38 protein-coding genes (2 of these 38 only partly in view) are annotated in these 57,671 nt (G+C 46.0%); 16 read left to right on the top strand and 22 right to left on the bottom strand.

Going from position 1 to position 57,671, the window contains the following annotated elements:
- From BUC01_RS02425 to BUC01_RS02375, 11 genes are all read right to left on the bottom strand, one after another.
- Positions 1-1,059, bottom strand: partial view of a SusC/RagA family TonB-linked outer membrane protein gene (locus tag BUC01_RS02425; RefSeq protein ID WP_073312668.1) — the start only. 2,223 nt of this gene lie to the left of the window's left edge; only the first 1,059 of its 3,282 coding nucleotides appear in the window; the start codon lies at positions 1,057-1,059; its stop codon lies beyond the left edge, outside the window.
- 281 nt (positions 1,060-1,340) lie between these two features.
- Complete coding sequence (locus BUC01_RS02420) at positions 1,341-2,777, bottom strand: glycoside hydrolase family 140 protein (protein WP_025830872.1); 1,437 nt, start codon at positions 2,775-2,777, stop codon at positions 1,341-1,343.
- A 209-nt stretch (positions 2,778-2,986) separates the two neighbouring features.
- A complete protein-coding gene (locus BUC01_RS02415; RefSeq protein ID WP_243462319.1) occupies positions 2,987-4,633 on the bottom strand; it encodes a DUF5123 domain-containing protein in 1,647 nt (548 codons plus the stop codon).
- A gap of 19 nt (positions 4,634-4,652) precedes the next feature.
- Positions 4,653-6,557: a RagB/SusD family nutrient uptake outer membrane protein gene (locus BUC01_RS02410; RefSeq protein WP_073312611.1), complete on the bottom strand. Its 1,905-nt coding sequence runs from the start codon at positions 6,555-6,557 to the stop codon at positions 4,653-4,655.
- A gap of 21 nt (positions 6,558-6,578) precedes the next feature.
- On the bottom strand, positions 6,579-9,800 hold the full coding sequence (locus BUC01_RS02405; protein ID WP_025830874.1) for a SusC/RagA family TonB-linked outer membrane protein: 3,222 nt from the start codon (positions 9,798-9,800) through the stop codon (positions 6,579-6,581).
- Between the two features lie 281 nt (positions 9,801-10,081).
- Positions 10,082-12,565: a glycoside hydrolase family 95 protein gene (locus BUC01_RS02400; protein WP_139261787.1), complete on the bottom strand. Its 2,484-nt coding sequence runs from the start codon at positions 12,563-12,565 to the stop codon at positions 10,082-10,084.
- A 120-nt stretch (positions 12,566-12,685) separates the two neighbouring features.
- Complete coding sequence (locus BUC01_RS02395) at positions 12,686-13,339, bottom strand: HAD family hydrolase (RefSeq protein ID WP_025830875.1); 654 nt, start codon at positions 13,337-13,339, stop codon at positions 12,686-12,688.
- A 391-nt stretch (positions 13,340-13,730) separates the two neighbouring features.
- On the bottom strand, positions 13,731-15,410 hold the full coding sequence (locus BUC01_RS02390) for a glycoside hydrolase family 43 protein (RefSeq protein ID WP_073312609.1): 1,680 nt from the start codon (positions 15,408-15,410) through the stop codon (positions 13,731-13,733).
- Between the two features lie 94 nt (positions 15,411-15,504).
- Positions 15,505-16,725 carry a DUF4861 domain-containing protein gene (locus BUC01_RS02385; protein ID WP_073312607.1) on the bottom strand — a complete coding sequence of 407 codons (1,221 nt, stop codon included), beginning with the start codon at positions 16,723-16,725 and terminating at the stop codon, positions 15,505-15,507.
- A gap of 94 nt (positions 16,726-16,819) precedes the next feature.
- A complete protein-coding gene (locus BUC01_RS02380; RefSeq protein ID WP_073312605.1) occupies positions 16,820-20,641 on the bottom strand; it encodes a family 78 glycoside hydrolase catalytic domain in 3,822 nt (1,273 codons plus the stop codon).
- 26 nt (positions 20,642-20,667) lie between these two features.
- Positions 20,668-22,272, bottom strand: a complete 1,605-nt coding sequence (locus BUC01_RS02375) for a glycoside hydrolase family 28 protein (RefSeq protein ID WP_073312603.1) — start codon at positions 22,270-22,272, stop codon at positions 20,668-20,670.
- Between the two features lie 539 nt (positions 22,273-22,811).
- Here BUC01_RS02375 and BUC01_RS02365 point away from each other — a divergent pair.
- Both BUC01_RS02365 and BUC01_RS02360 read left to right on the top strand, forming a co-directional pair.
- Entirely contained in the window at positions 22,812-23,669 is an 858-nt protein-coding gene (locus BUC01_RS02365; RefSeq protein WP_073312601.1) for an enoyl-ACP reductase FabI, read from the top strand.
- Positions 23,670-23,783: 114 nt separating this feature from the next.
- On the top strand, positions 23,784-24,488 hold the full coding sequence (locus BUC01_RS02360; protein WP_073312599.1) for an SAM-dependent methyltransferase: 705 nt from the start codon (positions 23,784-23,786) through the stop codon (positions 24,486-24,488).
- On the opposite strand, the gene BUC01_RS02355 is transcribed toward BUC01_RS02360, so the two are convergent.
- From BUC01_RS02355 to BUC01_RS02330, 6 genes are all read right to left on the bottom strand, one after another.
- Positions 24,454-25,572: a hypothetical protein gene (locus BUC01_RS02355; protein ID WP_025830877.1), complete on the bottom strand. Its 1,119-nt coding sequence runs from the start codon at positions 25,570-25,572 to the stop codon at positions 24,454-24,456. The genes BUC01_RS02360 and BUC01_RS02355 overlap by 35 nt on opposite strands.
- 56 nt (positions 25,573-25,628) lie before the next feature.
- Positions 25,629-26,498 (bottom strand): lipoyl synthase, encoded by an 870-nt coding sequence (gene lipA / locus BUC01_RS02350; protein WP_073312598.1) that lies wholly within the window; start codon positions 26,496-26,498, stop codon positions 25,629-25,631.
- 107 nt (positions 26,499-26,605) lie between these two features.
- Positions 26,606-28,816, bottom strand: coding sequence for a S9 family peptidase (locus BUC01_RS02345; RefSeq protein WP_073312664.1), 2,211 nt, complete (start codon positions 28,814-28,816; stop codon positions 26,606-26,608).
- Between the two features lie 437 nt (positions 28,817-29,253).
- A complete protein-coding gene (locus BUC01_RS02340) occupies positions 29,254-30,015 on the bottom strand; it encodes a sugar isomerase domain-containing protein (RefSeq protein ID WP_025830878.1) in 762 nt (253 codons plus the stop codon).
- 35 nt (positions 30,016-30,050) lie between these two features.
- The gene (locus tag BUC01_RS02335; RefSeq protein WP_025830879.1) at positions 30,051-31,196 is read right to left on the bottom strand and encodes an MFS transporter; all 1,146 of its coding nucleotides are present in this window, start codon (positions 31,194-31,196) and stop codon (positions 30,051-30,053) included.
- Positions 31,189-32,148: an ROK family protein gene (locus BUC01_RS02330; RefSeq protein WP_073312597.1), complete on the bottom strand. Its 960-nt coding sequence runs from the start codon at positions 32,146-32,148 to the stop codon at positions 31,189-31,191. Before BUC01_RS02330 ends, BUC01_RS02335 begins: the two co-directional genes overlap by 8 nt.
- Positions 32,149-32,506: 358 nt before the next feature.
- Here BUC01_RS02330 and BUC01_RS02325 point away from each other — a divergent pair, with 358 nt between their 5' ends.
- The 5 genes from BUC01_RS02325 to BUC01_RS02305 all read left to right on the top strand — a co-directional run bounded on the left by BUC01_RS02325 (position 32,507) and on the right by BUC01_RS02305 (position 38,099).
- A complete protein-coding gene (locus tag BUC01_RS02325) occupies positions 32,507-33,436 on the top strand; it encodes a tRNA modification radical SAM protein MnmL/YtqA (protein ID WP_025830880.1) in 930 nt (309 codons plus the stop codon).
- Between the two features lie 60 nt (positions 33,437-33,496).
- Positions 33,497-34,705 carry an FprA family A-type flavoprotein gene (locus BUC01_RS02320; RefSeq protein ID WP_073312596.1) on the top strand — a complete coding sequence of 403 codons (1,209 nt, stop codon included), beginning with the start codon at positions 33,497-33,499 and terminating at the stop codon, positions 34,703-34,705.
- A gap of 121 nt (positions 34,706-34,826) precedes the next feature.
- Positions 34,827-35,639, top strand: coding sequence for a glucosamine-6-phosphate deaminase (gene nagB, locus BUC01_RS02315; RefSeq protein WP_025830881.1), 813 nt, complete (start codon positions 34,827-34,829; stop codon positions 35,637-35,639).
- Between the two features lie 134 nt (positions 35,640-35,773).
- The gene (locus BUC01_RS02310; RefSeq protein ID WP_073312595.1) at positions 35,774-36,412 is read left to right on the top strand and encodes a hypothetical protein; all 639 of its coding nucleotides are present in this window, start codon (positions 35,774-35,776) and stop codon (positions 36,410-36,412) included.
- 46 nt (positions 36,413-36,458) lie between these two features.
- On the top strand, positions 36,459-38,099 hold the full coding sequence (locus tag BUC01_RS02305; RefSeq protein ID WP_073312594.1) for a sialidase family protein: 1,641 nt from the start codon (positions 36,459-36,461) through the stop codon (positions 38,097-38,099).
- 1 nt (position 38,100) lies between these two features.
- Here the strand turns inward: BUC01_RS02305 and BUC01_RS02300 are convergent, their stop codons facing one another.
- The 5 genes from BUC01_RS02300 to BUC01_RS25030 form a co-directional block, all read right to left on the bottom strand.
- The gene (locus BUC01_RS02300; RefSeq protein WP_025830883.1) at positions 38,101-39,111 is read right to left on the bottom strand and encodes an AI-2E family transporter; all 1,011 of its coding nucleotides are present in this window, start codon (positions 39,109-39,111) and stop codon (positions 38,101-38,103) included.
- Positions 39,112-39,163: 52 nt separating this feature from the next.
- Positions 39,164-39,778, bottom strand: a complete 615-nt coding sequence (locus tag BUC01_RS02295; protein ID WP_025830884.1) for an L-threonylcarbamoyladenylate synthase — start codon at positions 39,776-39,778, stop codon at positions 39,164-39,166.
- 73 nt (positions 39,779-39,851) lie between these two features.
- Entirely contained in the window at positions 39,852-41,864 is a 2,013-nt protein-coding gene (locus BUC01_RS02290) for an AAA family ATPase (RefSeq protein ID WP_025830885.1), read from the bottom strand.
- A gap of 34 nt (positions 41,865-41,898) precedes the next feature.
- Positions 41,899-42,684 carry a Cof-type HAD-IIB family hydrolase gene (locus BUC01_RS02285; RefSeq protein WP_025830886.1) on the bottom strand — a complete coding sequence of 262 codons (786 nt, stop codon included), beginning with the start codon at positions 42,682-42,684 and terminating at the stop codon, positions 41,899-41,901.
- Positions 42,685-42,782: 98 nt separating this feature from the next.
- Positions 42,783-42,965 carry a hypothetical protein gene (locus tag BUC01_RS25030; RefSeq protein WP_139261786.1) on the bottom strand — a complete coding sequence of 61 codons (183 nt, stop codon included), beginning with the start codon at positions 42,963-42,965 and terminating at the stop codon, positions 42,783-42,785.
- A gap of 109 nt (positions 42,966-43,074) precedes the next feature.
- On the opposite strand from BUC01_RS25030, the gene BUC01_RS02275 reads away from it, so the two are divergent.
- The 9 genes from BUC01_RS02275 to BUC01_RS02235 form a co-directional block, all read left to right on the top strand.
- Positions 43,075-43,953, top strand: coding sequence for a prenyltransferase (locus BUC01_RS02275; protein WP_073312592.1), 879 nt, complete (start codon positions 43,075-43,077; stop codon positions 43,951-43,953).
- 1 nt (position 43,954) lies between these two features.
- Entirely contained in the window at positions 43,955-44,572 is a 618-nt protein-coding gene (locus BUC01_RS02270) for a CPBP family intramembrane glutamic endopeptidase (RefSeq protein WP_025830888.1), read from the top strand.
- Between the two features lie 102 nt (positions 44,573-44,674).
- The gene (locus tag BUC01_RS02265; protein ID WP_073312591.1) at positions 44,675-45,841 is read left to right on the top strand and encodes a MalY/PatB family protein; all 1,167 of its coding nucleotides are present in this window, start codon (positions 44,675-44,677) and stop codon (positions 45,839-45,841) included.
- A 30-nt stretch (positions 45,842-45,871) separates the two neighbouring features.
- Positions 45,872-47,527, top strand: coding sequence for a hypothetical protein (locus BUC01_RS02260; RefSeq protein ID WP_073312590.1), 1,656 nt, complete (start codon positions 45,872-45,874; stop codon positions 47,525-47,527).
- A gap of 371 nt (positions 47,528-47,898) precedes the next feature.
- Positions 47,899-50,304 carry a TonB-dependent receptor domain-containing protein gene (locus BUC01_RS02255; protein WP_073312589.1) on the top strand — a complete coding sequence of 802 codons (2,406 nt, stop codon included), beginning with the start codon at positions 47,899-47,901 and terminating at the stop codon, positions 50,302-50,304.
- Between the two features lie 213 nt (positions 50,305-50,517).
- Positions 50,518-52,068, top strand: a complete 1,551-nt coding sequence (locus BUC01_RS02250; RefSeq protein ID WP_175560853.1) for a pectate lyase — start codon at positions 50,518-50,520, stop codon at positions 52,066-52,068.
- A 70-nt stretch (positions 52,069-52,138) separates the two neighbouring features.
- Positions 52,139-53,440: a pectinesterase family protein gene (locus BUC01_RS02245; protein WP_025830890.1), complete on the top strand. Its 1,302-nt coding sequence runs from the start codon at positions 52,139-52,141 to the stop codon at positions 53,438-53,440.
- A 252-nt stretch (positions 53,441-53,692) separates the two neighbouring features.
- Positions 53,693-56,947 carry a SusC/RagA family TonB-linked outer membrane protein gene (locus BUC01_RS02240; RefSeq protein WP_025830891.1) on the top strand — a complete coding sequence of 1,085 codons (3,255 nt, stop codon included), beginning with the start codon at positions 53,693-53,695 and terminating at the stop codon, positions 56,945-56,947.
- 12 nt (positions 56,948-56,959) lie between these two features.
- Positions 56,960-57,671, top strand: the 5' end (the start) of a protein-coding gene (locus tag BUC01_RS02235; RefSeq protein WP_073312588.1) for a RagB/SusD family nutrient uptake outer membrane protein. The gene runs 1,370 nt beyond the window's last position; 712 of the gene's 2,082 nt are visible here — the first part of the coding sequence; its start codon is at positions 56,960-56,962; its stop codon lies off the right edge, out of view.

The raw sequence follows: 57,671 nt of genomic DNA, 5'->3' as shown, positions 1-57,671 counted from the left end.
GCGATGATAACCTGAGTTGATTTTGATACCTTCGTCATTCAGGTAGTTGACATTGAAGACAATCTTGGTCTTTTCGCCTCCACCCATTACAGAAAGGTTGTGGGTGTGCGAGAGGGCCGAACGCAACAAGTCATCCGTATAGTCATGAGCCTTTACATTGGCGTAGTCAGCGAATTTGTTGCCATAGTTGGCACCCAAGCCGAAGTACTTCTCAACCGCTTCTTTATAAGAGTCTCCCAAAGCGGATGCATAGCCCCAGGTGTACTTCACGTAGTCCTGCGCATTGAGGGCATCCAGGGTTTTGGCGGCAGTCTTTGTTTGTACATAAGCATTGTAGGTGACGGTTACCTTTTCGCTCTTTGCTCCTTTGGTGGTAACCAGGATTACGCCATTCGCACCACGCGCACCATAGATGGCTGTGGAAGAAGCATCTTTCAGTACGTCGATAGATTCGATCTGGTCGGCAGGAATGTCCGAAATGGAGCTTACAGGAAATCCGTCTACTACGAACAGCGGTTCGTTGCTCTGCGTGATGGAGCCGCCACCGCGCACACGGATAGACACATCAGCACCTGGGCGACCGTCTTGGCTGATTACTGTCACGCCCGGCAGTTTGCCTTGCAGTGCTTGTGATACATTAGAAACAGGGTTAGCCGTCAGGACTTCATTATTAACTGACGCTACGGAGCCTGTCAGGTCGCGTTTTTTCACTGTGCCGTAACCGATAACAATAACTTCGTCGAGTGCTTGAGAGTCCTCTTTCAATGTAACTTTGATGTGGTTTTGGCTACCTACCGCAACGGTCTGTGGCACATAACCGATAAATGAAATTTGAAGTTTGGCATTGGCAGGAACATCCTGCAGAGTGAAATTACCATCCATATCTGTAATGACACCGTTTGTGGTTCCTACCACTAAAACATTTGCTCCTATCACAGTTTCGCCCGTACCGTCGACAACCGTACCCGTAATCTGGCGTCCTTGTGCAAAAGCGACTAAACACAACATACTCAAAAATAGAGTAGCTAATGCCCTTCTGGCAAGTCTTTTTAAATCCATAATCATGTTTTTAATAGTTATTAAATAAATCGAGGTCAACATTATTATTTTGAGTTTCTCGGTTTGTTTGTTGTTGGCAAAATTATAAGATAAATATTGTGAAAATGGGTAATTTTTCTCTATTTTATGGTAAAAATTGGGATATTATTTGATGATTAGTGAGTAGGAAGTGCTTTCGAAAAGATAGTATAGTAGCTGTTATTCAATAATTTATAAACAAAATATGGTTGGAGATGAGAGAATGTCCATTGCGGACATCCTCTCATTATCATAAAGACTACCTATTGAAATGATTTTGTATATTCTTTGGTTCCGTCTGTTAGGATGAGTACCCAGTCATTGCCATTTATATGACCGCCTTCGGGTTGGAAGGTTGCTGTTGCTGAACTAAACTCACCGATATAAGATAACTCTCCGTTACGCGGTGAGTACCACCAGGCTTTTTTATTCTTTCCATTAATCTTGCTGAGGTTGATTTGCATGGGACGCCCGGTATAGTTGTATACTAACATGTAATCACTGCCACGTGTTGCAATGAGACGTTCATATTTCACGCCGTTATCACCGGCAATGCAACTTTGGTCAGCGACTCTTTCGAAGAAAGGAAAAGCAAGGAGCAGTTTTTTTAAGTACTTCATCTGATTGAAGCCGGGATCTTTTAAGGCCTCATACCAGAGTTTAGTAGCCCCATAGGCTGGATTTACGCCCGGTTTAAGGAATTGCATGATGGAGCTATGACCGTATGTGTGGCCGAATGAACCGGCAAAAACCGACCAGTAAGCGTATCTACGTACATCGTTGTCTTTCCAGAAACCTTCTTTGGGATCGTGAAGTCCTTGTGGAATGGCTTCATAGGAAGGTTCACCGTCGATAACGGGGCGTAATGGCTTTTGGGCAAAACTGCGTTCTACATATCGCCAGTTATCTTCTTCTGTTCCTTGTGGCAACAGGCTGTTTTTATCATCTTTGCTTTGTCCATAACGCCGATGTCCACTTTGAAACATATTGAAATCCAGCCAGGGAGCATCATTAAACCATTCGGTTGAAAGGGTTCTTCCAAAGGGGTGGAAAGTCATGAGATGGTTTTTGTCAATGGATTTGATGGTTTTGGCAAGCATATTCCATACTTCGGTTTTGATGTTTCCATAGATATCTCCGCCAATCATCCAGATGATGTTGGGACGATCTTTGTAACGGTTAGCGAGAAAAGTACCGTATGCTTGTGCCTCTTCCACATTCATTTTGCCACCTTTCACCAGTCCTCCCCAAATGCAGACCATACCAATATATATGCCTCGACGTGCAGCGGCATCAATAATAAAATCCATGTGGTCCCAATAACCGTATATACCCGGTCGGTTGATATTTGAAAAATCAAATCCATCCGGCATAGATGATTGACCGTAGAAGTTCATGGCGGGTACACCATTGATGGTTTGTACTTGTACGACATTAAAACCGGCTTGTTTACACTGTTCAAGATAGTATTCCGCTTCATCCCGGTTCAGCCTTTCGGGGAGTAACCAGCCGGTATCTCCGAGCCAAAAGAAAGGAGAGCCGTTAGTGTGTTGTAGGTAACGGGAATTGGCGGATACTTGTAGGGCTCCATTATCCCAGGGGAGATTGTGCGATTGTGAAAACACCTGATAAAAAACACAGGTAAAACACAGGTAGAATAGTATTCTTTTCATGCTATAAATTACTTTGAATTTAAATATTCTGTTAATGATTGTTTGTACTTAGGGATATGCAAAAATATAAGTTTACAGTCATAAAAAGGAGGAAAATATGGTTCTTTTTGGGGAAAGTTGATAGTATGATATAGATAATGGTTGCAGTAAAATACAAAAAGATAGGCTGTCTTAAATATTATTATGAGACAACCTATCTTTTTAGAGTTTATTTTCAGAAATCTAATTCTGATATTCTATTTCATATACCATTTCGGAGCTCCACAATTGTTTTTGCCAGCAAAACTACTATCAATGATGGTAAAGTCATATTGGGCAGGATCTTTGAAAAGGTCAGTTTCGCTACCGTCATAAGTAATCAGATCATTGATTTTGTTTCCTGTGATTTTCATATCATTAGTGATATAACTGTTGATAACTTCTACAGGTCTATCGTTAGCGCGGATTCCCTTACCTTCAGCCAAAGTACTACCAAAGATACAGTTGGTGATAGTTACTCCTTGTGACGGACCGTTACCGTTTTTGTCACAATCTAGTATGTAGTCACCACTACCTAAAAGTTTACTGAATGTACAATCTGCCAGTATTAGGGACGTGAAATCTGTGTTTCTACTATAAACCAAGCATTTCCCACTATAGACAACGGTGGTTTTGCTGAATTCGATGTTTTCAATCTTACCTTTACCACTACCTGCATCTACATGTATGAGACTGTAAGTTCTAGCATCTGCTCCATATACAGTACAGTTCTCAAATTTAACAAGATCAATAACTTTCTCATCAGAACCTTGCAATCTTACCGGTGTATTTTTGAAGCCATAAATAAAACTATTGCTAAATTCTATAGAGCCAACATTAGCAGCTTTTGACTGGTTGAAAAGATAGTCATTGGTTACAGAACTACCGTCAGCTTTTTTTCCTGCACCTGTAACTTCCACGTTTTCAAATCTGATAAAACTGTGAGTGCCTGCAATATCAATACCTTTAATGCCGATGACTGCTTGTTTTTCACCAGGAAGACCAAAGAATGTAACAGACATACCATCGGGAATATTAAGATTGTTTTCGTTGTAGTAAGAGCTACCGGAAGGCAGCGCAACATTTACTGTCTGATAACCAGCCTCGGCCATTGTAGTGAATAGGTCATTATTCAAAGAATCACCTACTTGCAAAAAGGCTGTATAATCTGCATCGGGCACTTTTGCTGTTGTTGTAAAATCTACTACCCCACGTTTAGACTCGTTATTGTAAAGAGTAGCGGTGTAGGAAGTAAGAGGAGTAAGACCATCTATAACAGCGGTACCTTCTTCCAGATTACTAGAAGTCAAAGTAATGTTTTTTACTGTAGTTCCACTGGCATCTGTAATTTTAATGTGGTCAGCTTTGGAATTAGCCGGCCAGTACAGTGTTATTTTATCATGACTGATGACCCATTTCTCAAAAATTTGTTCTGTACGTGTTTTGAATGAGAAGTCACTCATGTAACCCCATTGAGATTCCGGCATATTGGCAGATAATGCTTTCATTCGAATAAAGTACTTACTGTCACTGTATAAACCTTCCAAAGTATAAGGAGATTTAGTGATGGATTTGTCTTCGCCGTAAATGATTGATCCTTTGCCACTTCCCATAGTTATATCATCATATAAACTATCTAAGCTGACTTCTATGACATAGTATTCCGTTCCCGGAGTAGTAGTCCATGTAAGTTCTGCATCTGTTGCATTGGCTGATACACTCATTTTGGGGACACTGAATAACCGATTGTAGGATGAATCGGTGGTCCAATTGTTCGCGTCGTCACATGACGTAGCGATGAATGCTGTCAGGAGCATTAATACTCCTGATAAGGCTATATATTTTAGTTTACTTGTTCTCATCATAACCATTGTTTTTATACTATTAGAATCCATAAGAGTTCTGTAACGTTCCGTTAGAGTCAGATATTGTTGTGGCTCCAATTGGGAATACGTGTCTGTTGATAACCGGAGTGTTCAAACCTGCACTGATATAAGGTAGATTATCTACAACATTACTACCAGTTTCTTCGTTTTCAGATCCCCAGAAAGTTGCGCTCTTGTAATCGGTAGTGACTTGTGGTTCTTCATACCAACAGATACTTTCAGGATCAATTTCTCCTGGTTTGTCAGCTTTCATCTTGTAATATAACTTTTTGGGAGCTACTTTTATAAGTTCTTTGTAGGCTGCTTTAGATTCTTCTATCTTTTGAGAAAGTAAGCCCCAGCGTATCAAATCCCATTTACGGATAGCTTCACCGGCAAATTCCCATGCGCGTTCATCAACAAGCGCATCGAAAAAATCGTCACCGCTATTCAATTTGTTGACGTAGCTGGCTGCTTCAGCTTTGTGTGCTGCGGCAAATGCACGGCTTCGCACTTCCTCAAAAGCTTTTCTTGCGCTTAAACCACATGTAGGCCCTACGGCATCAGCCCCTTGAAGTTCATTCAATGCTTCTGCGTATAGTAACAATACGTCGGAATATCTCATGATAACATTGTTAATACCAGTAGCAACTTTGTCGGCGGAAGCTCTTGCTGCATTCAACCATTTGTCTGTCATCTTACGTGGATCCCATTTTGCTAAATATATACCAAATGGTGCATTACCCTGCATCGTTTCAACTGTATTACCATTTTCTCCTTCTCTAATATCGAAGTTTGCAAAAGTCAAATCACGGCGCAGGTCATTTTTATCGAAGCTCCAAAAGAAAGGAGCTGTCACTTTCACTTTACCGCTTGAGTTACCTTTAGCTCCGTAGTAGGTTGTTTTTCCGTTGATACGAACACCAATAGTGTATCCCATTTCTCCTGAAAAACTAACACCATGTGCTACTTCATATAGGTTTTCTTGATAAGTCTGATCTAAAGTCAGTTGGTTTAGCATATACCATTCGTTTTCATAAGAAGGATTCAGCTTATGATAACCGCTGGCTATAATCGCATCTAAATGTTTTACGGCGAGTGTATAAAGTTCTTTGCGTTTTTCACTACCTGGGCGTTGTGTTGGGTAGGTAGCATCACAATTGGGCATATTCTCATAACCGGATTTAGAGCTTTCACGGATGGAATATCCTGCATAAGTCATGGCGATACGAGCTAACAGGCCGTGAGCGAAACCTTTGGTCATCTTTTCTGTTGTGTAACCAGAAGTTCCTGCCCAAGGCAAATATTCGATAGCTTCTTCCAAGTCTGTAATCAGGCGATCCATGATCACATCTCGGTCTGTTTTTCCCAAGTAGATGTTAGAACCATCCGTATTGGTCGTTTCAAACTTCATTGGAACATCCCCGTAGGTACGAATTAAATCTAAATAAAGCATAGCGCGCAATGTTAGTGCTTCTCCCTTAAACATCAGCATCTTGTTTCTGGAAGTGTTGCCTTCGGCAATTAGTGTGCTGCTTTCGATACCTTCAACTACAATATTGGCATTTTCGATAGCTTCATACATTCCTTTCCAGTTATTATTGAGTTTTGACCAACTTAACTGTGGGTTATAGTTACATGTTCCGCGTTCATTGTTAGAGTTGGAATTGGTTGCACCTAAACCATCCACCAGCTCAATATCCGAATTCATACCAAAATGGATGGGTACTGATTGTACGTAAGTTTCATCTTTTGTGAGACCTGCATACACTTTATTCAAAGCTTGTTGGGTGTAGGTTGTTGAATTGAATACAGCTTCTCCGGTCATTTCAGAAGGAGAGGTCTGGTCCAGGAAGTCGGAACAAGAAGTGAGTACTACCGTACCTATTCCTACTATGGCTAATGATTTTAATATATTTTTCATAATTCTTCTTTGGCTTTAAAATTAGAATGTAACGTTAATACCTCCTACGAATGAACGACTCTTGGGGTATGCAGCATAGTCAATACCCGGGGTCATAGGGGTACTTGTACAGCAGTCTACTTCAGGATCAGTGCCTGAATATTTGGTGAAACAATGTAGATTGTATCCTGTTACATAAACGCGAATATTCTGTATATTTAGTTTGTTAACAAGCAATTTGGGTAATGTATAACCGATTGTAATATTATTGACACGTAGGAAAGAACCATCTTCTACAGCCCAGTCTACGAGTGGCATAACTGTAGCTGCTGCCGGATTCCAGATACTAGCACCTGTATTCACTTCATTCAGACGATTAACAGTCCATGTTTCACCGTTTGCCTTAATAGAAGCACTACTCAGCAGGTTGGTACCTGTTGAAGGATCAATCCAGGAATAACGATTAGCAGATGTAAAGTGGTCGTTAATATTCCAGTTTTTAGACGAACCGCTATAGAAGCTGGAACCTAACTTGGTTGCATTTACAATCTTGTTGCCAAGTGAATAGTTGAAGAATGCTGTAAAGTCGAAACCTTTCCAGCGGGCATTTAGGCCGAATCCACCGGATACGGTAGGCACAGTATTGCCTAAGCGTTCTTTTTTGTATTCTCCGTCTTCATTGGCTTTTAATTTTATCGAGCCGGGGTATACTTTTCCACCAATAAGTGAACTGCAGTCGTTGACTCCCGCCTTCAAAGCATAAGTTCCTTTTTCTGCATCAAAAGTGAAATCATCAGCGGTGTAGAAACCATCTGTTTTGTAACCGTAAACTTCACCTAACCGTCCGCCTTCTTCTATCAAGAAGTCTTCGATACCGGCTGCTGCTGTTCCTGCCCAGCTACTACTTTGCCAGAAGGAACTACCATTCAGTTTATCTATCTTGCCACGATTATAAGAGATATTAAAGTTGAAATTCAGACCAAAATCCTTGGCATCTACTAAAACGGCATCCAGTTGTAATTCTACACCTTTATTAGACGTCTGTCCCATATTCTTGTATTGGTAAGAATAACCAGAACTGGAAGCAATAGTGGTTTTCATCAACAAATCTTTTGTTGTGTTCCAGTATACGTCAATAGCACCCGATAAGCGATTGTTGAAGAAACCGAAATCTATACCGGCGTTGCGTGAAATTGTAGTTTCCCATTTTAGCCCAGGATTGGAGAGAACGTTACCGTGTTTCAATACTACTGCTGTTGTTTCATCAAAATAAATGCCTTTTTCTGAAGTTCCGGCTACGGAGTAAGTTGTGTACATAGAACCACTTGGAATACGATTGTTACCGGCTGTACCGTAACTTACACGCACTTTTAAGTTAGATAACCAATCTTTGGCCCCGTTCATAAAAGCTTCATCGTAAATACGCCATGCAATGGCTCCTGAGGGGAAGTACCCCCATTGGCTACCTTTGGCAAACTTACTGGAACCATCAGCACGCATTGTGAATGTGAACAAGTATTTATCCATTAGCGTATAGTTGGCACGGCCGAAGAATGAAAGCAAGTTATCTTTAATTCCGATATATGTACTGGTAGGAAGTGCCGTTCCATTACCGAGAGCAGCAAGAATTTCTTGTGTTGTTGCATCTTTACTGAAGTCTACAGCAGTTACATATTTCTTTGTATCCTGAGATGTAGATACTTCATGGCCAATCATGACATTGAGTCGGTCGCGTCCATTAAACAATTTCTTGTTTTCGTAAGTTAATGTATTGGCATTTCTCCAATTCTTATTATCGGAGTTTGTCAGATATGCTTGTGGAAGGCCACCATGACCAAATTTGGAGTTTGCAGTGGCTTTGTAACCCCATACTTGATCTGTATCGTCAAACTTCCAGCCATATCCGAATTCACTCCTGAATTTCAATCCTTTAAATGGTTCCCAGTTTACGCCTACATTGTAATCCTGGCGGAATCTTCTTTGTTGTTTATAAGTAGCATCTACACGTTCTAATGGAGTATAACGTGCATTCGTACTGTTTTCGTCATCTTCAGAATCTTCATTTAATGCCTTTATCGGTGCATGGGTGATGGCGCGGGCTACTAGTGAGTATGCTTTACTACTTTCATTATCGGCACCACCGCTCAAACCGTCTATTTTCTGTTGTATCAGGCGAGCATTGAAGTCAAGACTTAACCATTTGTTGATTTCTGTATTGATCTTGGCATTGATGTTATTCTTGGAATATCCTGAACCTCTCATGATACTCTTTTCATCGTTGCGTGCGTAACTGATATTGAATTTGGTAGACTTGGTACCACCACTGACACTTATATTATATTGTTGCTGATTACCTGTACGACCAAATAATTCATCCTGCCAGTTGGATCCTTCCATGGATTTGTAAATTTCCAAATCTTTATATGCACCATAGGATGTACCAGTTTGATCCAATTCATATTGGTAAAGACTGAATTCATATGGATTTAAGACTCCTACTTGCTTGATTACATTACGGAAGCCGTAAGATGCACCGAAATTCACTTGAGTCTTTCCTTCTGAACCGGATTTGGTGGTAATAATAATAACACCGTTGGCACCACGTGCACCGTAGATGGCTGTAGAAGAGGCATCTTTCAATACATCTACAGACTGGATATCCGTGGGAGCAATATCGCTAATGCTGGATACGGGAAACCCATCTACAATGTAAAGCGGAGAGTTATCTTGCGAAAGAGAACCACCACCACGAACACGGATTTTAACATCTGCATCGGGTGAACCTTCAGTAGTCGTAATTTGAACACCAGCCATTTTACCCTGTAAAGCTTCTGATGCACTTGAAACTGGAATAGATTCCAATTGTTTAGCACTGACAGAAGCTACTGAACCGGTCAGATCCTTTTTCTGCACCGTACCATAACCAATGACTACTACCTCATCTAAGGCTTGTGCATCGTCTTCCATTACTACATTAACTGTAGTATTACCTTTTAAAGCTACTTCTTGGGATTTCATTCCCACATAAGAGAATATCAATGTGGAATTAGCGGGAACACTGAGGGTAAAGTTACCGTCAATATCGGTAATCGTACCATTGCCGGTATTCCCTTTCTGTACTACGGAAGCACCGATGACGGTTTCTCCCGTTTTGTCTGTCACAGTACCTTTTACGGTTACATTTTGCGCTGATACGCTAAGCGATATCACGGCTACTAAACAGAATAGTAGCGCGGCGCGCATGTTTTTCATCTTGTTAGACATTCTTTGCATGATATTAATTAAATATGATTTTTTTCGTTAGTGTGTTCGGGCACACTGTTAATTCATTGTTGCAAATGTATCGGGATGTGAAAATATATATGTGTAATATCTGTTTTTAGGGTGGTATTTTTTGTTATTTACTGTCTATTATGCTTTTGCGACTTGCCTAAATGATGTTATATAACAGAAAAGAGGGGAATTTATTGTTCCCCTCTTGACACTTTAACATATCGGCAGCTGATTTCTTTCGCTACCTCTATGGTTTTGATTACTATTTATTCCTACTGATTTTTTGCTGTCAGAATGTATTCGTTTCCTGCATTTGTATCAATGTCATACACGTAAGTCTGTGCATATTCCGGTATGCAAACCGGAGCATTGGCTGCAATCAGTGGCTTACGAATACTCTGTGATTGCAGAAGCGGGTTATCAGATACCTCCTGCGAGGTAGGGCTCAATTTTTCCCCATTCAGATACAAAGGAGTCTGGGTTCGCACGCGGAGTGTACCACCAATATTGGAGGTGATAACGGCTGTTTGTAGCTCACCATTTGCCCACTTCATTTCTTTCACAGTAAATCCACCACGGCAACGGATACCTTTTAATGTTCCCTGCTTCCATACATCGGGCAATGCCGGAAGAAGATGGATAGCACCGTCATGGCTCTGAACAAACATCTCGGCAATACCGGCTGCACAACCAAAGTTACCGTCAATCTGGAAAGGCGGATGTGCATCGAACAAGTTCGGATAAGTACCGCCATTTTGCCCTTTTTCATCAGTAGTGGGGTATAGCTGTTCGGTTATCAGTTTATAGGCATGATTACCATCGAGCAGACGTGCCCACAGACACACTTTCCAACCCATTGACCAACCGGTAGAGTGATCTCCACGACCTATTAAAGACTTCTTGGCGGCTTCAAACAGGATGGGAGAGTTGTAGGCACTGATTTGACGTCCGGGATATAACCCCCAGAGGTGGGAAACATGGCGGTGGCGGTCTTTGGGATTATCCCAGTCGTGCATCCACTCCTGTAACTGTCCCCAGCGGCCTACCTGCATAGGGGCTAAATTGTTAACTACAGTCTGTAAACTGTCGGTGAAAGCGGTGTTTTCATTCATTAAACCGGCAGCGGCAATTGTATTGTAGAATAAATCGTAAACCATCTGATTGTCCATCGTGGTTCCTGCAACAACAACAAAGTCACGTTTACCGTTGACAACCGGTCTGTTTTCCGGAGAGTAGGAGGGAGCTACTACCAACCAATTATTCTCGGGTTCACGCACCAAGAAGTCAAGGTAGAACTCGCAGGCACCACGCATCAGGGGATATACTTCGGCAAGATAGTTTTTGTCTCCGGAGAAGAGGTAACGATCCCAAAGATGCTGGCAGAACCAAGCGTTGCAGGTGGCCCAGATTCCATAACCGGGTCCGTCTACGGCACCAGTGCTACGCCAGATGTCCGTATTGTGATGCAGCGTCCAACCACGACAGCCGTACATAGCGGCGCTTTCACGTCCCTGTATGGCTACTTCCTTCACTAATTGCAGGAAAGGTTCGTGCATTTCGGGCAGAGAGGTACTTTCAGCAGGCCAATAGTTCATTTCTACGTTGATATCAGTAGTGTATTTGCCATCCCAAGGGGCACGAAGCTGATAGTTCCAGATGCCTTGCAGGTTGGCCGCCTGACCACCGGGTTGTGAACTGCATATCAGCAGGTAGCGTCCGAACTGGAAGTACAGGGCAGCCATTTGCGGGTCGAAGCTGGAGCTGAATTCCTTGACGCGTACATCAGTCGGTTTGTTGGCCTGGGCATTGCGTCCTAAGTCCAGTGATACGCGGTTGAAGAACTTCTGATAGGTGTTGATGTGGGCTGCTTTACTTTTTGTATAGTTCTTGTTTACATTTGCCAGATACTTCTGTGCCGTAGCCTGGGCATTGCCGGAGACGTCTTTATAGTTCACAAAGTTGGTGCCTATGGAAACGTATAGGGTGACGCTATTGGCATTTTTCACTTGCAGGGTACTGTCCGATAATACTTCCAGGTTGCCGCCACTGTTTTCTATGCGTGTGAGGGCGGTGAATTCAACTTTGCCCTCAATGCCTTCATGGTTGTTGGCTTTTCCATTCAATTGCAGTTCTTTGCGGGGAGAGATGCAGCGCACCACATTCTCTTTATACGGGGTGGTATATTTGGCGGTGAATGAGATACTCTTCTTTTGTGAGGCTGTCAGTCGGATTACCAATATCTGGTCGGGGAAAGAAGTATAGGCTTCCCGGGTATACGTCACTCCATTGGCGGTGAAACGGGTGGTGGTGACTGCTTTCTCGATGTCCAGGTCGCGGTAATAATCGTTGTAGTTGCTGATTCCGTCGAAGTCCAGATGTAATGTTCCTACGGTTTGGTAAGGCATTCCATTGGCCGATTGTGAGCAGATGGTGGGACCGCAAAGAGCCTGTGCTTCCGCATTCTTACCTTCGAAGATAAGCTGGCGGATACGTGGCAGGGCATCTTTGGCTTTGGGATTGGTATTATTGTAAGGAGATCCACCCCATACGGTTTCTTCGTTCAGCTGGAATTGTTCGTGTGCGGGGTCACCGAACACCATGGCGCCTATGCGCCCGTTACCTAATGGCAGAGCTTCCACCCATTGGTCTGCGGGTTTGTCGTACCATAATTTAAGTGTTTCATCTGCCTGTTGTGCCTGCACGTTACTTTCTATACAGGCTGCTGCTAAGCATGCTAATAACCATTTCTTCATCATTGTTTTTCATTTTTGGTATTTCGATTGCAAGGTTAGGCAGTTTCTTGCATTTTCGGGAGTAATATCTCACTAAAAAGGAGTAAAAATGGTGTAGCACTGAGTATAGTGCACTTTTTCTTTTTACTCAAAAGCTATTGCAGCTATGTCCTTTGCCTTATCCACTATATATTTCGGATGAAATGTTTCTAACTCCGCGCGCGGGCGAAATCCCCAAGTTACACCACAAGATGTGACTTCTGCATTGATGGCAGTTTGCATGTCTACACCGGAGTCCCCTACATAGAGGACATCTTCTTTGGTAATCTGTGTTATTTCCAGAATATCGTATACAACGGTAGGGTCGGGTTTCACGTTCACCCCTTCCCGTTGACCGAAGACGGCAGTGAAGCGTATGTTCGGGAAATAATGGGCTATCAGCTTTTCGGTGGCAGCCTGGTATTTGTTGGAAGCGACGGCCAGTTGCAGGCCTTTGGCTTGCAGTTCGTCCAGGAGTTCTGTGATGCCGGGGTAGGGACGGCTTTTGTCGGCATTATGCTGGTCGTAATAAGGCACGAACTCCTTGCGCACGCGCAAAACGTTTTCTTCTGTTCTGCTTTCTTCGGGTAAGGCGCGTTCGAACAGCTTGTTGATGCCGTTGCCAACCATGAAATTATACTCTTTTTCTTCGTGTGTGGGATATCCTAACGCAGCTAATGCGTAGTTGGTACTTTGTGCCAGGTCGGCAATGGTATTCAGAAGGGTTCCATCTAAATCGAATATAACCAGTTTCTTCATATTTCTTTAGGTGCTTTTTATTAGAGAACACAAATATAGCGCATTTCGTTCAAACAATCTGTTGATGCAGGTCAAAAGAGGAAAACTCTGTGGGGAAATTTTTGTTACCTTACGGCGTAACTTCCGTTACCTTACAGGGGAACTCTTTTTACCTCCAATGGTAACTTCATTTACATGCCGAGGTAAAGGTCGTTACAATAGGAGGTAAAGGTCGTTACAATAAGGGGTAAATGCCGTTACATACGGCAGTAAATGCTTTTACATCCTACGGTAAATTGTTGGTAAATGCAATGCGTTGATATTTAGTGGTATATACAAATGAGAATTCCTCCTTACTGACAACAAAGTCCCAGTAAGGAGGAATGAATGATGATAGCTAAAGAGCTGATTTTTATTTCTTGGTGATACGGAACCAGTCAACATCCGCCCAACCGCCGTCATTGGTAGTGATGGCGGGACGTGTGCAGAATGTACCTACCTTCACACCGATCCATTTGCCCTCTTTGGCCTGGAAGGACTTGCCAAGCGGCTGATATTTCTTCCCGTCGAGGCTGTAACTGAAATTGCACATTACCAGTAAGTCATGTCCGCCTTCGCTCTTGGAGATTTTCTTTCCGTCGCTGGTGAACTTAACTTTCAGATAGATGGTATTGTCCGTCAGGTCAACCGTACCGTTCACTTCTTCCGGAGTACCTTTGTCGGCTTTCGGGCAGGATACCTGAGAAAGAACGAGCCCTTTGTCCGTGTTTTCCAGAATCAGTCCGGCGTAGTCCATACCCATCACTACCAGTCCGGTACGTTCGCCTTTATATTTCTCTGTCGGTTTGAACGTCAGCTTCATCGTAGCGGTGAAGTTGGGAGCCGGAGCTTTCTGCAACAACAGGTTGGCAACATCGAAAAGGTTCTTATACTCTTTCACAACCGGATAAGAGTACAGGCGTACAATGCTTTGGTCACCTGCGTAATAAGCCCATTTCTCGTTGATGTTGGCGTGCCATTGCCACTGCGGAGACAGGGTATAGCCGTCAAATTCATCACTTTCCTGCGGAGTGCAGATGGGATAAGTCTTGCCTACGTTCGGTTTCTTGTAAGTCATCACGGGTTCGCCGCAACCGTCACCGTCTTTGTCGATGCCGATAACGGGCCAGTCGTTCACCCATTTCATGGGTTGCAGATGTACCAGACGGCCGTAAGCGCCTACATCCTGGAAGTGGAAGAACCAGTCTTCACCGGTCGGAGTGTCTACCCATGCACCCTGGTGGGGGCCGTTAACGGGGCTGTTGCCTTGTGCAAGTACTGTTTTCCATTCATAGGGGCCGTATACGTTCTTGGAACGGAGCACTACCTGCCAACCTGTGGGAACGCCACCTGCCGGATGGAAGATGTAATAGTAACCGTTACGTTTGTAGAACTTCGGACCTTCGCAGGTCTGGTGCGCTTCATGACCGTCGAAGATGATGCGTGAGGGGGTGATGGCCTTGGTGGCTTCAGCATTCAGTTCGCAGATGGTGATGACGCTTTTCAGTTCGGCGCGGCTGCCTGCATAGGCATGAACCATATACACTTTACCGTCGTCGTCCCAAAGCGGACAAGTGTCGATGATGCCTTTGCCCGGCTTCACCAGTACGGGTTCGGTCCACGGACCTTTCGGATCTTTGGCTTTCACCATGAAAGCACCCTGGTCGGGGTCTCCCCAGAAGATGTAAAACTCGCCGTTGTGATGACGGATGGAGGGCGCCCATACACGGTTGCCGTGTTCGGGACGTTCGGGAGTTTCAATGGGAGGCAGTGCGTAAGGAACGGCAGCACCGATGATAGTCCAGTTCACAAGGTCTTTGGAATGGAGTATCTGGAGTCCGGGCAGACAATTGAAACTGGAGGATGTCATGTAGTAGTCGTCTCCTACACGGCAGGCGTCCGGGTCGGAATAGTCGGCATAGAGCACCGGGTTCTTGTACTTGCCGTTTCCTTGGTCGGCTACCCATACCTCGGAAACATAGTTCTTCTGCTGCGCCGCCAGTGGCAGGGCGAGCAACAGACATAGACTCATCAGGGTCTTTCTTGCTTTCATGTTTTTTTAGCTATTAGTGATTAGTTATTACTATTCTCATTCTCCTCCTCCCCCTGGAGGAGGGGAATGGAGTTACTTTTATTTGCTATGTTCATCACTTTATCACTTTCACCGTTGCCGGATGTTCCAGCTCCTCCTTCCACTCGCGGATATAGGCAAACCATGCTTCGGGCGTCTTGTAACCGAAAGTTTCTTTCATGGATGTGAATGTGATATGGTGGGTGAAGTATTTGCTGCCTTTGGCACCAATGGTGTACAGATAGTTGGCTTTGTCCTTCACTTCATCTTTTACATATTTCTGTGGTATATATGTACCCAGTCCTACGGTTTCTTTGGCGTACTTCACTGTGTCGTTCACCGGCCAGTCCGTTCCCCAGCAGCCTATCAGGCCTTTGTGGTCGGAGTAAGAGACGGAGCCTTTGATGTCTATGACGCCGGTACAGAAGATTTCATCTTTCAGCGGTTCTGCAAAGAAAGTCTCCACAAATACGTCGCGGTGTCCGCCGTAGAGGGTGTAACGGTTGGTCATGTTCAGTTCCGAGCCCTGATACTGCCAGTCGGCTACTTCTATTTCCGAGATGGTGCGCACCGGGCCGTAGGCGATGATGCGTTCGGTGAGTGTGGCAACGGGAGTGATATGGGTTGCTTTCTTGCCGTCCCAGCCTTTCAGCGCACCCACGCCGCAACTGCCGCCTACGAGGAGAACATCATCTCCAAAACCGCGTGCCAGTTGTTCGTCGGTCGGATAGAATTGTGATTCTTTGATTTCGAAGCCTTTATTGAATTTTCCGTAGATATCAACGGTCTGTTTATGGTCGAAGTACAGACGGTAAGCCACCAACTCGGACTCGAAAGCCGGACCGTGATGATGCATCTGGTTATATATGTTGCTGGTGCCCGGAATGGTTACGGACTGCACGGGCACATGCTTGCCCCTCTTGTCGCTGACGAGCATTTCCGCATATACGCGGGCGGGATACGTCTTGTCGCTTTGGGTGGAAGACAGGGTGACGGTCAGCGTCTTTTTGCTTTTGGCAGGCAGGTCGATGACGAATGCCAGTTCGTCGGGGCGGCGGTCACCGTCCAGGTCATCCAGTTGCGAGGGGATTTCCTCGTTACCGTTCATGACCACTGCCGAGCGTACACGGAATTGGGGATTAATTTCGCTGAGTTTGATTACTACCGGTTCGTCAGCTTTCGCCTTGTTCCAGGCGTTGCTTACTTCCACCGTAAAACTCTTTTCTGCATCTTGTGCCTCTGCCACAGCAGAAAGACCGCACAATAACAGTAATACTGTAAAGATTCTCTTTCTCATGGTTCTTAAATATCTAATTAATTTGCCACAAAAGTAGTGCAAACCTCGCGTAATTCCTTTTCTATTTTGATATAAATACTGTCATCTTTGTGAGTTATTCTTTCCAACCCGCCTCCTCAAAAGAACTGATTTCCAACTGTTGGGGATTGAGGCAGACGTATTTGATGCGTTGCCTCCTCCATGTATAAACAATATGTACGTTCCCGTCTTTACCTTGAATGACGGAAGGATATGAATATTGATTGATGGGCGAGTCCTCCAGTATCATGGCCGCTTTCCAGTGGATGCCGTCGTCGCTGATTGCTGCATTGATAGGAGTGCGCTCTTTCCGCTTTCCTTTGATGTAACGGTAGTGGTTGTAGACCAATAAGTGGCGTCCGTCTTTCAGCGTGACTCCATCAATGCCGGAGTTATTGTTCGGCAAGTCGATGAATGTTACTTCGCTCCAGGTCTCCCCGTTATCCTTGCTCCAGGTAGTGGCAACCGAGCCGTTGTTCTGGGTACGGCATAAAGCCTGTAACCTTCCGTCGGCATGCACTAGAATCGTGGGCTGGATAACTTGTATCGTCCTGTGGTTCCGGTTACTGATTTTCACCTTGTCCGTTTCTATAATTTCGGCTGCGGGTATCGGTCCGGTCTTCCGCCAGGTCTTTCCTGCATCATCGCTGATTTCAAAATGAATCCGCCAGCCGTTTTCATCTTCCGTGCTGCTGGGGCAAATCATCCGTTTGCCTATCCACACCGGCTTGTTCTTGATGGGGCCGAGGAAACCTTCGGGCAGTGCGCTGGATTTACTCCAGGTCTTTCCTCCGTCTTTCGACGTGACGACGTGGCCGCTCCATTCAGCTACGTTGACACCTATCTTATAATAAAGTTGTAATTCTCCTTTAGGCGTTTCCGTCAGTACGGGGTTCCAGCAGGCATATTTGGTTCCGTCCAATACACCGTCCGCCACCATCTGCGGCTCTGTCCAACCTTTCTTGGTTTTCCGGCTGACCCAGATACAGCAATCGGGATTCTTCTCTTTCGTACCTCCGAACCAGGCGGCTACTACTCCATGACGCCCTTCTACGATGGTGGCGGCATGGCTTTCAGGGAAGGGCGGCTTCCGGCAGATGAATGCATCTTCCAGTATTCCTTTTCGTCCTTTTCCGTATGCAAGGTTCTTTTGTACCCGGAAACTATACTCTCCCGAACCTATCCTGCAAACAGTATATCCGTCTTCCCGGCGAAGTATCTGCAAACCTTCGGATAGCTTCAATGCCTTGCCGTTTTCGGTGAGGGCATCCGTATCTTCGTTGGGGAGCCATATAGTGGCTGTGCTGTTGGCGGGTACACTGATTTCCCAGGAATATCCGGTATCTGTCTGCGACCAGTTGCTTGTCACTTTTCCGTAAGGGGTGATGTGGGAAGCATGGATGAATCCTACTTCTTCGAGTTCAAAGGCGGGCTTCATGCAGATTTCCTTAAAACCGGGGGCGGCACTCCGGATGCCTGCCAGGTGTTGGTAACAATAAGGAAGAAGGTCGCCCAGCAGCATGACGTGGTTGCCGCTGTTCATGGCTGGGTTGGCGGTGTTGCCATTCCATAACTCCCAAATAGTAGTGGCTCCGTTAGCCACCATGTAACCCCATCCGGGATATCGGGTATGTGTAGCCAAGACGTATGCTACGTCTGTACGTCCCATCTTTACAAGTTCCCTCATCAGCCATTGCACGCCGATGACTCCGCACTGGACGGTGGCGTTATAATAATCCACCGTTTTGTGGATGATTTGCCGGGCAACCGTTTCCTTCTTTTCATCCGGCACCATATCGAATGCCAGCGGAAGCAGGTTGGCCGTTACGGTATTGTTGCTGTAGCATTGTTCTTCATCATTCCAGAAAGTCCGGTTAAAACCTTCTTTGACCAGTTTCGCCAGTTCCTGATATTCCTGAATATCCTGTTCTAAATGCTGCAACCGGGCGAAAGCCGTCATGCATTGCAGCAATTTGTAATAATAGGCGGTTGCTATCAGTTTGCCGTCGGTGATGCGTGCCGGGTCTTTGGAGTGGATAAGTTCCGGAGACTCCGGCGGGAGACACCAGTCGCCATAACGGTCGCGGGTGATGATATGCGATTGGTTCATGAACTCCTTGCGCATGTGCTCCATCCATAATTTCATGGCGGGATAATGCTTGCAGATAGGTCCTGTATTGCCGTACTGCTCATACAGCGTATTGCTGATGAAAATGAATGTGGACGGCCAGGTCACATTGTCTGTGTAATAGTAATAATAAGCCGGGACTACATCGGGGATGCAGCCATCTTCGCGTTGCGCATCGCGGATATCGTCCATCCACTTGGCATACAACGGGCCGTTTTCCATCAGGAAACTTTCTCCCAGCGCTCCGGTGGTATGGTCACCGAGCCAGGGCTGGCGCTCGTCGCGTTGAGGACAATCCAGCGGTATACCTTTGTAATTGCCGCGGATGCCCCAGAAGGCATTCTTTACCAATTGGTTCAGGACGGGATTGTCACATTCGAATGTGCCGGTGATGGGCATGTCATCGTTGACGACTTCTCCCACAAAGTTTGCGAGGGTGGGAGTGCCGGGAAACTCGCTGATTTCCACATACCGGAAACCGTGATAAACAAAGCGGGGAGCCCATTCTTCGAGGGCTTCACCTTTCAGAATATAAAGGTCGGTTGCTTTCGCATCCCGTAAATTGGCGGTATAGAGTTCGCCGTTTTCCTGTAAGGTTTCGGCAAAGCGCAGGCGCACGGAGTCTCCGGCATTTCCTTTGACTTTGAGGCGCAGCCAGCCCACCATGTTTTGTCCCATATCGAGAATGTAACCTTTGGCGGATTTGCGGATGGTCTGCGGACTTATTCTTTCCACTACCTTGATACCCGGAATCATTTGTCCGCGCGGATAGCCGGAAGGAATGGAAACGCGCTCCGCCTGCAACCAACGGCTGTCGTCATAGCTGGGTACCGCCCATTTCCCTAATTCTTTGCGGGCATCATACTCTTCACCGTCAAACTCATTGTTACTGCGGATGGGGCCGTCGGCTGTCAGTTTCCAGTCGGTATTCGTTTCAATGGTTTGCCGGCTGCCGTCGGTATATTCCACTATCAGGTTCATCCGTACTTTGGGATAGCCGAAGTTATGAATCTTATAGGTACGGTAGTTCTGGCGCATGAAGTGGTAGCGGCCGTTACCCAGGGTAATACCTATGGCGTTATCGGCTTCCGGACGGAGCAAATCCGTCACATCGTAGCTGTTATAGAATACGGTCTTCCGGTAGTCGGTAGGGGCAGGAGCCAGTACAAGGTCACCAACCCGCTTTCCGTTGATGAGACATTCGTAGACACCCAGGCCGCTGATGTGGAGGGTGGCCTCTTTTATTGTTTTGTTTAGCTTGAATTCTTTGCGCACATACCGGGCGGACAGACGTGAGAACATGGTTTCGCTATCCCATGGCATAGGTTTGTCGATGCCTATCCAGCGTCCTTTCCAACGGGTTTCTCCCATCAGTCCCATTCCCCAGAAAGCAGTTTCACTCCAGGCGGTTTCGGCCTTATTGGTCGTTACGGATACTTTCCAGTAATAGCGTTTGTTGGGTTGCAAGGCAGGGCCCTGGTAGTTTATCCAGACGGATGCGTCGGAACGCACCTCACCGGAGTCCCATACATCCGCCTGATTCTTGTTTAACAGTTCCGGGGAGGAGGCAACCAACAGACGATAAGCCGTCTGCATCACGTTGCGTTGCTCGCTTTGGAGCCGCCAGCTGAAACGCGGTTGAGGGGTGTCCAGACCTAAGGGATTAGTCAGTTGTTCCGTGCGGAGGTCTGTTATGAAAAGAGTATCGCCCTGTGCTGCTTGAGTAAACAGACAACACAGAGCGAACAGTATGATTACTTGTTTCTTCATACACCAGCGATATTACGCATACCCGATTATAAATCGATGTTCAAAGCCTTAGCTGCCGAATTGTTATAGGTTTTTCCGTTTACTTTCAAGTCTTTGGCCTGTTTCACCTGCAATGCCTTGCCTTTTGTCTCTACCTTTACATTCTCGATAGATACGTTTTCGGCTTGGCTGATGACGATACCTTCTTTGGCATCCGTAATCACAACATCCTTTACATGTACGTTGCGGATAGGCATTTCCGGCAGACCGTTGAAGAACATGGCACGTCCGGCACCTTTACAAGTTACATTCGTGATATGGATGTCGCGGAAAGCGGGAGTTTCTTCCGTTACGGGTGGAACAGACGATTTCATTCTGCCTGCCAGGTCAGCTTCCGTTTCTTCACCGGCAGCCTTGCCGCCATAGAAGAGGTCGAAAAGCAATGCTTCGTGCGGAATATCGATCATGTTGATGTTGTGGATATAAATACCTTCAACCACACCACCGCGTCCGCGGGTACTCTTGAAACGCAGACCTACATCTGTGCCGAGGAACGTGCAGCCCGTTACATATACATTCTTTACGCCGCCCGACATTTCGCTACCTACCACGAAACCGCCATGTCCGTGCAATACGGTGTTATTCTTTACAATCACATTCTGGCAAGGCTCGCCACGTCTGCGACCATCCTTGTCTTTACCGGACTTGATACAGATAGCGTCATCGCCCGCGTCAAAGATGTTGTTGACAATCAGTGCATTCTTGCAGGATTCCAAGTCCAGTGCATCGCCATTCTGCGAATACCAGGGATTGAATACTTTTACATTATGAATGGTGATATGTTCGCATGACAGCGGGTGCAGACACCAACTGGGGGAATTCTTGAAAGTAACGCCTTCCAATAATACTTTCTTGCTCTTCACGATATTCAGCAATACCGGACGCAACCACGGGCGGATTTCATTCCATTCTTCATCCGTATTAATTCCTTCCGGATTATTGAAATCTTTGGTAGCCATAGCCCCTTTCAAAGCTCCGGCAGTGGGGTACCAGATGCTGCCGGATTCATCGACAACACCTCCCGAATTTACCAGGCTACTCCATTGACCTGAAGTCAGTTTGCCTTTCTTTACCGGACGCCAGCTATCACCCGAACCATCGAATACACCCTGTCCTGTAATAGCGATATTTTCAGCATTCCATGCAGAAATCGGGGATTGGCAACGACGGGTGTCCAGTCCTTCAAAAGATGTCTTTATAATAGGATAAGCCTCGAAGTCATCAGTGAACAATACCAGCGCGTTCGTCTCCGTGTATAGATTAACGTTGCTCAGCAGTTCGATAGGACCGGTCAGCCACAAGCCTTCGGGGATAACCACTTTACCGCCTCCTTTGGCATTGACTGCTTTGATTGCGTCGTTGATAGCCTTGGTATTCAGTACGATACCGTCTCCTTTGGCTCCAAAATCTACAATACTGACTGTATAGTCCGGAAATGTAGGTTGTTCCACTTTCGGCATATCGAAGGGTAAATTCTCATAGATACTATCATCTATATAATCTCCGTTTTGGGCGTTTACCACGTTCTGGACGGGTAGCAACGGGAGGGTTAGTGCAGTAAGCACCAATAGTCTTTTGATAAATGTGTTCATCCGTGATACTATATTTAATTATGAATTATAAACTATAAATTATTAATTAACAGGTCTTTTCCTTAACTCTCAACTCTCCATTCTCAACTCTTCACTTCTTTAATTATTATCCTCCCGCAAGCGGCTCTCCCGAGTGGCTTGCGAAAGAAATAATAAATGATTCATGTTAACCTAATTCTAACCTTAAATAAATATTATGAAAAAACCTCTTAATTACCGTTTGCAAATGTATCGGGCTTTAGCCTAAACCATGTGCACAATTTGTTGGTTTAGGTGGATTTTTTGTGGTTTTGGCCTTTTCTTTGCACTCTTTCGGGGATTTTTATGCAGAAAGTTCATATCTTTAAATAAGATAGGCGGCATTTCAGCAAAGCAAAAATAAGCGAGCTTATTTTGCTATGCGTTCAATTTGCACTATCTTTGCGGCCTCAAAAAACAGTAAACGAGGGAACAAGATACAAGTTAACGAGGGAGTATGCATCGATGCTGCGCCTTGTTAACTTCTCTACTGAAACCTCGTCAACTTTAATATTATAGGTATGAGTTACAATTTGTTGAAAGGAAAAAGAGGCATTATTTTCGGTGCTCTGAATGAGCAGTCCATTGCCTGGAAAGTAGCGGAAAAAGCAGTAGAAGAAGGTGCAACGATCACCTTGTCAAACACTCCGGTAGCGGTTCGCATGGGCGAAGTATCTGCACTGGCAGATAAATTACAATGCGAAGTTATTCCCGCAGATGCTACAAGCGTAGAAGATTTGGAAAATGTATTCAAGCGTTCCGTAGAAGTGCTGGGCGGTCAGATTGACTTTGTGCTCCACTCTATCGGTATGTCTCCCAATGTTCGCAAGAAACGCACGTATGATGATTTGGATTATGATATGTTGGACAAGACCCTTGATATTTCCGCTGTGTCTTTCCATAAGATGATACAGGCTGCCAAGAAGTTGAATGCGATTGCAGATTACGGTTCAATCCTTGCATTGAGTTATGTGGCTGCACAACGCACGTTCTATGGTTACAACGATATGGCAGATGCCAAAGCATTGTTGGAGTCCATCGCACGTAGCTTCGGCTATATCTATGGTCGCGAACACAATGTACGCGTCAATACCATCTCTCAGTCACCGACTATGACGACTGCCGGTTCGGGAGTGAAGGGTATGGATAAGCTGTTTGACTTCGCCAACCGTATGTCTCCGCTGGGCAATGCATCAGCCGATGAATGTGCCGACTACTGTATCGTGATGTTCTCCGACCTGACCCGTAAGGTGACTATGCAGAACTTGTTCCATGACGGTGGTTTCTCCAGCGTAGGTATGAGTCTGCGTGCCATGGCCACTTATGAAAAGGGGCTGGATGAATATATGGACGAAAATGGAAACATTATTTACGGTTAGGCCGTAAAAGTTAATAATGAAAGAATTAATAATGAAAGGCTGATTGCTTCTATTTTTAATTCTTTCATTCCTTTCCTTCCTCTTTCATTTTTTAATTCTTTCATTTCTTAATTTATGACTCCTGCTCTTTATCTTTTGCCCGTCACATTGGGCGATACCCCTGTTGAAACCGTGTTGCCTTCCTATAATAAGGAGGTCATACTTGGTATTCGTCATTTCATTGTAGAAGATGTGCGTTCGGCGCGCCGCTTCCTGAAAAAGGTGGATCGGGAGATAGATATTGACGCGCTGACTTTTTATCCGCTGAACAAGCATACATCACCCGAAGATATTTCCGGTTATCTGAAACCGTTGATAGCAGGGCAATCTATGGGAGTAATATCAGAAGCCGGTTGTCCGGCAGTGGCCGATCCGGGAGCGGATGTCGTGGCAATTGCCCAGCGGAAGAACCTGAAAGTGGTTCCATTGGTGGGACCGTCTTCCATTATCCTGTCTGTCATGGGATCGGGATTCAACGGGCAAAGCTTTGCCTTTCATGGTTATCTTCCCATCGAACCGGGCGAACGTGCCAAAAGACTGAAGGTCCTCGAACAACGGGTGTATAGCGAACAACAGACGCAACTTTTCATTGAAACGCCTTATCGTAATAATAAGATGGTGGAGGATATCTTGCAGAACTGCCGCCCGCAAACCAAACTTTGCATTGCTGCCAACATTACGTGTGAAGGAGAGTATATCAAGACCAAGACAGTGAAAGAGTGGCAAGGGAAAGTCCCCGACCTCTCTAAAATTCCTTGTATTTTTCTTTTGTACAAATAACTTCTTTCAGATGCTCGTATTCGTTCTCAAAGCAGCAGCTGAAGAAGTTCTTGCCTAAATTGTGTTCTATCTGCTGGAAAGTCCAGAGCTTTCCGTCCTTTATTTGCTTACCCCGTAGAAGGTTGTCATCTTCTATCTCGATGAGAAAGAGATAGATAAGCCGGTTTGTCACCTTGTTCTCAAAGTGATACATGATGTTGAACTGCAAATCCTGTATCGGTGCTTGTGGAAATGCCTGTTTCATAAGGCGGATAATGCTTTGTTCCAGAGTTTCTCCGTATAAGAGGTAACACTCCATCGGTATGTCGGTTTTCCCCCGTTCGAGGATGCAGCGTTGTGGACGCGGACGCAGATACAGCATCCCGTTATGAGATACGGCAATGCGGACCACTGGGTTGATATATTCGTTCTTCCGGTTGATGGCGTCTACTGCCAGGCTCCTTCCGATAACATCTCCTTTTGTGTTGACGATGGGCACGAAGGCTGTATGTTCCATCATGATGTTGAAATAGAGAATGCCGAACTGGTTGAACAATATACTCAGTATGAATACGGCAGGCGGGCAAAAACGGAACAGTACGTTGCGGGTCGTATCACTCAGCGGGCCGGGCAGAAGAATCGCAATGAAGATTGTCAGGAAGTGGATAAAGGCAATAATGATAACCACCCGTGTAGAAACGATGGCGGACTCCGCCCCTTGTGCAAAAAGCTGTTTGCAACATTTCTTTGACTGCGAAATCTGATGGGCAAGGAATCTTTTCCGATTCAGGAAGATAACGACAATCGGTATGAGAGTACTGATTTCCAACGTCAGCGGAAACATCTCACGAGTGCAGATATCACCAAACAGAAGGGTCGTTAGGGTTAGCAGCAGCAGCATCCCCGTGGTGCCGTAAAGCAGAAAGTTGGGAACCCTTGCACCTTTATTCCATAACGTATATAAACTATAAAGAGCCCCTACACCTGCACCAATGTAGATGGAAATGTCTTGCGTTATAAATTCGCATAATATTATTGATACGATAACGGGGATAAATCCCAAAGACATATTGAACTTAGATGATAGAACTCCTTTTTTAGACATTGCTGACTTTATTTTGTCGTTATCCTATCATAACAAATAAACATAGCAATTGGTTTTTATTTCGTTTCTTTTTTATAAAATCGGATTTGTTTCTCGGCATGATAGGAGGAGCGTACCAAAGGTGCACTTTCTACCTGGTCGAAGCCTTTGGCTAAACCGATTTCTTTATAAGAAGCGAATTGTGCAGGAGTAACATACTCTGCCACAGGATAATGCTTGTGCGAGGGTTGCAGATACTGGCCAATGGTCAGTATCTGGCAACCTGCCCGGCGCAGGTCGTCCATCAGTTCTTCCACTTCTTCCGGAGTCTCTCCCAGTCCTACCATGATACCCGATTTGGCGGTTGTTCCGCTGTCGGCTATCTGGCGTATCACTTCCAGGCTCGTATCATAACGGGCTGCACTACGCACTAACGGGGTGATGCGTTTCACTGTTTCCATGTTATGGGAAATAATTTCCGGACAAGCCTCGATTACCTGCGCAATCCACTCCTTCTTTCCCTGGAAGTCCGGGATAAGCACTTCGACTGTGGTTTCGGGATTCAGTCGTTTGATTTCCCGGATAGTACGCGCCCAGTGTGCGGCTCCGAGGTCGGGCAAGTCGTCCCGGTCTACGGAGGTGATGACTGCGTGGGACAACTTCATTAGGGATATGGATTCTGCCACGTGCGTGGGTTCCTCCGGGTCCAGTGGAAGCGGTCTGCCCGTCCGGGTATTGCAGAACTTGCAGCAACGGGTGCAGATGTCACCGCCTATCATGAAGGTGGCGGTTCCTTTCCCCCAGCACTCTCCCATGTTGGGGCAACGGCCACTGCTGCAAATGGTGTGCAGGCAGTGGGAGTCAACGATACGTTTGGTTTCGGTGTACCGTTCGTTGGCTCCTATACTTATTTTAAGCCATTCGGGTTTACGTACTCTGTCTTTCATAATAGTGTGATTTATATTCACCACAGATTACACAGATTGACACTGATTGAAGAGTTTGAAAGAGAAATAAAGAAATCTGTGTGAATCCGTGTAATCCGTGGTGATTCTTAAAGGTTGGTTTCAAAGAAGTTCGTCAGCTTTGTATACAGGTGGTAACGGGTGTTGCCGCCATAGATACCGTGATTGCGGTTGGTATAAACCTGCATGTCGAACTGCTTGTTCAGTTGCACCAGATGTTCGGCGTATTCCGCGCAGTTTTGGAAGTGGACATTGTCGTCCGCCATGCCATGAACTAACAGCAGGTTGCCGTTCAGATTGTTGGCACGTGTGAAGGCGGAAGAACTTTTATATCCTTCGGCATTTTCTTTCGGAGTACGCATGAAGCGTTCGCCATAGATGGTATCATAATAATTCCAGTCGGTTACGGCAGCTACGGCAACTCCGGCTTTGAAGACGGGAGTACCTTCGCTCATGCTCATGATGGTCATATATCCGCCGTAGCTCCATCCCCAAATGCCGATACGGTTTTTGTCTACGTATGGCTGGCTACCCATATACTGGGCGGTTGCCACCTGGTCTTTCGCCTCTTTTACACCCAGGTTGAGATAGGTGCATTTCTCGAATTCCGCACCGCGTCCGCCTGTTCCGCGTCCGTCTACGCAGACGACGATGAAACCGCGGCTTGCCATGTAAGTCTCCCAACTGATGCTCCATGTGTCGAGCACTTGCTGGGAACCGGGACCACTGTATTGATACAGAAGTACGGGATATTTCCCGGATGCGGAGAAATCTGTCGGCTTCATCATCCAGCCGTTCAGCGTTACGCCGTCCTGTGTCTGGAAGGTGAAGAATTCTTTTTGAGGTACCTTGTATTTCGCCAAGGTCTGTTTCAACGCGTCGTTAGTGACCAGTGTGCTCAATACTTTACCCGTATTGTCATTCAGAGTGATGACGGTAGGAGTGCTCAGGTTGGAATAACGGTTCATGTAGTACTTCATGTCCGTGCTGAACTGTGCGCTGTTGATACCTTCCTGTGCGGAAAGCTTGGTCTTTTTTCCCTTGCGGTCTATCTTGTACACAGCCTGGCGGAGCGGGCTTTCTTCATTGCTGACGTAATAGAAACTGTCATCATCGGCACTCCAACCTAAGAAGTTCTTCACCTCATAGTTTCCGGCAGTGACTTGCTTAATCAGATTGCCGCCCATGCTGTACCAGTACAGATGATTATAACCGCTTTTTTCGCTCAGATAGCTGAAGTTTTCGGGATAGAAAATGATATTGTCGAATACATTCTCCTTGATATACGCATCGCTTTCGTCACGCAACACCTGTTTGCAAACCGTGGAACGGGGATCTCCGAAATACATATCCAGTCGATTCTGATGACGGTTCAGTGTGATGATGGCCAGTTTATTGGGATCTTGCGTGAAACGGATGCGCGGGATGTAGCCGTCAGCATCCATAGGTACCTGCATTTTGCGGGTCACTTTCGTCTTGATGTCAAAGGTATGTACGGATACCTTTGAATTGGCTTCTCCGGTTTTGGGATATTTATAGGTGTAGTCGCCCGGATATTTCTCGAAGGCTGAGATATGGGGATTGCTTCCGGCAAAGACAGGGAAGCTGTAAGAAGGCACGTCCGTCTCGTCAAAACGGGTATAAGCCAGCATTTTGCTGTCGGCGCTGAATTCCAGGGCACGGTTGAAGGAGAATTCTTCCTCATACACCCAGTCGGGAATGCCGTTCAGCACGGCATTGCGTTTGCCGTCTTCCGTAACCTGGCTTTCGCTGTTGCCATACAGGAACTTCACGAGATAGATATTATTGTCCCGCACAAAGGCAACCATCGTTCCGTCCGGTGAGAATACCGGTACTTGCTGCGGGCCGCCGTCGGACAGTTTCTCTACTATATTGTTGATTTCTCCGTTGACGTTCCGTTTCAGACTATATATATAATGTATAGCGGTGTAAGAACGGCGATAGATTGGAGTCGTTTCCGTAGCGATGAGCAGTTTGCTGCCGTCCGGCGAGAAACTGTAGCTGTCGAACTTCTTGAAAGGACATTCGCGGGCGGTAGCGGCATCAAACAGTACTTCTACCTGTTTCCCCGTCTTGAAGGAATATTTGATAATCTGCGTTCCTTCTGCATTCATTTGTGAATAGTGTTCTCCGTCTCCGGGAATGGGAATCACTCCGTAAATGTTTTCGGCACGGAATTTGCCCGATACAATGTCTTTTAAGTCGAGTGCCTGACCGCCTTGCGCGAAACCTGCCAATGTGCAGAGGCAAAGGAGAATTGCAATACTTATCTGTTTCATAATTCTGATTGATTTCTTTGAAGGGCAAATATAGGGATAAAAACTGAAAAAAGGTTCTGAAGTAAGGGCAAAACCGCTGCGGTAGTTAACTAAGCCATATACTGTCCAGATGTTAGCCATAGTCTTGTTAGGAGTGAGGATAGAATCATCGGCATTGATTGTAGGAATCATTGGCATTGATTGTAGGAATCATTGGCATTGATTGTGGTCATCATCCGTATTGATGGTACCCATCATCCGTAATGATGATACCCATCATCCGTAATGATGATACCCATCATCCGTAATGATGATATACCCACTCCCGGCCTTGCCCTGTCTCCCTTCCGGGCACAACCCATTACCGTCCTATAAGAAAAGCCCGTCCAGCTTTGTGGGGGCAAAGCTGAGGCGGGCTACCGTCACTCATAGATGATGATTAGGGCCGTCTTTAAAATTTAGAGGATTTTTACTTTCTTCTGATATTCGGCAATGGCAGCGTCCAGGCGTTCGTGTGCCGTGGTGTCACCCGGGACGTTATGTGACGGATGGATATACAGATGTACGCCGCGGTCTGCCAGAATTTCGGCAACGGTGGTGATGGTCATCCACACCATGGTCACGAAACTGAGGGTAGACAACGGACCTACCTTGTCGAAGTGGTTCTTCAGAGGCACGGAAGCGTCTACCAAAGGCACGCACGAGTCAACCACGATGTCCGCAAGCTGGAACAGGTTTTTACCACTGGAATGACGGCTTGCCTTATCGCCCGTTTCTCCGGCCGAACCGTAAACAATCACCTTCATTCCATGCTTTTTAGCTTCCAGTGCCACGTCGATATTCACTGCATTAATGCCTGTATGGGAGAAAATCCAGAGGCAATCTTTGGAATCAAAATCATAATTTTTCATGATTGCTTGTCCGTAGCCCTCGGTTCTTTCCAGGAAAAGGAACTGATGGATACCCATCTGGCCGATGATCTGCGTAAAGAATGTCAGTGGAAGTTCGCACAGAGGATGGAAACCTACGAAGCTACCGATGCGCGGATACATTTCTTCGACAGGGATAGTGGCATGACCGCATCCGAACGTGTGTACCCAACGTCCTGCTTCAATAGAGTCTGCCATCGCGGTGGCTGCCTTTTTGATATTCTCCAATTGCGTGGCTTCCAGCTTTTCCATGATGCCATGCGCGTTTTTTAACCATTCTAATGCTAACATAATTTTTTTGTTTTTAAGGGGGTAAATAAATTCTTTTATCTGAGTGAACGTTTAAACAGTAGGAGCATGATGAGCAGGGAGGCGATCATCATGTAAGGGTATACTACGATGCCATATCCTTGTGAGATGATTCCCGTGAGGCTGTTCAGCAACGTCTGTCCGATGAGGGCGATGACGAGTGCCACGCTGAAAGCCGTTCCCGAGAGGGAAGCGTACCGGCTGCCGATGATGCTGAGTATGACGGGGAACGTAGATGCCAGTCCGGCGCCAATCAGCACCATACCTATGGCGGCACGTGCGAATCCGGGTGAGAAGGTCAATAGCGCGAAGCCCATAGCGGCCGTAATCAGACTGGTGCGGAGAACCGTTTCCTGCCGTATCTTCTTGAACAGGACTACCAGCAGCAGGCGGGCAACGGTCAGCCCGGCCACCATGCAGGTCAGTGCCATGAGCGCCCGGTTTTCGGGAATGCCGGTTGTTTGTCCCAGATAGAGCGTGGTCCAGTTGTTGCATACACCTTCAATGCCGCTTTGAAAGAACAGGATGAAGCTGAGCAACAGCAGGCTGCTTTCTTTCAACAGTCCCAATCCTTCCTTCATAGGAAATCCTTGCGGCTGTTTGGGGGCGGGGAAGCGTACACCGAGGCAGAAGAGTATGCCTGCCAGCATCACGACACCCGTACCTTGCAGTATGATTTCAAAAGAGTAGTGTTCGGACAGAAAGCTCAGCAACACCGGAATACCCAATGCTCCGATGCCATAGAACGCTCCGAGCAAGCTGAGGCGCGAACCTTTTTCCTTTTCGTTGGAGATGTCCGCTACCAGTGCATTCGTTTCACCGTTCAGGATGCCGCCCCCCAGTCCGATGCCGATGATGGAGAGTTGCAATAACGGAATGCTTGTGAAGAAAGCGATACCTTCCAGTCCGAGCAGCACAACCAGGCAACTGAGTAATAGCAATGCCTTGTGTCCGAAGCGGTCCACGATAGGACCGAACAACAGGGAACCTCCCAACAGGCCGAGAGGCAGGAACGTCACCAATGCGGTGGCTTGGAGGTTGTCCAAACCCAGTTTGGCGGTGAGGGACGGCAATACCGACCCCAGCGTAATCATCGAAATGCCAAAGAAACACATACCGATGCACGCAGCCGTAAATACCAGATTCTTTTTGTAACTACTCATATAAATGCTTTTTGATGGCAAGAAAAGCGGCTCCTATCAGTCCGGCATTGCCGGCTAAGTGAGAGGCTACGAATTCCACCTGCTTGATACTGAGCGGTTGCGCCCATTTGCAGGCTTCCTTGTAGATGTCGTCGATGAAGATACCGGCGGGGCCAAATACACCACCGCCCCAGATTATCTTTTGCGGATTGAGCAGGCTGACAATGTTGGCGGACGCCATTCCCCACATTTCTATGGCTTTGTGCAGTACAGAGGCTGCAATCGGATCTTTCTCGTTGTATGCGCTGAATACGTCATAAGCGGAAATGCGGCTGATGGGTTTCTGGCGGAGACGGCCTTTATAGGCCTTGTTTGCCCGGACGGCATCCCGCACTCTGGCTCCGATGCCATTGCCCGAAGCATAATATTCAAAGCAGCCGCAGGCATCGTATTCTTCTTTATAAGGCGGTTGCAGTGCCATCCAGCCTGTGGCGCCGATGATGTCGCTTGCGCCGTGCAACACGTGTCCGTCGATGATGATGCCTGCCCCGATGCCGGTTCCTACGGCGATGAATACTGCGCTGTGGCAGTCTTTGGCGGCTCCTTGCCACATTTCGCCGTACATGTAGCAAGTGCGGTCGCTGTCGATGTAGATGTCGATATCCGGTGCGGTCACGGTGCGCAGCACTTCTTGTAGCGGATAGTTTTCCCAGCCGGGGATATTGGGTGCCCATACGCGTCCCGTTTGTGAGTAGACTATGCCGGGCACGCATACACCGATACCGTCAATCTGGATACGGCTTCTGTGGGCAATTGTCAGAAGCTTGGCAAGGATTTCTGCTGCGAGTTTGCCCACTTCGTGTCCGGTTCTTCCTTTCAGCAAACGCTTCCGGTTGAACAACATACTTCCGTCGGGGAGGAAAATAGCACTTGCTATTTTGGTGCCGCCTATGTCGAGAGCGATGGTAGCCATGGTGGTTATAGTATTTATTAGGTTGATCTATCAAGGTTTTAGGCAAAGCTATGAATTTATTTCGTTTTCCATGCTTGAAAGGGAAGGAAAATGTGTGCAAAATACGTCACTAATCACTAAAATATATTTAATATATTCGACTTGGGGTGTATATTTGTTATTGTATATGGTTGTTAATCAGTGTTTGAAACATTTTTTAATACAGTCTAAAAATGTATGATTTGTGTTTGTTAACAATTAAGGCAGGAGTAGTTCTCAGTGAGGCAGGCCCTTTCTTTGTGCGATTCGTGTAATTTGTGTTCATTCAGCAGCTTTATCCCGAAGAAAAATCTTATTTTTGTCATTAAATAACCGATATATGGATTCCACACCTATATTATATAATGAGTTTCCGCTCTTCCTGAAACGTTATTTTCCGTATAAGGTACAGAAAATATCGCTCAATGCCGGGTTCACCTGTCCTAATCGGGATGGTTTCAAAGGTTATGGCGGTTGTACTTATTGCAATAATCAGACTTTCAATCCCGAATATTGCCGTACCGAGAAATCCGTCACGCAGCAATTGGAAGAAGGCAAAGTCTTTTTCTCCCATAAGTATCCCGAAATGAAATATCTTGCTTATTTTCAAGCATATACCAATACTTACGGTGAGCTGGAAGCCTTGAAACGAAAGTATGAGGAGGCGCTGACAGTCCCCGACGTCGTAGGACTGGTCATTGGCACACGTCCGGACTGCATGCCGGATGCCTTACTGCATTATCTGGAAGAAATGAACAAACGTACCTTTTTATTAGTTGAATACGGCATCGAAAGTACCAATGACGCAACGCTTCGCCGCATTAATCGTGGGCATACCTATCAGGACACGGTAGATGCCGTCGAGCGTACCGCTGCCTGTGGCATCCTTACCGGTGGACACGTCATACTGGGACTTCCGGGAGAGACGCATGACGAACTGGTGACCCAGGCTTCCGTCTTGTCCCGCTTGCCGCTTACCACTCTGAAGATGCATCAGTTGCAGCTGATACGCGGTACCCGCATGGCACATGAATACGAACAGCATCCCGAAGATTTCCAACTGTTCGATGTGGAAGAATATATTGACTTGGTGGTGGACTACATAGAGCATCTTCGTCCCGATTTAGTACTGGAACGCTTTGTCTCACAGTCTCCTAAAGAATTGTTAATAGCACCCGACTGGGGACTGAAAAATTATGAATTTAACCATCGTGTGCAAAAAAGAATGCGTCAGCTTGGCGCTTATCAGGGAAAGAAATATGAAATGTGAGAAAAAAAACTTATTTTTGCGGCTGTTTAAATGTGGAATCAATCTAAATAAAGAAGTATTATGAACCAAAAGACAATGATAAAAGGAAAAATACACTACGTAGGAGTGAATGACCGCAACAAGCATTTGTTTGAAGGCCTGTGGCCGTTGCCTTACGGGGTGTCCTATAACTCTTATCTGATAGATGACGAAACTGTAGCGCTGATTGATACGGTAGATGCCTGTTACTTTGAGGTATATCTCCGGAAGATAAAAAGCATTATTGGCGAACGCCCTATCCAATATCTGATAATCAATCACATGGAACCCGATCACTCCGGTTCTATCCGCCTGATTAAGCAGCATTATCCCGATATCATCATCGTAGGCAATAAACAGACTTTCGGCATGATTGAGGGTTACTATGGCGTGACGGGTGAACAATACGTTGTAAAAGACGAGGATTTCCTGGCACTGGGACATCATAAACTGCGTTTCTACCTGACACCGATGGTGCACTGGCCCGAAACCATGATGACTTTTGACGAAACGGAAGGCGTGCTTTTCTCCGGCGACGGATTCGGTTGTTTCGGTACGTTGGACGGCGGTTTCCTCGATACCCGCATCAATACAGACCGTTATTGGGACGAGATGGTGCGTTATTACTCCAACATTGTAGGTAAGTACGGTTCTCCGGTGCAGAAGGCTTTGCAAAAGTTGGGCGGACTGCACATCACCACCATTTGTTCTACTCATGGCCCCGTCTGGACGGACTATATAAATAAGGTGATAGGCATTTATGACAAACTGAGCCGTTATGCTGCGGACGAAGGTGTGGTGATAGCCTATGGCTCTATGTACGGTCATACGGAACAGATGGCGGAAGCGATAGCTGCCGAACTCTCAGCGCAGGGCATCAAGAATATCGTGATGCACAATGTGAGCAAGAGCAATCCTTCCTATATAATTGCTGATATCTTTAAATACCGTGGACTGATTATCGGCAGCCCTACTTATAGCAACCAGATTTATCCGGATATAGAATCTTTGCTCTCTAAGATACTGGTACGCGAAGTGAAAGGCCGCTATCTGGGCTACTTCGGTTCGTTCACCTGGGCGGGTGCCGCGGTGAAGCGTATGGCTGAGTTCGCCGAGAAAAGCAAGTTCGAAATCGTGGCCGACCCGGTAGAGATGAAGCAAGCGATGAAGGACATCACTTACGAACAGTGCGAACACCTGGCACGTTCTATGGCAGAGCGCTTGAAGAAAGACAGGGAAGGTAATGATTAATTGTTAAATATTAATTATTAAATATGAATAGCCATGTGGCGTCACAGCGCAGCTGATTAACATTTTATATTTAATAGTTTATAATTGAATACGTTTATTAACCTGATAAAAAACAATCACAATGAGACTAATCATCCAACCGGATTATCAATCCGTATCTAAGTGGGCTGCCCATTATGTGGCCGCTAAAATTAAGGCAGCTAATCCGACTCCTGAAAAACCGTTTGTTTTGGGTTGTCCTACCGGTTCATCACCACTCGGTATGTACAAGGAGTTAATCGACCTGAACAAGAAAGGTATTATTTCTTTCGAGAATGTGGTTACTTTCAATATGGACGAGTATGTAGGTTTGCCCAAAGAACATCCCGAAAGCTATTACTCTTTCATGTGGAACAACTTCTTCAGCCACATCGACATCAAACCGGAGAATACTAATATCCTGAACGGTAACGCTGCCGACCTGGATGCCGAATGTGCACGTTACGAAGAAAAGATCAAGTCTTATGGTGGCATCGACCTGTTTATGGGCGGTATTGGCCCTGACGGACACATCGCTTTTAATGAACCGGGTTCTTCTTTGTCTTCACGCACACGCCAGAAGACATTGACAACGGACACTATCATTGCTAATTCCCGTTTCTTCGACAATGATGTGAATAAAGTGCCTAAAACGGCTCTTACAGTAGGTGTGGGCACAGTGCTTTCCGCTAAGGAAGTAATGATTATCGTGAACGGACATAACAAGGCCCGTGCCCTCTATCATGCAGTGGAAGGAGCCATCACGCAGATGTGGACCATCAGTGCCCTGCAAATGCACGAAAAGGGTATTATTGTGGCAGACGACGACGCTACTTTTGAACTGAAAGTAGGTACATACCGTTACTTCAAAGATATCGAGGCAGATCATCTGGACCCGTCTTCTTTGCTGAAGTAAGAGAGTACTTCATATAAAAATAATTGCGCAGTCCGTTTTCCGCTGATAGTGTGGACCGGGCTGCGCATTTTTTATTTTTACCATCTTTATCGTTCTTGACTTTGTTGCCTTTTAAATGAATAAACCGTTTGGATATGAATGATACGGATTGCCTTTTTGACGACCTACTATGCCGTTCCCTTTCTTTATTTCATCAGTTCCGGCTGTATGATGATTGTGTGGAAGAGGATAATGCTTTCAAGGCATTGAGAGAAGCGGAAAAGATAGTCAGCAATACCAGGAATGGAATTTGTGTGGCAAAACTGGGGTGTGTGATAGAATGTCTGGCACACAGGTTTTATATAGATGACGACACGGATGGAGTGTTGGGTGAAGTGGATACTTTTCTGATAAAATTCAGTAAGGGGTTGAAGCATCCTTCTGCGGAGGCTTTTGTTGCTTCTTTATGGATGGGGGAGTATTTCTTATTGCGCTTGAAGAATCCGAAATCCCGTACTCATAGCCGGAGTAAGAAGATGGTGTCCAAAATGCTCTCATTTATGGCGGATATGCTTCACAAACCGGAAAAACAAAAGGAACTTTGTCTTTCTTCCAATGATGTTTTTGAGGAAACGGTGGATTGGGTGAAAGAAGTCTGTGATATGCATATTTGTGAGAAGCAGATGGTGCTTTTGCTGGAGAGACTTTATTCCCTGCAGGAAAAGGGTATGTTGCAACAAGGAGATGGGGGAAAGAATACTTTACGGCAACAAATATGGGATTTTTATTATTGAATGTTATCTTTGTGACTGCTAACACTCTATTAACTTTATCTATATTATGAAGAAACCGATAATTCTGTTTTCACTATTCTGTTTACTGTGTGCAATTCCGGTTGCCGCCCGGGCAGCGGATACAATCTTTGTTCGGGAGACACAGATTCCTGTTTTGATGGAAAGGGCTGATAATGTCTTGTTCTACCTGCGTCTGGATGCGAAGGAAAGCAAAATGCTGAATGAGATAGTTCTGGATTTGGGAAAGAATACTAATCTGTCTGCAATCCAGTCAGTGAAACTTTATTATAGTGGTACTGAGGCATTGCAGGATAAGGGGAAGAGACGATTTGCACCCGTAGAATACATTTCAAGCCATACGCCTGGAAAGACTCTCGCTGCTAATCCTTCTTATTCTATAAAGAAAGCGGAAGTTACTAACCCGAAGAATCGTGTTGTTCTGATGGCTAATCAGAAACTATTTCCCGGTATTAATTTCTTCTGGGTTAGTTTGCAGATGAAGCCGGAGACTTCATTGGATACTAAGGTAATGGCAGCTGTGACTTCGGCTACTCTGGATGGCAAGGAAGCACTCTTGAATATTGTTTCCAAACAGGATATTGTACACCGGATGGGAGTAGGCGTGCGCCATGCCGGTGATGACAACTCGGCTGCATACCGCATTCCGGGATTGGTGACCACGAATAAGGGAACTTTGCTGGGTGTATATGATGTGCGCTATAACAGCAGCGTCGATTTGCAGGAGCATGTGGATATAGGGTTGAGCCGTAGCACGGATGGCGGTAAGACCTGGGAAAAGATGCGCCTGCCTTTGGCTTTCGGTGAGACGGGCGGACTTCCTTCGGCGCAGAACGGGGTGGGTGACCCTTCCATTTTGGTAGATACAAAGACAAATCATGTGTGGATAGTGGCAGCCTGGACCCATGGCATGGGGAATCAGCGTGCCTGGTGGAGTTCACATCCGGGACTGGATATGAATCATACGGCACAACTTGTTCTGGCAAAGAGTACGGACGATGGTAAAACCTGGTCGGCACCTGTTAATATTACAGAACAAGTGAAAGATCCATCCTGGTACTTCTTATTGCAGGGTCCCGGACGGGGCATCACAATGGATGACGGTACTCTCGTTTTTCCTACCCAATTCATTGATTCTACCCGTGTGCCGAATGCCGGCATCATGTATAGTAAGGATAGGGGAAAGACCTGGAAAATGCATAACTATGCCCACACAAATACTACAGAGGCGCAGGTGGCTGAAGTTGAGCCGGGAGTATTGATGCTGAATATGCGTGATAACAGGGGAGGTAGCCGTGCCGTAGCAATCACGAAAGATTTGGGCAAAACATGGATTCAACATGAATCTTCCCGTAAGGCGTTGCAAGAGCCGGTTTGCATGGCAAGTCTGATTAGCGTAAAGGCGGAAGATAATGCTCTGAACCGTGATTTACTTATCTTCTCTAATCCCAATACTACGAAGGGACGCCGCGATATTACCATCAAAATCAGTCTGGATGGAGGCGTCACTTGGCTTCCGGAGCATCAGCTCTTGCTGGATGAGGGCGATAACTGGGGGTATACCTGCCTTACTATGGTTGATAAAGAAACTATTGGCATTCTTTATGAAAGTAGTGTGGCACATATCACATTTCAGGCCATTAAATTGAAAGATATTGTTAATGACTGATTTATTTTTGTTTGTCCAGATACTCCCTTTTAAACATATCTACGAACAAGAAGAATAGCGAGAGTAACAGCGGTCCGAAGATGACTCCCATAAAACCGAATAGAGAAAGACCGATGACGACTCCGAATATCGTGATAAGCGGATGTATATCGGCCATTTTCTTTTGTAGAATGAAACGTATCAGGTTGTCGAGTTGTGAGATAATCAAAGTGCCGAATATCGCTAACCCGATACCATTGAACCAGTCGCCGGACAATGCCATATAGACGGCAATGGGAAACCATACCAATGCTGTTCCTACCATCGGAATAATCGTCGCAAGGCAGGTGAGAAATCCCGTTAGTAAAATATCCGGGACATCAAAGAACCAGTAACCTATCATGGCCACGCCTCCCTGGATAATTGCCAGCAAAGGGATGCCGATGGCGTTGGAGTGGACAATCATCTTGATTTCATGCACTACGTGGTTCGTATTGGTTTCACTGAAGGGAAGTATTTCGCTGATATATTTCTCCATTTTCTGCCCGCCTATCAGCATGAAGTAGAGTACAAAGATCAGCACGAAGAGGTTGACGGCAAAACTACTGATGCCATTCATTACGAACTGCCCTATTGTGGGGAGTATGGAGATGATGAATGAAGTAGTGTCTTTGCCCAGTACGTCATAGCCTGTTTTGTCCTTGATGATACGTGCCATGTCTTCAACGGGGGCAATGATACTTTGGGGATCGAGATTGATATCCTGCAATTTACTGACCAGTAACCATACGGCTAATGCCAGAGGAACCAGGAAAAAGAGGATAGCTTCGGTAGTGATGAGCGCAGCGGCAAGGCTCCGTTTCATTTTCCGTCTACCTGTCAGATGTATCATCTGTTTTCTGACCAGGATATAAATGGTGAGTGCACCCAACAATCCACCCAGAAAGGGAGTAATCTGAAAGAATAGGATTACGCCCAGTCCGATGATGATGGTGATTAGTGAATATTTCCAGTATTGTTCTTTTGTACTCATATACCTTTTGTTGCTTTCTTAAAAAAACAAACAAACCGGGTATTTGGTTGAGTTATCCTTCGTCCAACCAACCTTTTCCCTGGCGCACGATTTCCGCTTCTCCGTTGGTGCAGTCCACAATAGTGGAAAACTCTGTTCCACCAATGCCGCCATCGATGGTTAAATCGACAAGGTCACCGAACTTCTCGTCAATCAGTTCCGGGTCGGTACTATATTCTATGTCCTCATGGTCGTCGTGAGGAAGGGTGGTAGTCATGATGGGAGCGTCCAATATGCGGGCTATTTCCTGAATGATAGCACTATCCGGCATACGAATACCAACCTCTTTCCGGTTGCGGAAAATTTTGGGCAGCCGGGTTGTACCGTTCAGGATAAAGGTGAAAGCGCCAGGCAAGTTCCGTTTCATCAGTTTGAACGTAGTGTTATCTACTTTGGCATATTCACTGATACTGCTCAGGTCATAGCAGATAATAGAAAGGTTGTTCTTGCGCGGGTCAATGTCCTTGATACGGCAGATACGCTCGATGGCACGCTCTTTCAGCCCATGACAACCGATGGCATACATGGTATCAGTGGGGTAGATGATGAGGCCACCGTCATTCAGAATATCCACTACCTGTTGCAGGTCTTGGGGATTGTTATTCTTTTCGTAAAGTTTCAGAAGCATAGGGCTGGCAATTAGTCTATATATAATAACGCAAAAGTAGAGAATAAGTTTCTTATTATCAAATAAGTGTGCTTTATTTCTTGGATGATTTCTTACGGATTTCCTCTGCCAGTCGCCATTGCAGTGCGGCTTCCACTTCTTTTCCTGCCTGCATCAGGGCATCGCCGAAGAGTTCGTGTGCTCCGGCATGCTCAGGTTTCAGGGTGGTGGCCTTGTCCAGGTCGGCAATGGCACCTTCGGTGTCTTGTTGTTTCAGGCGTAGTTTTCCACGATTATAAACGGCTTTAAACTCTGCCGGACGTAGTTTCACGGCACGCGTCAGGCACTCTTCCGCCTCAAGATATCTGCCTTCATTGAAGAGGGTGATGCCTTTTCGTACCCATGCGTCTGTGTATTCCGGATAAAGTTCCAGTGCCTTGTCGTAGTTGGCAATGGCGGCACGGGAGTCGTGGGCAAGAGTGATAGACTCGTTGCCCATCAGGTAATACTCACGTGCATACGTTTGCAGGCGTTTCTGTTGCTCTGCCATCTGAGATTTTAGTTGTTCGTTGCTGTCGCGCAGCTTATTGATTACACCTAACTTGTGGCGTATGAGCCGTTGAACGGCGGGCTTTTCTATGTCGTATCGGGAGTGTATGGCTTTGAAGAAATGGTTGAGGAAGACTTCAAAGTCTCCTTCATCAAAGGCTTTGGTGGCAGCGGCATATTCCACGTCGGCTTGCGCCTGTTTCAAGGCGCGGTCTATGGCTTGCCGGTTGTTGAAGCGTTCGGCAAAGTTCACTATTTCCGGGCGGACGAAGATGTCGGCACGGTTGACAGGTTTCTTTAGCTGAATACCTTCCAATGATGTGCAACGGCTGAGGGCTACATATGCCTGTCCGCCGGCAAAAACACCGCCGGTGAAGTCGATGACAACACGGCTAAAGGTTAGTCCCTGGCTCTTGTGGACGGTGATTGCCCATGCCAGCCGTACGGGGAACTGGGAGAAGGTGCCGAGTACTTCTTCTTCTATCTCTTTTTTCTTTTCGTTGTATTTGTAGCGGATGTTCTTCCAGTGTTCCGGTTTGACGTCACATTCTTTCCCGTCGTCGGTGATGATGTAGAGGGTTTCCTCTATTTCATCGAAACCGCTGACTACGCCGATGGTGCCGTTCACCCAGCGACGGTCGAAATCATTCTTGATAAAGATGACTTGCGCGCCCGGTTTCAGTACCAGTTCCCGCGAGGTAGGTAGGCTGCTTTCCGGAAAATCGCCTGTGACCTCACCGTGGAAGGTTACGGAGTCACCGGGCAGTTCCGCCAGTTTCCGGTCGTTGATGTAATCTACATTGTCACGGCGTGTGGCGAGGGTGATGTACATATCTTCCTCATTCTCTTCGATGTCGGTGCCGTAACGGGTATTGAGCAATTGCAGGTCGGCGGCACCGGCTGTATTGCTGCGGATGTGGTCCAGAACGCTGACAAAGACTTTGTCCGTCTGGCGGTAAACCTTTTGTAGCTCGATAGATACGAGGTCTATCTGGCCGAATACCCTTGCTGAGAAGAAATAGGGAGTAGGATAGAAGCGATTCAGTATTTCCCGTTCATCCCCTTTCACTACGGGTTCTAACTGGAAGACATCGCCTACTAACAGGAGTTGTTTTCCGCCGAAAGGTTCGCGCAGGTTGCGGGAATAAACGCGCAGGATGCGGTCCACTGCATCGATGAGGTCTGCACGTACCATGGAAATCTCGTCGATGATGATGAGTTCCAGTTCTTCCAGTAACTTGCGCTGGGGCTTGGTGTAGCGGAAGAATTCGTGGATGCGCCCCCGTTGCAGGCTCAGGTTCGGGTCGTCGGGCAACAAGGGGTGAAATGGCAGTTTGAAGAAGCTGTGCAGGGTACTGCCGCCGGCATTGATGGCGGCGATACCCGTAGGTGCCAAAACCACGTGCTTCTTCTTAATGTTCTGGCAGATGTATCGCAGAAAAGTAGATTTACCCGTACCCGCCTTTCCGGTCAGGAAGACGGACTGGCGGGTATATTGTATAAGACTCAGGGCATCCTGAAATTCTTTATTATTGGTATCTATTATTGACTGCGTCAAAATTAATAATTAATAATTGAAAATTAAAGGAGTGCTATATGATGGAGAAATGGCGGAGTGCATTGGCTACTCCGTCTTCATCCACCGAAGTCGTTATATAATTGGCATGTTCTTTCACCTCATCCACGGCATTGCCCATGGCTACACCGATGGCGGCATGGCGGAGCATGCTTACATCGTTGCCACCGTCACCGAATGCCATTGTTTCTTCCAGGCGGATGCCGAAATGGTTGATGATTTCGTCAATACCTTTCTGTTTGGTGTTTCCTTTGGCAGTGATATCGGCAAAAGCGGGAAACCAGCGTCCGGCTTCGCAACCCGGCAATTGGGGAAGAATCACTTGCTCTTGTTCCAGTGTGATGAACGGGGTCATCTGGAAAATCTCCTGCCCGATAGCTTCTTCGGGCGTCTTTTCCGGAATGATATCTACTTTCAGAAAGTCGTTGAATATCTTTTTCACCATTTCGTCCGGCTGGCAGACACAGATGTCATGTTCGCTCACGAAGATGCAGGGAAAGTTCTGTTCGGCAGAAATGCGTGCAAGTCTTTGCACGTCGGCGGCAGGAATGGCGCTTTTGTAAATCACTTCTTCGCCTACGAAACAATATCCACCGTTCATGGTTATGTAACCATCTATCAAGCCGCGGTCTTGCAGGGCGGAAAGGTTGTTGATGATGACTGCGGGACGTCCCGTAGCGATAAATATCCGAATGCCTTTGGCTTTGGCAGCGGCGATGGCTTCGATAGTGGTTTGGGGAATAGCATGGGTGGCAAAACTCACTAAAGTGCCGTCGATGTCAAAAAACAGGGCTTTAATCATATTATTTCTATTTTACTTGTGTGCAAAAGTACTCAAAAGCGAGGATAATTCGTATTTTTGCAAGCAAATAAATGATAATTTACCAGCGTAGCGCTGGATCAAGGTTTCCTTTCGGCATACTCATTGACGTGATAGTACCTGGTAAGCTGAAAGCCTTTTATCTTATAGCCCAGGGCAACGCCCTGGGGGATTGCCATGTGTTTCTCTTTGCGCCCTGTAAGGGCATCACAGCACACATGGGCTTTTGCCCTTACAGGGCGTAAAATTGTGGGAGCATCCATTACCCAGGGTGTTACCCTGGGCTGTAAGATAAAAGCCTTACAGGCTTAGGAAATGCACGCCGATAAATCATCATTTATGAAACAGAATATCCTTAACTGACAATAAACAATGAAGAAGCATTCCTTAAAAGATTGGTTGATTGCTGTGCGCCCCTGGTCATTTCCGGCGTCGGCGATGCCTGTGATTGTGACGCTGGCATATTTATATTGGGCTTATGGTGTGATAGACTGGAAGAACGGAGTACTGGCATTGGTCGGTATTATCATCTTTCATGCTTCGGGTAATGCGTGGAGTGATTACTTCGATTTCGAGCGGGGAGTGGACCGGGCAGATACCTTTGGCGTGAAGACACTGACAAGCGGACAGTTCATGCCGTTGGAAATACGTAATCTGGCTATAGGTCTGATGGTGCCGGCAGTGGCTATCGGCCTTTGGCTGGTGGTTCGTACAGGACTCCCTTTGCTTTGGGTGGGAGTTTGCGGAGCAATCTGCTCATTACTCTATCCCTGGCTGAAATACCGTGCTTTCGGAGACTTTGTTATTTTTGTAGCTTATGCCATATTGCCTACGCTGGGCATATCTTATATCACTGTCGGGAAATTCCTGCCCGACCTGTTACTGATTATTGTTCCGGTGGGGCTGATTACCGTAGCCATTCTGCATGCCAACAATACCCGTGACATAGAGACAGATGTACGTGCTAAAATCAGTACCCTTGCGATGAAACTAGGGAAAAAGACGGATATACTCCTCTATATATTCGAAGTTATTTTCCCGTTCCTGTGGATTGTGGGCTGTGTGGTGCTGGGCTATTTTCCGTGGTGGTCGTTGCTGACCATGCTGGGGCTCCTGCCTGCCATTGCCAATGCGCGTGCTATGTTGCGCTTGCCTAAAGAGGGTATCTCTGCAATTTCCAATCTGGATGAAAAGACGGCAAAGCTGCAACTCCTGTTCAGTCTGCTGTTTACGGTTACATTCCTTATATAATATGAAACGAGTAATTATTCCTTTATTGATAGCCGCTTTCCTGTGGTTCTTCATGTTTTCACCCTGGACCAACGGAATATTCAACTTCTGGACAGCGATGAGCTTTTCAGCGATTGTGCTGATGAATATGGCTTTTGCCCTTCGTCCGCAGTGGTGGGTGGAAGATGTGAAGTTCGACTGGAAGAATATTGCCGGTGGCGTAGCGTTGGCGGTAGTCCTATGGGGAGTCTTTTGGGTGGGAGATAAAGCCTCTGCCTGGCTTTTTGACTTTGCCCGTCCGCAGGTGGAACTTATTTACGGGATGAAGACCGGAGAAAACCCCTGGTTGCTTTCCGTCTTGCTACTTATACTGATAGGACCTGCGGAAGAAATCTTCTGGCGGGGCTATGTGCAGAATGCGCTTTCCAAACGCTGGAACCCGAATGCAGGATTTATAGTTACGACACTGGTTTATGCACTGGTGCACATCTGGTCATTCAACTTTATGCTGGTGATGGCTGCATTGGTGGTCGGTGGCATCTGGGGCTTGGCTTACAGGCTGTATCCACATAAACTGGGGGCGCTGATTGTATCGCATGCAGTGTGGGATGTGGCGGTGTTTGTCGTTTTTCCGATATAATGACTCACCACAGATTACACAGATTGACACAGATAGAAAATATCTGATTTTAAAATTCTGTGTCAATCTGTGTAATCTGTGGTGAAATAAAATAGAGATCTTATGAAATACAATTTTGATGAAATCATAGAGCGCCGTGGAACCAACTCCGTGAAGTGGGACGGCGTAAAAAATATCTGGGGGCGCGACGATTTGCTTCCTATGTGGGTGGCCGATATGGATTTCCGTACCCCGCCTTTCGTAATGAATGCTTTGCGCGAACGCCTGGAACATGAAGTGTTGGGATATACCTTTGCCTGCGAAGAGTGGTACACTTCTATCTGTACCTGGCTGCACAATCGTCATCAATGGGAAATAACACGTGAGATGCTGACTTTCGTCCCCGGCATTGTCCGTGGTCAGGCTTTTGCCTTGCAGTGTTTCACTAACCCCGGTGATAAAGTGATGGTGATGACACCTGTTTACCATCCTTTCTTTCTGGTGACTGAGCGTATGGGACGCGAAGTAGTCTATTCTCCTCTGGAGTTGCGCGATGGACAGTATCATATCGACTTCGACCGCTTCCGCAAGGATATACAGGGTTGCAAAGTACTTATTCTTTGTAATCCTCACAATCCCGGCGGGCGTGTCTGGACAGTAGAAGAACTGAAAGAGATTGCAGTTATCTGCCACAATAGCGGTACTTTCGTTATCTCCGATGAAATTCATGCCGACCTGACTTTGCCTCCCTATAAGCATCATCCTTTTGCCACAGTTTCCGAAGAGGCGGCTGCAAATTCACTTGTCTTTATGGCTCCCAGCAAGGCCTTCAATATGCCGGGACTGGGCAGTTCGTATGCAATAACCGTAAATGAAGCTATTCGCGAACGTTTCCAGACATTTATGGAAGCCGGAGAGTTCAGTGAGGGACATCTGCTTGCCTATATCGGTGCCGCTGCCGCTTACCGGCATGGTGCTGAGTGGCTGGAACAAATGCTTGCTTATATAGAAGGGAATATAGACTTTACGGAAAACTACTTGAAAGAACATATTCCCGGCATCAGCATGATACGTCCGCAAGCCTCTTACCTTGTTTTCCTGGATTGCAGGGAGTTGGGACTGAACCAGGAAGCATTAACCCGTCTCTTTGCAGAGAAAGCACATTTGGCTTTGAATGATGGAACCATGTTCGGCAAGCCCGGCGAAGGGTTCATGCGGCTGAACGTCGGTTGCTCCCGCTCGGTGCTTGAACAGGCTTTGCGGCAACTCCGCGATGCGGTGGCGCAGTAAGCAAAGATTATATATGAAGGATTATACCCAATGAAGAAACTCTTATATCTTTTTGTCACAACTTGTGTTCTGTTGTGTGCTTGTAGCCGTACGGATAACACGACCGTACTCCGTCAGGCAGATGCTATGATTTATGGAAATGCAGACAGTGCTATGCAGCTCCTGTCGCAGATAAAGAATCCGGAGCGGTTGCCGTTTGAGGAAAAAATGTTGTATGGCTGGCTGCGTACATTTGCGCACAACGTAAGAGGGGCTTCTATGGCGGAAGATTCCTTGATACTGCCTGCATTCGATTACTTTGTTTCCGGCCGGGACACGGTGAAGATGCTGAACTCATACGTGCTGAAATCCAAGTATCTGTATTGGCTGAAAAAACATACAGAGTCTATGGCTGTGCTCGATAGCGGTATTGTAGAGGCAACCGCTTGCAGGGATACTTATCTGATGGTCAGTATGCTTGCTGAACAGGCGTATAGATATGTATATGTCGAGAAGGATTATAAGAAAGCGATAGAGGCTCACCTCCGGGCGATTGCCATTCGCGAAGATGAAGGACTGTGCTATTCCCTGGGTATTGCCATGGGATTGCAGGGAAATGATTCCGCCTCTTATTATATGGACCGCAGTATCGAATTGGTTACGCAAAAGAAAGATACGGCACGCCTGGTACACTATTTACGCAATTATGCACAGTTGCTGTCTTACAAAGGGCAAGATTATGAAAAGGCGATACGAGTTTCAAAACGCTTGCAGAGTTTTCCTTCTGAAAAAGTAAATGATGCAATGATTACTCTTGTACTGACGGAATGCTATTTGAAAATTGGAGAATTGGATTCTGCCCAGTACTACCTCGACAAGGGGAAAGAAGAGGTTGTTCGTTTCAAAAAGTTCCTGACTACTGAAAATATGATTGCCTATTATCAGGGACTGATAGACTATACCCGCTACGGTACATTCGACTTTCTGGATGTGATGCGCTATAACGATTCCATCCACAACGCTCTCTATGCTTTGCAAAGCACTATTCGGCGAAAAGATGAAAGCAAGGAGTCTCTTTCCAATGCCAATCTGATGTTGACGGTGGAACGACAGGAAGCACAATTGACGTTGCTGTTCTGTATATTGGTGTTGGTGCTGGCAGGTGGCGGAGCTTTCTTTTATATCCGGGGGCGTCGCAACCGCCTGATTGAGGCGGAAGAACGTATTGAGACTCTGAACCGACTGTTGGTGGAGGCTACGAAAGGAGACGGCGGGCACGAGGAGATTCCGGCAACGGAAGTGAAAGACGGGCAGTTTTTCCGGAAGATACTTTTGCAGCAGTTGGGCATTATTCGTTTAGTAGCTACTCAGCCTACATCCCAAAACCAGGAATTACTCCGGCGTATATCCGGCATTACTAATCATGAGCTTCCCGTAGAAAGCTTGTTAGTGTGGGAAGACTTGTATCCTGTAATCGACCGCATTTATGATAGGTTCTATACCAAAATGAACCAACGTTTCGGCTCTTTACTCATTGATAAAGAACAGCAACTATGCTGTTTGCTTTGCGCTGAGTTCTCCACAAAAGAGATTAGTGTAGTGACACAGCAAAGTATTCCTACCATTTATCAGCGAAAGACGAATATCCGCAAGAAGTTGGGGATGGGAGAGAAGGAAGATATTGTGGAATTCATTTTGGGTAAATAATACTGTTCCTTGTGTGTGAAATAGTTCATTTCTGTAGGGTTTTGATGCACCACAAATTACACAGATTTACACAGATTAGGGAAGATATCTCTGATTATTAATAAATTAAATCTGTGCTAATTTGTGTAGTCTGTGGTGAAATAATTCATTTCTGCACCGATAATGAATCGTTTCATTAACGCATATAGACAGCATATAGAGCCTAAAAAGAGAAATATAGAAAATTGTAAATGTAATGTGTTGTGTATTAGTGGTATATAATCCTGTAATATAGAACTTTTATATCCCGATATAGAGTGTTTGAGACCTGTTTCACCCCTAAATTTGCATCAGGTAAAAACGAAAAGTGAAACATTAAAATCAATCAAACAATGAAAGCAAATTCAATGAAGACTATCGGGAAAAGACTTACATGCTTATTCCTTATTATGTGTGCAGCAGTATCTATCTCTGCTCAAACTTATCAACTCTCCGGTTGCGTACAAGATGAAAACAACCAGCCGGTGGAAGTAGCGAACGTTCTTTTGAAACAAGCCAAAGACAGTGCTTACGTCACAGGTATGCTGACGGATGCACAGGGCTGTTTTACTTTTACCCAACCGAAAGGGGAATATTTGTTGCATATCACACTTATCGGTTACGAAGACATCTATCTGCCGACATCCCTGCAAGGAAATAAGAATGTAGGCATGCTCAGTTTGAAAACCTCCTCTACTTTCCTGAATGAAGTTACCGTTACGGCTGCCCGTCCGGTCATCAAGCGCCTGGTGGACAGAGTGGTCTTTGATACGCACAATGCCATAGCCACTGCCGGAGGAAACGCACTCGATCTTCTGCGTGAAGTGCCCGGTCTGCGTGTCGGTCAGAACAGCATAGATATTATAGGTAAGGGTGGTGTGAAGGTATACATCAACGACCGCGAAACGAAACTCTCCGGCGACGAACTGATAGACTACCTTCGTTCATACGACGCTTCACAGATTCAGAAGGTGGAAGTTATCACCACCCCTCCCTCCAAATACGATGCGGCAGGCAATGCAGGTATCATCAATATCCGTTTGAAATCACGTCCGAAAGACTATCTGGGTGGTACGGTGTCCGCTTCCTATAATGTAGGTGAGAAAGAAAACTATGGTTACGGTGGCGTCAACCTGAATATCAGCAAAGGCCGTGTATCTTCTTTCGTCAATGCAGGTACCACACAAGGCCAGTATAAGACGCTTGAAACGAACCGCCGTTATTTTGCCCTTAACACCTGGGACGGACGCACGGATTATAAGAACAATATAGCGAGCTACTATGGACAGGCCGGTGTGGATGTTGCTCTGGAACGGAACTGGACAGTAGGCTTGCAGGCTGTCTACAACCACAACTCTCCGAAAGATCATATTGCGATTTCCAAAACAGAAGTGTATGATGCCTCAACCGCCCGTCTGGACTCCCTTTTGTTTTCAGACAATAAAGAAAATACTGAATCCGACCGTCTTAACCTGAACTTCCATACCGATAAGACATGGGGGGATAAAGGCAAGAAGATGACTTGGGACGTGGACTATTTGCGTGATAAGCGTGACGAAACCGCAGGCTTCCTGTCCGAAACCCGGACTTCCGGCGGTACAGTAATCCCCGGAACGAACTTCGACTACAATTATCTGCAAGACCGCAAGGTAGATGTGTTTTCTTCTGCCCTCGACTTTACGCTCCCGTTCGAGAAGTACAAGATAACTACAGGTGCCAAAGTCTCCTTTACGAATACCCGCAACCGCATCGACTATGATACTTCAGACCCGACACTGGTTCAGGACGACTATTTCCACTATAAGGAACAAATCTATGCCCTTTATGCCGACTATAGCCGTGAGTTTTCCAAGCATTTCTCCATGCAGTTGGGTTTGCGTATGGAACATACCCGTACCACCGGTATTTCCGAGTCGGAGAATAAGACGGACAAGCATGATTACACCCGCTTGTTCCCTACCGTCTATTTCCTTTATTCTCCGAATGAAGGTCATGCGTTGAACCTAAGTTTCTCCAACCGCATTGCCCGTCCTTCGCAGAACATGGTGAATCCTTTCCCGTTCTATCAGAACAAATATACCTTTGCCCGTGGCAAAGAAGACCTGAAACCCTGCTATACCTATAATGCTGAATTGGGGTATACACTGAAGAATAACTTCAACGTTTCACTCTATTACTCTTATGCGGATGATGTATTCTTCCAGATAGTAGGTCTGGACCCGGAAACGAATGTCAGTTCTTTCCTGTGGGACAACTTTATGAAGACGCACAAGTTCGGAGTTAATAATTCGTATACGTTCCGTACAAAGTGGTTGCAGACTTATGCACAGCACGGAGTGAATTACAGTCGCACTACATCCAGTGCCGTTTCCACCCCGTCCGCAGAAAAAGGTTGGGCATACTATGCCAGCCTGCGCAACACTGTCTTCCTCAATGCAAAGAAGACATTTCTTGGAACGCTCTCCGGTTCGTTTACCTCAAAGTCTTACCAGGGAATTTATCTGATGAAGCCCACTTATGGTATCAGTGCAGGATTACTCTATCGTATGCTGGATAATAAACTCAGCCTCAGTCTGAACGCCAACAACATTCTGGTCAGCCACTCGAAGATGGAAGTAGTTTCCAATGGTGTACGGATGACTGTGGACAACCAGTTCTCTTTTACCAGTTTCCGCATAGGTGTTTCTTATACATTCGGCGGGGACATCCGGAGTAAGGGACAGAGGAATAGTAACAGCGATATTCAGAACAGATTATGAGGAAGTTTAAAATAGTCTCTTTGATTGCTTTCATCGTTTTTACCTAACTGAAAGTTTAGAGATGGGTGGTCTGTCAACTTGAAACAAGGAGTTGTTTCGGTTTGGCGGACCATTTTGTGTATCATTCCCCCTTTTCTACCATTTTTTCCCCCTTGTTCTCTTTCTGATTGCCCACTTTTGCATTACAAGAACCAATCTAAAGAATTAGGAATCATGAAAAACAAAATGAAAAACAGGATGAAAGGAATGAAGAACACACGCTTCTTATGGCTATTTCTAACCTTATTCTGTGGGATACCGGCAGAAGCAGGCACGATATCCGGTAATGAGGATGCGGGAACCGTCGGGGAATTAGTCGCTTTTCCCGGTGCGGAAGGTTTCGGGCGAAATACGACCGGTGGCCGTGGCGGCAGAGTTTACCATGTGACAACGTTGGAGGACGGCTTGCAGGAAGGTACGTTGCGCCATGCACTTTCCCGGAAAGGTGCACGTACTGTAGTATTTGATGTGGCGGGAACCATCTTCCTCAACAAACCTTTGAGAATCATTGACGGAGATTTGACCATTGCCGGACAGACTGCGCCGGGACAGGGTATCTGTATTGCCAGGTGTCCGGTAACTATCAATGCCAACAATGTCATTGTCCGCTATCTTCGTTTTCGTGTCGGCAATGAAGGAAGTGGAGAACCAGATGGATTGGGAAGCACGGATTGCAAGAATGTGATTATCGACCATTGCTCTATCAGTTGGTCGGTAGATGAGTGCTGTTCGGTGTATGGCGGTGAGAATCTGACAGTTCAATGGTGTCTTGTTTCCGAAAGTCTTCGTACGGCAGGCCATGCAAAGGGCAGACACGGGTATGGTGCCATTTGGGGAGGGGCGAAAGCGTCTTTCCATCACAATCTGCTGGCGCATCACGAAAGCCGTGTGCCACGCCTTGGCCCTCGTCCTTTTACGCAGGAGCGTGAACACGTGGATATGCGCAACAACGTCTTCTATAATTGGGCGGGAAACGGTTGCTACGGTGGAGAAGCCATGCATGTGAATATCGTGAACAACTATTATAAGCCGGGACCGGCCACTCCGAAGAATAGTCCGGTACGCTATCGTATAGCGGCAATCGGGGTGCGTACTACTAAATATTGTACCAGAGCTGATGGTACTCCCAATGTGTGGAAACCGATGGAGCATGTATGGGGAACATTCTATGTAGATGGCAATGTAATCGAAGGAAGTCCGGAAGTGACCAAAGATAACTGGACGAAAGGAATTTACGAACAAATCAATACAGCTTCCTGCGACAACACTTTCACGGAAGAAGTCAGGAAAGAAATGCGCCTATCCGAACCTTTGGACGCCGGAGTTGTCACGACGCATACGGCAAAGCAGGCCTATAAACTGGTACTGGATCATGCTGGTTGCTCCAAACAGCGTGATATTATCGATGAACGTATTATAAAAGAAACCCGGAAAGGTACGGCCACTTACATAGGCAGTGTGACGAAAGGCGCCGAAAACGTCCCCGGTTTGATAGATTTGCCGGCAGACGTGAAACCGGCTGGTGCAGCCAGTCCCTGGCCCGAATTGAGTGATGGTGGTGTCACAACCGCTGAACTGAGGGATACCGATGGTGATGGTATGCCTGATGTGTGGGAGACAGCTCATGGCTTGAATCCTGAGGATGCGTCTGACGGAGTTTCGACTAGGTTGAGTAAAGAAGGTTACACTAATCTGGAGGTTTATCTGAATGGTTTGGTGAAATAGATTTTAGGCACGGATTATATGGATTTTACTTATTCATTCAACTCTTAATTCACATTATTAATATTTATATATGAAAAAGATAATAGTTACGATTTTATTTCTGGGCATGGTGTTAGGAGGAAATGCTCAGAACAGTTCATCCCCATATCAAGCAGTGGTGGCCCAGGATGGAAGCGGCGACTATACGAGTGTTCAGGACGCAGTGAATGCGGCACCGGAAAATCGCCGGGAACCTTGGCTGATTTTCGTAAAGAACGGTTCGTATAGGGAACAGGTTGTTGTTCCTCCGACAAAAACTTATATCCACTTGATCGGTCAGGATAAGAACAAGACAATTATTCATCATAATTTAAATGTCGGCGGAAAGCCGGAAGAAGGTATTGAACCCTCTAAAGCAGCCTTTTGGAAACATTCGGTACATAACCCGGCTTCCGAGGTTCATAAGTTTGAGGGTAGCGTCGTTTATGTAAAGGGGAACCATTTCTATACAGAGAACATCTCTTATATTAATGACTGGGGAGTGGATAATCAGAACGGTCCTCAGGCTTTGGCAATGAGCAGCCAGGCAGATTGTGCTTCGTTCAATAATTGCATTTTGCGGTCTTTTCAAGATACTTGGATGACTTCGAGAAATGATTCTCACCGTCTTTATGTGAAAGATTGCTGGATTGAGGGAGCCGTTGATTACTTTTATGGCAGTGGGGATGCTTTGCTTGAAAATTGTACATTATATAATGTACGTAGTGGTTCGGTAATCGTGGCTCCATCCCATAAGAATGTAAAATTCGGTTATGTATTCCGTAACTGCACAGTCGACGGTAATGCTCAGGCAGCTGACGGTAAGCAGAAACTGGGACGTCCATGGCACAATTCACCGCGTGCGATATATATCCATACTACTATGCGCATCCCTTTGGCACCGGAAGGTTGGACAAATATGGGGGCTATTCCGGCTTTGTTTGCTGAGTATGACAGTCGGGATGCCGAAGGCAATGTGCTGGACTTGAGCCAGCGCAAGACAGAGTATGACGGACGTGGGCCGAATAATCCGCCGAAAGGTTCTTGTCGGGCAACGATTACTAAAGAAGAGGCAGATGGCTATGTATACGAGCGTATAATTCCCGGAGATGACGGATGGAACCCGCGGACCATGATGGAAAAACTTCCTGCTCCCCGGAAACTGAAAAAGCAAGGTCTGAAGGTTAGCTGGAAAAATGTATCTGCTGCTGCCGGTTATGTAATCTTCGACGATGATAAGGTTATAGGTTTTGCCAAAGAACCGGCTTTTAATCTCGCATCTGATGTGAAAGGAACTTTAAAGATATGTGCTGTCAATCGTTATGGTTCGTTAGGAATAGAGAGCACTCTTTAATTGCTACAGGGTATTTGGATTTTGGAATCAGGAGTCCCGGGCTTGTATAAGTCCGGGACTCTTTTTATTCAAAACTGCTGTGTTTAAGGGGGTAATATAAATTTTACTCTCTTTTTGGATGATTTTACTCCTCCTTTCTTTATTGAATTAAGACTTTTGCATCCGAAAAGAATTAGTAACACTGGTTAAGTTAAGGAATGAAAAACTTGATGAAAAACATTGTGACTTATTGTTTAACTAAATAATACTATCATGAAACAGAAAAATGGAAAGATGAAGAGCAGATTGCTTCTGTTGGCATTCATGTTAATGGTGCCTATCGGGGTGTTTGCTCAAAGCATTACGGTAAAAGGTAATGTGACGGATTCGGAAGGAGAGCCGATTATTGGTGCCACCGTTATGGAAAAAGGTAAAAGCCAGAATGGAGTTATTACCGATCTGGACGGTAACTTTACTCTGAATGTATCCGGTAAAGGAAAGAAGATTGTTATTACGTATATCGGCATGAAAACGGAAGAGTTGGATGCTGTTGCCGGAAGAACCTTGAAGATTGTCTTGAAGGATGATTCGCAGGCATTGGATGAAGTCGTAGTGGTTGCCGTAGGTTATGGTAATGCGCGTAAGAAGGACTTGACCGGTGCTATTTCTTCAGTAGGCGAAAGTACTTTGAAGAATATTCCTGTTACTTCTGCTTCAAGTGCCATCACAGGTCGTTTGGCCGGTGTAAGCGTCATTACGTCAGAAGGTTCGCCCGATGCTACGGTCAGCATTCGCGTGCGCGGTGGCGGTTCTATCACGCAAAGCAATGAACCGCTTTTTATTGTAGATGGTTTTCAGGTGAGCGGTATTGATGATATTCCTCCTACGGATATTGAGAGTATCGACGTATTGAAGGATGCTTCTTCTACTGCTATCTATGGTGCAAAAGGTGCTAATGGTGTAATTTTGGTCACTACCAAGAGCGGCCGGGTAGGTAAGACGCAAGTAAGTCTGAACGCATCTCTCGGTTTCAACCGTTTCTATAATGAAACGGAAGTTCTTTCTCCTTATGAATATGTATATCTGCAAAGAGAATTGGACCCCGCAAAGAATGCTGGTTTCTTCGACCGTTACGGACAGTGGGAAGATATAGATATCTACAAATCTAAAGTAGGCAAGAACTGGCAGCGCGATTTGTTTGACAGAACCGGCTTGAAGCAGAACTATAACGTGAACATCAATGGAGGTAGTGAAGATTTGGTCTATAGTCTTAGCTACACGCATGATGATGAAACTTACATCATGCAGACTTCGCACTATCGTCGTGACAACGTCAACCTGAAGCTGAACAAGAAGTTCAATAAGAAGCTGAGAATGGACCTCAATGTAAAGATGTCCAATACTGCGATTGATGGTCCGAGCGTGTCAAGCGGTTCCAAACTGAGAGACTGTGTGAAATATCCGACTGTAGGGACTTTGACAGACCTTACCGACGAGGATTTGAGTGGAGACGATGGTATCATTGAAAACATCAGTAGCTTGAATGACCCTTATTTTAATATCGTGAATGAGTATAAGAAACAGACTAAATTCAATAACTCTTATAATGCAGCCTTGATATGGGATGTGATAAAGGGATTGCAATGGCGTGCTGAAGGTACTTATGGATTTAACTTCGATCGCACGGACAATCTCTATCTGAAGAATACGAGCAAGGCAAACCAGACTGCCGGACAACCTGTAGGTATCCGCGAATATTGGAATGGTCAGAACTGGGCCTTCCGCACTTTGCTGAACTATAAGTTAAAGGTGAAAGATCATAGTTTCGATGTAATGGGAGGTATGGAAGCACTTAGCTCCAAGAAGGACAAAATGCAGATTACTTCTGACTATTTTCCAAGTGATTACGGGGTGAATGATATCCTGTCTATGTGGAATAATGGTACATCAGAACCTACTTATACAACGATTAACGAACCGAGCCGCAGTTTGTCTTACTTCGGTCGTGCCAACTATATGCTTAAGGACCGTTATTACCTGACTTTCACGCTTCGCGCCGATGGCACCAACGTGTTTGCTCCGGGCAATAAGTGGGGAATCTTCCCGGCGGCTTCGGCTGCATGGCGTATGTCTGATGAGAAGTTTATGGAGGCTACCAAAGACTGGCTGTCTAACTTTAAGTGGCGTCTCAGCTATGGTAAGTCCGGTAATGCCCGTGTAGGCTCCTATTGGCGTCAGACTTACTCTCCGGTGACCAGCATTAAGAATCTTTATTATCAGAATGAGATTGGACAGAGCAGCTTACAGCCAAGTACGCGCTTACGCAACGAGAACCTCACGTGGGAGTCTAAATACTCTACGAATGTCGGCTTCGACCTGGGATTCTTTGAAAATCGTCTGAACCTTACTTTTGACTTCTATAATGATGTGACCAAAAACCTGATTATGGAAGTTCAACTACCCTCTAATGCCGGTTATAATACTCAATATCAGAACCTGGGGCAGACAACCAACCGTGGTGTGGAATTGACTTTGAATGCCAATCTGGTTAATACGAAAGATTTCTTCCTTGACTTCAATTTCAATATATCGTTCAATAAGAACAAAGTAGATGCTCTTTATGGAGCAAATGGAGACGTGATGATTCTTTCGGGAGGCGGTACGGAAGTGGGTAGTGATAACTATCGTGTATTCGTAGGAAAGGAAACAGGCTTGATGTATGGCTATGTAAGCGACGGTATGTATTCATTTGATGATTTCGATTTCGACCAGGCTACGAAGAAATGGGTGCTGAAGACTGTGACGGACGAAAATGGTAATAAGAAGAATGTGGCTCCCGACTGTTTCGGAGTGCTTTCCAAAGGTGGTGGCTATTATGGCCCTGGGCACATGAAACTAAAAGACTTGAACGGTGACGGTGTGATTGATGCGGACAATGACCGTAAGGTGATTGGGCGTGCATTGCCTAAGCACACTGGTGGTTTCAGCTTCAATGCCGGCTGGAAAGGATTCGACCTGGTTGCTATGTTCAACTGGTCGTATGGCAATGATATTCTGAATATGAATAAGATTGACTATACTTCTTATGTAGGCGCCAAGAGATATCAGAACATGAGCACCGAGATGAGCTTGGCAAACCGATTCACTACCATCGACCCGGTAACCGGTCTGAATATCTACTATGGTGACTATGCCGACCCCCAACGTCTTCAGGAAATCAATGCGAACGCTACTATCTGGCATCCGCTGATGAACAACTCTGTCACTACGGACTGGGCGGTAGAAGATGGCTCATTCCTGCGTCTGGGTACCTTGACTTTGGGATATACATTGCCGAAGATGCTCACAACGAAATTCGGAGTGAAATCACTGCGTGTTTATGCCACTGCCAATAACGTGTTCTGCTGGACTGCCTATAGCGGACAAGACCCTGAGGTAAACACCGGTAAGGCAATGACGCCGGGTTATGACCGCTCTGCTTACCCGAAAGCTAAATCATATGTTTTTGGTTTAAATCTAACTTTCTAAATTATTTTACTTATGAAAAAATACAATCTATTATACATACTGATAGCAGGAATGATGCTGTGTACTTCCTGCTCAGACTTTTTGGATACGGATTCGCCTTCCGAACAAAGCAAGGAGAACTTGTATGAAAATGAGGGAATGACAAGATCTGCGATAATGGGCGTATATTCGGAATTGGCCGGAACATATGTTTACGGGCAGAAGATGTCGGTAAACTGGCAAGGAGTTTCGGATATTGAACAGGCAAGCGGTTATCAGGAAGACCCGGCAACCGATAAAACGAGTGATTCGGGAGCGGCCAATTACTGGTGCGACTGGTATAATAAGACTCTGCAGTGGGGATATATCTTCAAAATGGCGGAATTGGCCAGTACGGCGGTAGATGGTATCCGTGCTTCAAAAGCCTTTAACAGTGGTTCTGTGGCAATGAAGCGCTACATGGGTGAGGCTTTGGTGCTTCGTTCTCTTTCATACTTTGAGCTGGTGCGTCGCTGGGGTGATATCCCTTTCAAGGAAGGTATGTCAAACTCTGACCTTTCCAACGTTTATATGGGGAAAATTAACCGTGACAGTATATATTCCTGCATTGTAAAAGATATGAAGGAGGCTATAGATTACCTTCCCTGGGTTGGTGAACTGGCTGATTATAATAGTGAACGCATCACTAAAGGCTTTGCTAAGGGAATGCTGGCCCGTATTGCTCTTTTTGCCGGAGGCTGGTCTG

This window comes from Bacteroides stercorirosoris (assembly GCF_900142015.1).
In the GTDB taxonomy this organism is placed as follows: domain Bacteria; phylum Bacteroidota; class Bacteroidia; order Bacteroidales; family Bacteroidaceae; genus Bacteroides; species Bacteroides stercorirosoris.
The sequence above is the reverse complement of the archived record's forward strand: the minus strand, read 5'-3'. Positions and strand labels throughout refer to the sequence as shown.

Coding starts and splice junctions, on each gene's coding strand:
- BUC01_RS02415 (WP_243462319.1), bottom strand. CDS start 4,633: ATGATGAGAACAAGTAAACTAAAATATATAGCCTTATCAGGAGTATTA.
- BUC01_RS02410 (WP_073312611.1), bottom strand. CDS start 6,557: ATGAAAAATATATTAAAATCATTAGCCATAGTAGGAATAGGTACGGTA.
- BUC01_RS02405 (WP_025830874.1), bottom strand. CDS start 9,800: ATGTCTAACAAGATGAAAAACATGCGCGCCGCGCTACTATTCTGTTTA.
- BUC01_RS02400 (WP_139261787.1), bottom strand. CDS start 12,565: ATGATGAAGAAATGGTTATTAGCATGCTTAGCAGCAGCCTGTATAGAA.
- BUC01_RS02395 (WP_025830875.1), bottom strand. CDS start 13,339: ATGAAGAAACTGGTTATATTCGATTTAGATGGAACCCTTCTGAATACC.
- BUC01_RS02390 (WP_073312609.1), bottom strand. CDS start 15,410: ATGAAAGCAAGAAAGACCCTGATGAGTCTATGTCTGTTGCTCGCCCTG.
- BUC01_RS02385 (WP_073312607.1), bottom strand. CDS start 16,725: ATGAGAAAGAGAATCTTTACAGTATTACTGTTATTGTGCGGTCTTTCT.
- BUC01_RS02380 (WP_073312605.1), bottom strand. CDS start 20,641: ATGAAGAAACAAGTAATCATACTGTTCGCTCTGTGTTGTCTGTTTACT.
- BUC01_RS02375 (WP_073312603.1), bottom strand. CDS start 22,272: ATGAACACATTTATCAAAAGACTATTGGTGCTTACTGCACTAACCCTC.
- BUC01_RS02365 (WP_073312601.1), top strand. CDS start 22,812: ATGAGTTACAATTTGTTGAAAGGAAAAAGAGGCATTATTTTCGGTGCT.
- BUC01_RS02360 (WP_073312599.1), top strand. CDS start 23,784: ATGACTCCTGCTCTTTATCTTTTGCCCGTCACATTGGGCGATACCCCT.
- BUC01_RS02355 (WP_025830877.1), bottom strand. CDS start 25,572: ATGTCTAAAAAAGGAGTTCTATCATCTAAGTTCAATATGTCTTTGGGA.
- lipA (WP_073312598.1), bottom strand. CDS start 26,498: ATGAAAGACAGAGTACGTAAACCCGAATGGCTTAAAATAAGTATAGGA.
- BUC01_RS02345 (WP_073312664.1), bottom strand. CDS start 28,816: ATGAAACAGATAAGTATTGCAATTCTCCTTTGCCTCTGCACATTGGCA.
- BUC01_RS02340 (WP_025830878.1), bottom strand. CDS start 30,015: ATGTTAGCATTAGAATGGTTAAAAAACGCGCATGGCATCATGGAAAAG.
- BUC01_RS02335 (WP_025830879.1), bottom strand. CDS start 31,196: ATGAGTAGTTACAAAAAGAATCTGGTATTTACGGCTGCGTGCATCGGT.
- BUC01_RS02330 (WP_073312597.1), bottom strand. CDS start 32,148: ATGGCTACCATCGCTCTCGACATAGGCGGCACCAAAATAGCAAGTGCT.
- BUC01_RS02325 (WP_025830880.1), top strand. CDS start 32,507: ATGGATTCCACACCTATATTATATAATGAGTTTCCGCTCTTCCTGAAA.
- BUC01_RS02320 (WP_073312596.1), top strand. CDS start 33,497: ATGAACCAAAAGACAATGATAAAAGGAAAAATACACTACGTAGGAGTG.
- nagB (WP_025830881.1), top strand. CDS start 34,827: ATGAGACTAATCATCCAACCGGATTATCAATCCGTATCTAAGTGGGCT.
- BUC01_RS02310 (WP_073312595.1), top strand. CDS start 35,774: ATGAATGATACGGATTGCCTTTTTGACGACCTACTATGCCGTTCCCTT.
- BUC01_RS02305 (WP_073312594.1), top strand. CDS start 36,459: ATGAAGAAACCGATAATTCTGTTTTCACTATTCTGTTTACTGTGTGCA.
- BUC01_RS02300 (WP_025830883.1), bottom strand. CDS start 39,111: ATGAGTACAAAAGAACAATACTGGAAATATTCACTAATCACCATCATC.
- BUC01_RS02295 (WP_025830884.1), bottom strand. CDS start 39,778: ATGCTTCTGAAACTTTACGAAAAGAATAACAATCCCCAAGACCTGCAA.
- BUC01_RS02285 (WP_025830886.1), bottom strand. CDS start 42,684: ATGATTAAAGCCCTGTTTTTTGACATCGACGGCACTTTAGTGAGTTTT.
- BUC01_RS25030 (WP_139261786.1), bottom strand. CDS start 42,965: ATGGATGCTCCCACAATTTTACGCCCTGTAAGGGCAAAAGCCCATGTG.
- BUC01_RS02275 (WP_073312592.1), top strand. CDS start 43,075: ATGAAGAAGCATTCCTTAAAAGATTGGTTGATTGCTGTGCGCCCCTGG.
- BUC01_RS02270 (WP_025830888.1), top strand. CDS start 43,955: ATGAAACGAGTAATTATTCCTTTATTGATAGCCGCTTTCCTGTGGTTC.
- BUC01_RS02265 (WP_073312591.1), top strand. CDS start 44,675: ATGAAATACAATTTTGATGAAATCATAGAGCGCCGTGGAACCAACTCC.
- BUC01_RS02260 (WP_073312590.1), top strand. CDS start 45,872: ATGAAGAAACTCTTATATCTTTTTGTCACAACTTGTGTTCTGTTGTGT.
- BUC01_RS02255 (WP_073312589.1), top strand. CDS start 47,899: ATGAAAGCAAATTCAATGAAGACTATCGGGAAAAGACTTACATGCTTA.
- BUC01_RS02250 (WP_175560853.1), top strand. CDS start 50,518: ATGAAAAACAAAATGAAAAACAGGATGAAAGGAATGAAGAACACACGC.
- BUC01_RS02245 (WP_025830890.1), top strand. CDS start 52,139: ATGAAAAAGATAATAGTTACGATTTTATTTCTGGGCATGGTGTTAGGA.
- BUC01_RS02240 (WP_025830891.1), top strand. CDS start 53,693: ATGAAACAGAAAAATGGAAAGATGAAGAGCAGATTGCTTCTGTTGGCA.